We start from the raw sequence: 55953 nt of genomic DNA on the forward strand, positions 1-55953 counted from the left end.
ATTTCGCTTTTTTTATGATTAAATCTAGAATACTTTACTCTTTATATACACCCATATCTGCATATTTATCCATTCTTTGTATTACCAAATCAGTATCAGATAAATCTTTTAATTCATCAAAAGCAATAACTATTTGCTCTTTTACTTTAGCAAAAGCACCAGCTCTATCTGCATGTGCACCACCAACAGGTTCTTTAATTATACCATCAATTAACTTTAACTTTTTCATATCAGTTCCTGTTAATTTTAAAGCAGCTGCAGCTTGTTCTTTATACTCCCAACTACGCCATAAAATAGAAGAACAAGATTCTGGAGAAATAACTGTATACCAAGTATTTTCCATCATGTAAACTCTATCTCCTACTCCAATACCAACTGCACCACCAGAAGCACCTTCACCAATAACAATAGTAATAATTGGTGTTTTTAAACGTGTCATTTCTAAAATATTTCTGGCAATAGCCTCACCTTGTCCACGTTCTTCTGCTTCTAAACCTGGGTAAGCACCAGGAGTATCTAACAATGTAACCACAGGAATACCAAACTTCTCTGCCATTTTCATTAAACGCAAAGCCTTTCTATAACCTTCTGGGTTAGCCATACCAAAGTTTCTATATTGGCGTGTTTTGGTATTATAACCTTTTTGCTGACCAATAAACATAAACGATTGATCGCCTATTTTACCTAGACCACCAATCATGGCTTTATCATCTTTTACATTTCTATCTCCATGCAGCTCCATAAAAGTATCTCCACAAATTGCTTCTATATAATCTAATGTATAAGGTCTGCTTGGATGTCTAGACAGTTGGACTCTTTGCCAAGGAGTTAAATTTTTATAAATATCTTTTTTAGCTGTAGCTAATTTTTTTTCTATTTTTTTACAAGTAGCTGTAACATCTACATCGCTTTCTTCACCAATAATTTGACATTTCTGAAGTTGATCTTCAAGTTCTTTTATTGGCATTTCAAAATCTAAATATTCCATTTTGTAATTACTTTGATTAAGTTATTTGGATTAACAAACATACTATAAAATTTACTTTTATAACAAATTCATTTTACTTTTTTGGCTTTAATCTTAATTTTGCTTTCTGTTTAATTGCAGATTTATTCTTAATAAATCCGTTTAACAAAACAACACCTAAAACAATTGTGGCTCCTAGATAAAACTCAGGATTCATTTTTTCTTTATCACCAAAAATAAATAAGGCTAAAACAATAGCATAAATAGGCTCTAAATTATTGGTTATAATAACTGTATAAGGAGATAAATATTTCATTACTTGAACAGAAATTATAAATGCATAAGCTGTACAAACACTACTTAAAATAAAAAGACAAATCCAATCTGAAACTGGTAAATTAAAAAAAGCTAAAGAAAAACTGTTATTAATTATTAAATATATTGTTACGAATAAAGTACCAAATAAAAGTTGGTAAAAAGATATTCTGTTTGCATCATATTTTTTGATAAACAAACCATTTAAAACAGAAAATAATGATCCTAAGAAAGAAGCTATTAGTGCATAAATTATACCTAATTTATATTGACTTTCGAAATTAAAAATGATGTAAAGCCCAAGAATAACTAATAATCCTAAAACAATTTCTAAGGTTTTAATTCTTCTTTTAAAAAAAATGGGTTCTATTAATGATGTAAAAAAGGCTGCTGTACTCATTGTTACTAATGCAACAGAAACATTAGATACTTTTATGGCTTTAAAGAAAAAAATCCAATGTGTAGCAATAATAATTCCTGTAAATAAAAATTTAGTTAACCCTTTTTTATCAATCTTAAAAGATTTCTTTTTTATTAGAAAATAAAGTGCAATAAATAGTACTGCTAATAACATTCTAAAAAAAACTAACGGAATAGCATCAATAGTAATTAGGGCTCCAAGAATTGCTGTAAACCCCCAAATAAAAACAATTAAGTGTAAGAGTAAATAATTTTTTAACCTACTTTCTTGCATTTATGTATAAATATAGGGCAATACAACCAAAAAAGATATTTGGCATCCAAACATATAAAAGCGGATTAACACCTGCAACTCCTCCTAAAACTTCTGATACTTTAAGTAGAAAAACATAGAAAAACATCATACCAAAACCTATAGCTAAATTCACACCTGTACCTCCTCTTCTTTTTCTGTAAGAAAGTGCTACTGCAATAATTGTTAAAATATAAGACGCTATTGGCAAACTGGTTCTTTTATAGAATTCTACTAAATATGCATTAAGGTTTTTTACACCTCTTTTTTCTGAAACTTTTATAAATCTATACAATTCATCTGATGGCATTTCTTGAGATAATGCAGATTTATATATTAAATCTTTAGGTGTAAAGTTAAAAACAGTATCAATTTTATCACCAGAAAAAATACTATCTTTTTCTAAGTATAATTTTCTTAAACGCCAGTTCTGTAATCTGAAACTAGAGTCTTTTTCAGAATATTTTATATTATCTGCAACTAGTTTGGTTTTTAGTTCTATACCATCATATAATTCTGAAGAAAAATCATAGCCTCTATTATTTTCGGTATTAAAATTTCTGATAAAAATGTAAGTACTATCTGTAAGTTGTAAACTAAAGTCGTTTATATATTTAAACTCATGTTTTTGCCTATTACCTTGTATGTATTCTTTTTCGAACTTTTTTCTTGTAGAACTACTGTTAGGAACCACAAAATGATTCATTAATAATGATAAAATTGTAATTAATGTTGCACCAATAAAGTAAGGATATAAAAAACGAGTAAATGAAATTTTAGCATTATTAATTGCAATAACTTCTGTATTGTTAGACAGTTTAGAAGTAAATAAAATAACGGCTATAAATAATGCCAATGGCATAAAAGTATTCGTATAGTATATGGTAAAATTTTTATAATACTCATCTACAATTTGATAAAAACTTAAATCTGCATGTTCGAGAAAATTATCAATTTTTTCAGAAATATCTATAGCTATGGCAATAGGAATTAAGATTAATAAGGTAAAGAAAAAAGTTACCAAAAATCGTTTTAATATGTACCAATCAATTATTTTCAAAATTATTTTTATTATTGGTTTGTGATTGATAGTTTATGCTTGTGACTAAAACTAACAACCAAGAACTATTATCTATAATCTTTTATCCATTTGTTTAACCATCATATCTTTCCACTCTCTAAAATCACCTGCCAAAATATGTTTTCTTGCTTCACGAGTTAACCACACGTAAAATCCTAAATTGTGAATCGATGCAATCTGTTTACCCAACATTTCTTTTGCCGCAAATAAATGACGTAAATATGCTTTAGTGTAATAAGTATCTACACCTGTAATACCCATTTCATCAATTGGAGAAAAATCATCTTCCCACTTTTTATTTTTAATGTTTATAGTTCCGTGAGCTGTAAATAACATTCCATTTCTGGCATTTCTAGTTGGCATTACACAATCGAACATATCTATACCTAAAGCAATGTTTTCTAGAATATTTATTGGTGTACCTACACCCATTAAATAACGAGGTTTATCTTCTGGTAAAATTTCGGTTACAACCTCTGTCATAGCATACATTTCTTCTGCTGGTTCACCTACAGAAAGACCGCCAATTGCATTTGCTTTTTGGTTAGAATTGGCTATATATTCAGCAGATTGTCTTCGTAAATCTTTGTAAGTACTACCTTGAACAATTGGCATAAAGGTTTGCTCAAAACCGTATTTGTATGGTAATTTTTCTAAATGGTTTATACATCTATCCAACCATCTATGTGTCATGTGCATAGAACGTTTTGCATAATTATAATCACAAGGATAAGGTGTACATTCATCAAAAGCCATAATAATATCTGCCCCAATTGTACGTTGCGTTTCCATAACATTTTCTGGCGTAAAAAAGTGCATAGAACCATCTATATGACTTTTAAATTTTACCCCTTGTTCGTTAATTTTTCTTCTACCTGATAAAGAATATACTTGGTAACCACCAGAATCTGTAAGAATATTTCTATCCCAATTCATAAACTTGTGTAAACCACCAGCTTTTTCTAGAATCTCTAAACCTGGTCTTAAATATAAATGATAGGTATTACCCAAAATAATATCTGGATTTACCTCTGTTTTAAGTTCTGTTTGATGTACGCCTTTTACAGTACCCACAGTACCTACAGGCATAAAAATAGGAGTTTCTATAACTCCATGATCTGTTGTAATTGAACCTGCTCTAGCTTTGCTTTTGGGGTCAGTAAGTTTTAAATCGAATTTCATTGGGCGCAAAGATAAGACTATTTAAGAATTGAAAAATTAAAAGATTCTTAAACCTTTGTCTTTGCTTTAATTGACTACTATTTTAAAATCTTCTTTTCTTTTTTGATGAAGAACCAACATTCCTCTTTTTATTTTTAGGTGATGATTTTCTAAAAGAAGCACTTTTTTTATTAAAATCGTTTTTTGCAGGAGCCGATTTTCTTTTCGGTTTTGTAGTTTTTGGCTTTTCTTTAACCACAGAAGCTTCTTCTGTTTTAGATGATGAAGCAATCATTGTATTTATCTCTTTTAACTCATCTTCAGTAAGTTCTCGCCAATCGCCTTGTTTTAGGTTACCCAATTCTACACTCATAATTCTTGTGCGTTTTAGTTTGGTAACTTCGTACCCTAAATACTCGCACATTCTTCTAATCTGTCTGTTTAAACCTTGAACAAGAATAATTTTAAAAACCTTTTCTGATACTTTTTCTACTTTACACTTTTTAGTAATTGTACCTAAAATCGGAATTCCATTACTCATTTTTCTGATAAAATCATCGTCAATCCTTTTATCAACAGAAACAATATATTCTTTTTCGTGGTTGTTACCTGCTCTTAAAATTTTATTTACAATATCACCATCATTGGTTAAAAAGATTAATCCTTCAGAAGGTTTATCTAAACGTCCTATTGGAAATAATCTTTCTGGATGATTAATATGTTTTACAATATTATCTCTTTCTCTAGAATCTGTTGTAGAAACAATACCTATTGGTTTATTTAAGGCTATGTAAAGTGTTTTTGGTTTTGGTTTTAAAAGTCTACCATCAACCTTAACTACATCATTTTTTAAAACTCGATTTCCTAATTGTGTAGGTTTACCGTTAATAGTTACTCTACCTTCTACAATTAATTTTTCGGCTTCTCTACGTGAACAAATCCCAGTAGAACTAATGAATTTATTAAGATTTGTTGATTGTTGATTTTTATTATCCAAAGAAAAATATTTTCAACAAAAGTAAATATAAGATTATAATTTATGGCTTTAAAGATTGTTTTCTTGTGTATTTAATCTATTCTTTTTTGACTAAACCAACTACCAACAAAGTTTAAATTAAGTGTTATTTTATGAAAATTCTCCTGAATTAAACCGTTATTTAAAGTACCTTCTTTACCATAAGAATAAGAAATATTAAAATTATTTAAACTATTCTTTTTCATTGGTAAACCTAAACCAGCAGAAATAAAATAGCTATCTATTTGTTGATTCGATATTTTTAAAAACCCAGTGTTGTAGTTTAAACCAAATCTATACTTTACGTTAGACCAATAGTTGTATTTGTTTTTATTTGGCAAAAACTCTACTCCAAATGCATAAATAGATTCATCTGTATAACGTTCGCTATTAGACTGTTGGTTTGTATCATTCCACATTAATTTTCTATAATCTAAACTAGTTGTAATGGTATTATTAAATTTTGATGTTAAACCTAAACCAAAACTTTTTGGTAACTCAAAATTATCTAAATCATTTTCAACCTCATCTTCAATACTTATTTCTGTACCAGCACTTGTTGTTTTATAAGAAGTTCTTGTTTGTTTACCAGATAAAGATGTTGGCAACTCAAATGTACCACCAATGGTTGTTTCTATGTTTTTTATATTAGGTAATTTGTACTGAAAACCTGTTTTCAATTTTACTCCATTGTAATAATTTTGATCTAAAATTGAAACAAATGAATCTGTAAATACTTGACTTTCTTGTTCTATAGAACCAAATAAAAATGAGAAATCCACACCTATTGATAAATTTTTTACAGGCTGAAAACCAGCTGCTATAAAAAATTTATTTAACCCTCCAGAGCCTGTTATTCTTGTTGTAAAAGTATCCAAAGTCCCTTCTATTGGGCTTTCAATATCAATATTATAACCTGTTTTAGTATATGGTAAAAGACCTATACTTAATCCTAAATTTTTACGTACAGGAAAAGCAATAGCAATGTGAGAAATATTTCCATTATTGCTGGTTTCACTAATGTTATCTGTTTCTAAGGTTGAGTATGTACCATTTAAACCAAATTCGTACAAAAATGATTTTGATAGTAAATTACCTAAACTAGCAGGATTAAAAATATTTATTTCATAAGGTGTAGATTGTGCTATACCTGTATTACCTAAACCTGTTAAACCACCTGTTGCTGTTTTATTTTCTACACCTAAACCAAATAAAGAATAAGGTGTATTTGCATTATTCTGCCCAAAAATTGATTGTGTAGCAACTATAAGTACTATTAATAATATATTTTTTTGCATCTTAATAGTTTAAATATTTTACGGTTAATTTTACCTGATTGTCTGTTGCAGGATTATCTTCTATTATTAAATTACTCACATTTTGATCGTAAGTTTCATACAAAACCATTAGTGCATAATTTAAATCGCTTTCGGTTAATAAGATTTCTTCTACATAACCACTTAAATCAACAGAATAAGAAACGTTTTGACTAAATTCATCTTGATTATCGTTTAAATAAGCGTAAGCTGAAGTTTCATTTATATCTACAAGTTGTTTTACAAATCTATTTTTATGATCTACTACATAAACTAATAAAGATTCTGGCAAAGGGTTCTCACTACTATAACTACCATTTAAAGGTGAAAAAGTAAGTGTTGCACTTAAAGTAGTAGCTTCATTAGAAAACTCTAAAAGTTTTTTTATTGATGGTATTTCTATTCTTGTACATAGTCCTGTACCAGATTGAATATAAGTTGCATAATTGGTATCTTCACTAGACCTAATTTCTTCTACATCTGCAAAATCTCCAACAACAGAAGTAGAATAATCTGTTTCTATTTGATTAAATTGTTGCGTTGAACTAGATATTAAAAAATCTACGTAATAATTATTATCTTCACTATCATCATCTTTAATTGTATAATAAAGACGCATACTAGAATTTTCTTCTGTTGATGTTGATGGGTAAGAACCAAAACCAAGCATATGACTGTCTAAACTTGCATCTGGCACAATTGCTAAACCTTTAAAATATTGCAAAAAATCATCAGAATTATTAATATCATTATCAACAATTTTATCAAAAATTTCTTCACCTAAAACATCATCCATTTTAATAAAAAGAGAATCTGTTTCTTTGTTTGGTTTTGGTATAAAAGAAATTTCACCTAATGATTGAGAATCGTAATCTAAAAAAGAGCTATTGTAAAAATCATCACTATCTTCTGGCTCAAAGGTTTCTGTTATTCTATGTAAATTATATGTTTGTAATTTAGTTGTATCTCCATAATAATAGGTATCGTAATTTAAAATCATACCAATAGAATCGTAAATAGCATCATTACTTATAGAGTAAGCAGAAGCTACTAACTCTAGATAAGACTTGGCAGTTGTATTACCAAAATCATCATCTTTAATACTACCCAATAAAATTCTTCCTGTACCAGAAGTTATTAAAGAGTCTAGTTTAAAGGTTCCTGTTTTTACAGTAAAAGTGTCTATAACTCTAATCTGTATATCATTCTCAATAAAATCACTCCCTACTTCATAAGTTGCACCATCTGCTGTACAAGATGTTAGATATACAATACTTAAAAAGCCAATAATTAAATACCTCATTTTACTTTTTAGAGCAAAAGTATTAGAGGTATTATCACAAAAAATCATAAAATATATAAACTACCTTATTTTATAGATTTACCACTAAAAAACACCTCTTAACCCTATAATTAACAGCTTTTAAGAAAATTAACACTTGTTTTACACGTTCATCTATAAAATCAGCTTGTTTGTCTATTTCATAGTTACCCACAAATATTTGCTTCTAATTTTGCCATTAAATACTGAAATGAATAAACTAAAACGAATGAAAAAAACAAAATTTACACAAAAAAGAAGTTTTCTTTTTATGTTAGCAATTCTTCTTACCTCTACACTTTTTATAGGGTGTAGTGATGATGAGGATGATGATGAATATGGAAACTGGGTAGAAAGTTCTACTTTTGATGGTGATTCTAGAGCAAACGCAGTAAGCTTTACAATTGGTGATAAAGGATACTTAGTTACAGGTTATGATGGTGATGATTACTTGTCTGATACTTGGGAGTATAATTCTGAAGGAGATTATTGGATACAAAGAGCCTCTTTTCCTGGAACTGCAAGAAGTGGTGCTGTAGGTTTTTCTATTGGTACTAAAGGATATATAGGAACTGGTTATGATGGTAATGATGAATTAAAAGACTTTTGGGCTTACGATTCTACAACAGATACTTGGGAACAAAAAGCAGATTTTGGTGGTACAGCAAGATATGGTGCTATTGGTTTTGCAATTGGTAATACTGGTTACATTGGTACTGGTTATGATGGTAGTGAGCAAAAAGATTTTTGGAAATATGATGTTGATACAGATACTTGGGAACAGTCTGTTGGTTTTGGTGGAGAAAAACGCCAAAATGCTTCTGTATTTACCATAAACGATGTTGCTTATTTAGGTTTAGGAATTCATAATGGTACTTACGAAGAAGATTTTTATTCGTTTGATGGTACAAACTGGACAAGATTAACTGATTTAGATGACGATGATGATGATGATGATGATTACGAAATCTTAGTAAGTTCTGCTGTTGCTTTTTCTTTGGATGGTTTAGGTTATGTAAGTACAGGAGTTTATGGAGCAGTAACTTCTACTACCTATTCTTACGATCCTTCTACAGATACTTGGGATGAAATTCCTGATTTTGAAGGGACAGCAAGACAAGATGCTTCTGCTTTTTCTTTTGGATCAAGTGCATACGTATTAATGGGAAGAAGTGGTAGTTATTATTTTGATGATGTTTGGGAGTTTAAACCTTACGAATTAGAAAATGAAGATGATTAATCTTACACAACTTATTATATAAATTTAAAGTGCAGAAAAATTAATAAAAATTGATTGTTCTGCACTTTTTTATGATAAAAACAACAACCATTTGTAAGTTTTTAAGACCAATCTTACATAAATTTGCAAATTAAACTCACATTAAATTGAACTTTATTAAACAAAAATCCTTTACCACAGTAATTATACATATATTACTATGGCTGTTTTTTATCTTAATAACTGCCATTCAATTTTTTTATAGGTTTAATGCAATACCTAAAATGTTTTACATTTTAAATGGTGTATTAATTACTGTTTTTTATGTTAACTACTCTTTTTTAGTACCAAAACTATTACTAAATAAAAAAATTGGGTTGTACTTAATTACGTTTGTAGTTTTCTTTTTATTTTTTATGTATGTTTTAGAGCCTTTAATTTTAATTTCTAAAGATTTTCAACCACCAAATGAAACTTTTGAAGATAGAATTCTTAATCGTAAAGAAAATGGTCCTAGATTTGAATTTAGACCACCAATTATGGTTATTTTATTTTTTGGTTTAAGTACATCAATAAAATTAGTTTCTGAATGGTATAAAGCAGAAAAAGAGAGAGCCTTAGTTGCATCGCAAAAAGTAAATTCTGAATTATCTTTTTTAAAGGCGCAGTTAAATCCGCATTTTTTATTCAATACTTTAAATAGTATTTATTCTCTTGCAAATAAAAAATCTGAAGACACTACTATTGCAATTGTTACACTTTCAGAATTAATGAGATATATGATCTACGAAACTAATCAAGAATATATTTCATTAACAAAAGAAGTAGAATACATTAAAAATTATATTTCTTTACATCTATTAAGGTTAAAAGATTCGAGTGGAGTTCGTGTTAATGTTCACGGAGATTTAAATTACAAAATAGAGCCACTTTTATTGATTTCATTTATAGAAAATGCGTTTAAATATGGTACAAATTATAAGGGTGATACCAATATTAGAATTAAAATAAATGTTGAAAATGATGAGCTGCACCTTTATGTTTTTAATGCTTGCTATATTACAAAAGTTAGTGATAAAAATTCTGGAATTGGCTTAGAAAACATTAAAAATAGGCTAAATTTATTATATCCTAAACAACATACTTTAGAGATAAATAATGAAAAAAAATCGTTTGAAGTCAATTTAACCATTAAACTAAAAAAATAGATGAAATGTATTATTATAGATGATGAGCCTTTAGCATTAGAGTTATTAGAAGATTTTATCTCTAAAATCGATTTTTTAGAATTAGTGGCCTCTTGTTCTAGTGGTATAGAAGCAATGTCTGCTCTACAAAAAGAACAAGTAGATCTTATTTTTACTGATATAGAAATGCCAGATTTTTCTGGTATAGATTTTATTAAAACTTTAGAACAAAAACCTATGTTTATTTTTACAACAGCCTATTCTCATTATGCTGTAGAGGGTTTTAACCTAAATGCTATTGATTATTTAGTAAAGCCTATTCCTTTTCATCGATTTTTAAAAGCTGCTACAAGAGCCAATAATTTACTATTATCTAAAAGTAAACCTGCACCTGTAGAAGTACAAAAAGAAGCATGTGATTTTATTTTTGTAAAATCAGAATACGAGAACATAAAAATTAACTTATCAGAAATAAAATATATAGAATCTTTAAAAGATTATATTAAAATTTACACCAATAAAGAAAAACCAATTTTAACCTTAAGTAGCCTAAAAAGTTTTGAAGAAAGATTAGGGAAAACAAATTTTTTAAGAGTACATAAATCTTTTATAGTTGGTTTAAAACACATTTATTCTGTGCAAAGAAATAGAATTATTATAGATGATAAATGGATACCAATTGGTTTAAATTATAGAGAAGATTTCATTAAAAAGATTGATAACTAACCTACAATTCTATAGTTCTAAACGTTAAATTAATTCTGGGCGAATGTACTTTTTTAGTAGGTGGTAATCTGTGTAACCAATGGGTTTGAGTCCCTTCTTTCATTACTAACAAACTACCTCTTTCTAAAACAATATCTATTCTTTGTTTGTTTTCTTTATGTTTAAAAGAAAATTTACGTTCAGCACCCAAAGATAAAGAGGCAATTGCTCCATTTTTTTTCATCATTTTTTCACCATCAGAATGATAAGCCATGCCTTCATCACCTGAATGATATAAATTTAACAAACAAGAATTATACGTTTCATTAGATTCTTGCTCTACAATTTCTTTAAGTGCTAACAATTCTGGAATCCAGAGATTTGCTGTTTTTGTAACTTTAGAATACGTATAAGAATATTCTGATGCCCCATACCAAGCCACTTTTCTTTTAGTGATTATCTTTTTACCAAAAATTATAGCTTCATCATTTTTCCAATTTATTTTATTGAATAACTCCTGATAGTAAAAATCAGATTGTTGCTTGCTTAATACAATTCCATGATAATTTGTAACGCCATCAAAAGGCAAAATATTAGTGATTTTATCCGAAGAAAATAAATCCATACTATAAAAATAATCAAAATTAAATAATACCAGTTCTAGTGATTTAGATTTAGAAAAAAAATATCGAGAACTATTTACAATTGCCAAAATAATTATCTTTCGTAAAATCGAAAGACTTAATGCAAATTTCACTTATTTTCAGTCGTAAAATTCATTCGAATTAATAGAATTTTTGATTAGGTTGTGTATTTTTACAAGATGGAATTTAAACTTGTATCCGATTTTTTACCAACAGGAGATCAACCTAATGCTATTAAAGAACTTTCTGCAGGTATTTTAGCAGGAGAAAAATATCAAACTTTATTAGGAGTAACTGGCTCAGGTAAAACTTTTTCTGTTGCAAATGTTGTAAAGGAAGTGAAAAAACCAACATTGGTTTTGGCACATAATAAAACTTTAGCAGCTCAATTATACTCAGAGTTCAAACAGTTTTTTCCAGAAAATGCTGTAGAATATTTTGTTTCATATTACGATTATTATCAACCAGAGGCTTATATACCTGTTACTGGAACCTATATAGAAAAAGATTTATCTATAAATGATGATATAGAAAGATTGCGTTTAAGCACAACCTCTTCCCTACTTTCTGGCAGACGAGATGTTTTGGTTGTGGCTTCAGTTTCTTGTTTGTATGGTATTGGAAATCCGATAGAATTTAAGAAAAACGTAATTCCAATTCATAGAGATCAGCAAATTTCTAGAACTAAATTTTTACATCAATTAGTACAAAGTTTATATTCTAGAACTGAAATAGAAATAAAAAGCGGAACATTTAAAGTTAAGGGTGATGTTGTAACCATTTATCCATCTTATGGTGATAATGGGTATAGAGTTCATTTTTTTGGTGATGAAATTGAAGAAATCGAATCTTTTGATTTAGAGAGTCAGACAGTTTTAGAAAACTTTGATGAGCTGAATATTTATCCTGCAAACTTGTTTGTAACCTCTCCAGATGTTTTACAAAATGCCATTCATCAAATTCAAGATGATATGATGAAACAGGTAGATTATTTTAAAGAAATAGGGAAACATTTAGAAGCCAAACGTTTAAAAGAACGAACAGAATTCGATTTAGAAATGATTCGTGAGCTAGGTTATTGTTCTGGTATTGAGAACTATTCAAGATATTTAGATGGTAGAGAACCAGGAACAAGACCTTTCTGTTTGTTAGATTATTTCCCTGATGATTATTTAATGGTGATTGATGAAAGTCATGTAACTGTGCCACAAACTCACGCAATGTATGGTGGAGATAGAAGTAGAAAAGAGAACTTAGTTGAATATGGTTTTCGATTGCCAGCTGCAATGGATAATCGTCCTTTAAAGTTCGATGAATTCGAAGCCTTACAAAATCAAACCATTTTTGTTTCTGCAACTCCTGCAGATTACGAATTAGAAAAAACAGAAGGAGTTTTTGTAGAGCAAGTAATAAGGCCAACAGGTTTATTAGATCCTATAATTGAAATTAGACCTAGCATTAATCAAATTGATGATTTAATTGAGGAAATTCAGGTTCGAGTAGAAAAAGACGAACGTACTTTAGTAACTACTTTAACCAAAAGAATGGCAGAGGAATTGACCAAATATTTAACAAGAGTTGATATTCGTTGTAGATACATACATTCTGATGTAGATACTTTAGAACGTGTAGAAATTATGCAAGATTTGCGTAAAGGTTTGTTTGATGTTTTAATTGGTGTAAACCTATTAAGAGAAGGTTTAGATTTACCAGAAGTGTCTTTAGTTGCCATTTTAGATGCTGATAAAGAAGGTTTTTTAAGAAGTCACAGATCTATAACCCAAACTGTAGGTAGAGCTGCAAGAAACGTAAATGGTTTAGCTATTCTATATGCAGATAAAATGACAAACAGTATGCAAAAAACCATTGATGAAACTGAACGTAGACGTGAAAAACAGATTGCTTACAATACTGCAAATAACATAACCCCTACTCAAATTAATAAAAAGATTGATAATACTTTATCTAAATCTGCTATTTCTAGTTATCATTATGACAATGCAAAGCAAGTTGCTGCAGAACAAGATTTACAATATTTACCAAAAGAAGAAATAGAAAAACGCATAAGAGAGAAACGCAAAGCAATGGAAGCTGCAGCTAAAAATTTAGACTTTATTGTAGCTGCAAAATTACGTGATGAAATTGCTGTTTTAAAAGAGAAGATTTAGATAAATTAACACTATAATAAAATAAAAATTAATAAAAAATTATGCTTAAAACATCAGTAATACACCCAACAATAATGGAAGTTCTTGCACGTTCAGGACACTTTGCTCAAGTAGTAATTGCAGATGGTAATTTGCCTGTAGGTGCTATGAATGGACCAAATTCTACAACTGTTCATCTTAACTTTAAACCTGGTTTATTAGATGCGTTAACAGTTTTAGAAGGCATTTTAGAGGTTTGTCCAATACAAGGTGCAATTGTTATGCAAAAACCAGCAGAAGCAAACGCAGAAATACATGATTCTTATAAAAAACTTTTAGGTGATGTTTCTTGGGATGAAATGGAACGTTGGGCTTTTTATGATAAAATTAGAGACCCTTTAACTACCTTAATTATTCAAACAGGAGAACAAAGAAGATTCGCTAACTTAATATTGACTGTTGGTGTAGTTAAAATGGCTGAAGAAAGTAATTTTTAATTTTTATATTTATATGTGAAAATTAAATTTATAAAAACTGCTATGAAACTTTTATTGACCTTAAACCTATTTCTATTACTCTCATTTAGTCTATTTTCACAAGAATATTCATTTAAAAAGAATGGCTATTATTTTACTAAAAACAAAACAGCTACAAAAGATTTTATAAATACTAATTATCATAAAAATTTAGATAGCAAAGGATATATTTTTAGCGTTAAAGCTATACTTTTTAAGGAACAAAATAAAATAAGTGTTAGTGATGATTTTTACGGATTATTTGAATCCAATAAAAATAATTACGAAGCTTCTATCGATTATTTAGAAACGTATTTAAACTATTATTCCAAATTTAAATCCAACTCTTTTTATACCATAAAAGATAGTGTGTTTACATTTAAAATAGTTCCATATATAAATGAACCTATCAAAAAAAATAACATAAAGTCAATTCGTTATAAAGGAGTTTTTAATGATGAAAATAGTTTTACTTTAACAGAAAAAAACACCTACAATCATAAAAATGAAATCATTAAAAGTTATAAAATAAATAAAACTTATATTTTTAAACCTTTTATAATTAAAACAGAAAAATTTTATAATGATGATTTAAAAGAAATTAGCTTTGAAGATTATAAAAAGTTAGCAGAAGATGATTCAAATATTTTATTTGATGAAACTAATGATAGCATCATTTTTAAAATGGCTTTAAAGAAAATTAAAACTAGTAGATTTAATATAAATGAATTTGATAAAATAAAAAATAATATTGAAAATATTACTAAAAAATCTATTGATGAAGACAAAACTATAATACTAAATTTTATTAATTTAAGTTGTGATTGTCCTAATAATGAACATTCAATTTACTTTAAGAAAAGGTACAAGAAGTATTTAAAAAAGGTCGATAAAAAAGATAATATTCAACAACTTTTTATAGCTGTTAATCCAAGTGAAATTAAAATTGGTTTAGATTACTTTAATGATAATGATTCTTATTTAACTAAAACTTTGTTTAAAAAAATTCGTTTAAATGGATTTGTAATCATAAAACCAAATGGAAATTATTACCTTGAAAGAGAAGGCTATAATTTTAATTTAAATAAAATATTAGAAAAAATTTAGGCTGAACTACAAAACCCCAATCTCATTAATCATATCAGAAGATGGGTTTTTCTGTTCTTTAATATCAAAATAAATAAAGACTGTAACCACTACTGAAAATATATAAAGTATAAATTTAGCTAAATATGCAAAGCCCAGAAAACCTAAATATACTGGATCTGAAAATATACTAATCAATTCAGTAGCTTCTTGATTTTGTATCATAGCTGCCATATCTGTTCCCATATACAAAGTAGCTGGTAGATTAATAATATAACCTGCTACACCAATTAATATTTGTACAACAATTAAAATTCCAAAAGTTTCCCACCAGTGTTCTTTAATAAAACCAAATGAATCATTAATTGCATCGAAAACACCTTTGTTTTGAAAAATAAGTAAACATATAGATAAGGATAAAACAACACCTAAATAAATACCAGGTACAAAACAAAATAATAACCCAAAACCAACTATTATACCAACTAAAAAAAACAAACCAACATAAGACCAAAAATTTTCTTTAGATAGATTTTGTATTTCTTTATAATTAACAACCCCTTTATTTTCTACGTAAGATTTTATGTAAGATAAAGAAGCTACTGTTACTAATGCATAAGCCACTAAATAAGCAAAAATAAAACCTATAAAAGGTATTAATAATTGTGAAAAATTAAAATTAATGTCGTTCTCATATTGATTAAATTGCAACAAATCTGCATATAATGGCATAAAACTCATTACAAAATATAAGGCAAAACCAATAGCTATTAAAACAGGAATTATAGAAATTTTAATTATTGTACCAAAAAAAGGTTTCCATTCTACACTTAAAAACTTAAAAGTATCAGAAAGCATATCACCTAAACCTCTAACTTTTTTAAAATTTACAAAATTCTGTTCTTCCATAATTTCTGTTTTCAAAGCAATTTTTAAACAATTTTATCTTCTACTGTAATTTGGTGATTCTTTTGTAATAGCTACATCATGAGGATGACTTTCATTAATTCCACTTGCTGTAATTCTTATAAACTGACCAGTTTCTTTTAAAGTTTCAACGTCTTTTGCTCCACAATATCCCATACCTGCACGTAAACCACCAACAAATTGATGAATACTTTCAAACAATTCTCCTTTATATGGCACACGACCTACAATACCTTCTGGAACTAATTTTTTAATATCATCTTCTACATCTTGAAAGTATCTGTCTTTAGAACCTTGTTTCATAGCTTCTACAGACCCCATACCTCTATAAGATTTAAACTTTCTACCTTCGTAAATAATTGTTTCTCCTGGAGATTCTTTTGTACCCGCCAATAAAGAACCTAACATAACAGTATCTGCACCAGCAGCAATTGCTTTAGGTATATCTCCTGTATAACGAATTCCTCCATCAGCAATTACAGGAACTCCACTACCTTTTATAGCATTTGCAACTTCTAATACTGCAGAAAATTGAGGAAAACCTACACCTGCAACAACTCTTGTTGTACAAATAGAACCTGGTCCAATACCTACTTTTACTGCATCTGCACCAGCTGCAACTAAATATTGTGCTGCTTCTGGAGTAGCAATATTACCAACAACAACATCTAATTCTGGAAATTTTTCTTTTAAACTTCTCAATACTTTTACAACTCCTTCTGTATGACCATGAGCAGTATCTATAATTACAGCATCTACACCAGCATTTACCAAAGCTGCTGCTCTATCTACAGCATCTTTTGTTACACCTAATGCTGCTGCAACTCTTAATCTACCATAAGTATCTTTGTTTGCAATTGGTTTTTGAGTAACTTTAGTAATATCTCTAAATGTAATTAATCCTTTTAAAATATAATCTTCATCAACAATTAAAAGTTTTTCAATTTTATAATTCTGAAGAATTTTTTCTGCATCTTTTAAAGAAGTACCAACTGCAGCAGTTATTAGATTTTCGCTTGTCATAACCTCTACAATAGGTCTACTATTATTATGCTCAAAACGTAAATCTCTGTTGGTTACAATACCTTCTAATTTTCCATCTTTATCAACAACAGGTATACCACCAATACTATGCTCTCGCATATTATTTTTTGCATCTGCAACAACAGCTGTTAAAGGCAAAGTAACAGGATCTAAAATCATACCACTTTCTGCTCTTTTTACTTTTCTAACTTCTTGAGCTTGCTGCTCAATCGTCATATTTTTATGTAAAACACCTATACCACCTTCTCTAGCCATAGCAATAGCTAATGAAGATTCTGTAACAGTATCCATAGCTGCAGAAACTATTGGTACATTAATAGTTATGTTTCTAGTAAATTTTGTTTGTATACTAACTTCTCTTGGAAGAACTTGAGAAAAAGCTGGAACTAAAAGAACGTCATCATAAGTAAGACCTTCTCCTAAAATTTTGTTTTCGTGTGCTATCATTTGCAATTAAGATATAATTGCGTACAAATTTACAACTAATAATTGAATACTAACAATTTAAATTCATTTTGAAAATTTAATAAATTTTTATTTATAATTAATCTTAATAAAGATTGTTTTGTTGGTAAAAAATTATTTTATTTGCACATAATTTAAAATAAGTCTAAATAAAAACAATATGAAATTTAAAATTACAAGTTTACTTTTTTTATCAATCTTAACTCTATCATTTATATCCTGTTCTAATGATAATAATGATGTTGAAGATACAGATACAGCAGAAGTATCAGAATTTTTAGAAACTTATGCAGATATAGTATCTCAAAACTATGCAGACACTTATAATACTGCTGTTTCTATGCAAACAAAAATAGATGCCTTTATTGCTGCTCCTAGTGAAACTACTTTAGAAGAAGCACAAGATGCATGGTTATATGCTAGAGATTTCTATGGACAAACTGAAGCTTATAGAGAAGCAAATGGACCAATTGACAATGAAGATTTGTTAGGTACAGAAGGACAAATTAATGCTTGGCCATTAGATGAATCTTATATCGACTATGTATTTAATACTACAGGAGGTGTAGAGCAAAATGGTTTAATTGGTGATACTTCGTTTGAACTAACTGAAGCAAATATTATCTCAAAAAATGAAGAAGGAAAAGATGACAATATTTCTACTGGATGGCATGCAATTGAATTTTTACTTTGGGGACAAGATTTAAACTACGATCCTATTAACCATACAACAGATAATTATTCTGTTTCTGGAGATAGATCATATACTGATTATTCAACAGCAGATTTTGCAGATAGAAGAGCAACATACTTAAAAATTGTTACAGATTTATTAGTTAATGATTTAAATGATTTAAAAACTACTTGGGCTGTTGGTGGGTCTTACAGAACTACTTTTGAAGCTTTAGATGAAAATGAAGCATTAGTAAACATTTTAAATGGTATTGGTTTTATTTCTAATGGTGAAGTAGCTTTAGAGAGAATTGATCCTGCAATTGATGAAGGTCAAGAAAATGAGCATTCTTGTTTTTCTGATAACACAAATCAAGACATGTGGGCAAATGTAAATGGTATAAATAATATTATAGTTGGTAGCTATACTTCAGAAAGTGGTACTACAATTTCAGGAACTTCTTTAATTGATATTGTAAAAGTAGAAAACACAGAAATTTCTAGTGATTTAGAAACAAAAGCCACAGATACACTTACAAAACTTGCTACTTTATTAAGTTTAGGTAAAAATTTTGATGAAATTATTAGCGAAGAAACTTTAGGTTCTAATGGACCTGCAGGTCAATTATCTTCTGCTTTAAAAGCACAAGGTATTGCAATATCTGATGCAGCAAATGCTTTAGGAGTAAATATTACAATTAACTAATAACCAAGTTAATTAAAATACTTTTTTACTGAAGTCTCAATAATGAGACTTCAGTTTTTTAGTTTAATTATGTAAAAAAATATAATGAATAAAAATCTTTTTTATCTATTGCTTTTTCTTTTAATCTCATGTAACACTAATGAGTTTACTGAAGATGATTATATAGAAATTAATTATGAATTAGATGAAGAAAACTTGGTTTCTCATCTATCTATTGAAGCTTTTACTGCAGACAAAGCATTTGGTAGAGGGATCCCTGAATTGTCTGACTTAGAACTTTCTTTTTTTGGAGTTGGTAATGCCATGTTCGATCAAAGTTGGGTTTCTGCTCCTGCTTCAACAACATCTAGAGACGGTTTAGGACCTATATTTAATGCAAGAGCTTGTAGCGCATGTCATTTAAGAGATGGTAGAGGAATACCTCTTTTAGAAAGTGGAGATGGTTCTGAAGGCTTTTTAATTCGTTTAAGTTCTGGCAATAATCCAATAACAGGACCTATTCCATTTCCCAATTATGGTAATCAATTACAAGATGATTCTAATAATGGAATATTAAAAGAAGCAGACATCAATGTAAGTTACGAAATTATAACTGGTAATTATCCTGATGGAACATCTTATGAATTAAAAAAACCTATTTACAGTTTAGTAAATGGTAATTATGGAAATTTAGCTGGTGCACATCAATCTCCTAGAGTTGGTCAGCAAGTTATAGGTTTAGGTTTTATTGATGCTTTAAGTGAACAAAGTATTATAGAAAATGAAGATATAAATGACATTAATGGTGATGGAATTTCTGGTAAAGCAAACTATGTTTGGAATATAAAAGAAAACAAAAGCACAATTGGTAAATTTGGTTGGAAAGCCAATCAACCTACTTTAGAACAACAAATATCTGCTGCTTTTAATGGTGATATGGGTTTAACAACTACACTTTTCCCTGAAGAAAATTGTCCTAAAGGTGTAGATTGTTCCTCTATAACAAATGGTATAAATCCTGGAGAAATTGTAGAAGTTACAGACACTCAAATGAGTAGAATGATGGTTTACATGAGTAGTATATCTGTTCCTATTAGAAGAGATTTCAAAACATATAATGTGCAAAAAGGTAAAGAATTATTTAACGAACTAGCTTGTGTAAAATGCCATATAAACAATTTTACAACAAGTAATTTTGACTTATTACCACAAATGAGTAATATAACAATTCGTCCTTATTCTGATTTTTTATTACATGATATGGGTGATGCTCTTTCTGATAATAGTGCAGATTTTTTAGCATCTGGTAATGAATGGAGAACCCAACCTCTTTGGGGTTTAGGTATGATAGAATTTGTGAATGATCATACATTTCTTTTACATGATGGTAGAGCTAGAAACGTAGAAGAAGCTATTTTGTGGCATGGAGGTGAAGCAGAAACTTCAAAAAATAATTATATGAACTTAAGTGCAGAAGAACGCGAACAAGTACTTAGTTTTTTAAATTCTTTATAAATGAAAAAGTATTTTATATTTTTAATAATTACAACAATAATTGTTTTAGCTTGTAATAAAAGTGATGAAAACACATCTACAATAGACACTTTTCATCAAGAATATTACAATGTTAATATCTATCCAGCTTTAATTAATTTTAAAACAGAAATTGAAGAACAAGTTAATTTAACAGCACAATTTAAATCTTCTAAAACAGAAGAAAACTTTAATAATTTAAAAGAGCAATGGTTAGTTACTGCAAAATCTTATGCTAAAATAAGTGCATATAATCTGGTTGCTATAAAAACACTTTTTTACGATATTCTCATTTATAATTTTTCTATAAATACAACTACCATAGAAAATAACATTTTAGAAAACGTTACTTTTAATTCTGATTATTTTAATACAAAAAGTACAGCTTCTAAAGGTTTAGGAACCTTAGAATATCTCTTATACAACAATCAAGATAGTCACAAAGCATTTAAATTATTACAAGAAAACCCTAATAGAATAAATTATTTAGAAGGTGTTTCTAATGAAGTTTTAGTGCAAAGCAATTTATTAATCGAATTTTGGGAAACCGAGTATAAAGAAGATTTTATAAATTCTACAAGTATTTCTTGTACCCAAAACGCACGTTGTTTAGCATTTAATCAATTAATTAATGTTTTAGATGTAATTAGAGTTACTAAAGTTGGTAAACCTGCAGGTCTAGAAAACTCATCAAATTCATCTGTTGAATCTTTAGAAGCCTTTAGAAGCGAAAGTTCTTTAGAATTGATAAAAAGTGCTATTGAAGAAGTAGAAAATGCCTACTCTAATAGTAGCGTTAATTTTGCTGATTTAGTTGATGAAATAGCTGATTCATCAGAAATATCTACTGCAATTGATGCTAGTTTTAACGATGTTTATATACATATAAATGCTATTAACACTAGCTTATATACTGCTATAATAAACGATAATTCTAATGTAGATGCTCTGTATACTTCTTTATTTGACTTGGTAAAATATTTTTCTGTTGATGCAGCTAGTACATTATCTGTTAATGTATTACCCACAGATAATGATGGTGATTAAAATTTAAACTCTAAAGTAACATAATAATTTCTTGGTGATGAAGGTATTATACCTGGACCAGGATAACCTGTTGCTCTTCTTGTAAAATAAGTTTTATCTAATAGATTATTTACACCTGTTTCTATTTTCATGAATTTATAGGTATAAGATGCAGAAAAATCTAAAATGCTATATGCAGGTATTAAACCTCTAACTGCATTAGCTTCATCAGAAATTATAGTATTATTGGCATCATTAAATTGTTCTGATAAATAACTGTATTGCAAGCTTGTTAAGAAATTATCAATTCCAAAACGTATACCTGATTTAATATTAACATCTGGCACAAACTCAACTTTATTACCTTCAATTCCGTTTTCTTTTGCTTCTGTGTATTTTGAGTTAATGAAAGACGAATTTAAAAACACATTAAAACTATAATTATTATTCATCTTAAATATTTTTTTCAGGTTAAAATCAATTAAAGATTCTATACCTAAAATTCTAGCTTTACCCACATTTGTTCTTAATAAACCAACATTATTTACAGGCGGAATTGTTGTAAAAACATCACCAATTCTGTTGTTGTAGAATAATGAAAACACATTTGCATCAAAAGAAATTAAGTTTTTATAATTGCCTCTAAAACCAACATCCGAAGTAAAACCTTTTTCATCTTCTAAATCAGTATCTACTGCATTTGCAGGGTTTACAATATTTACATCAGAAAAAGTGATAGATCTATAATTCTGAGAAACATTGGCATAAAACTCTAAAGATTTAGCTTTTTTATAGCTAAAACCAATACCAAATAAACCAAAAGAACGCTCTTTTGTTATATTATCAGATTCTTCTATGGCACCAATAGGATTTCCTGCACCATCAAAATTAGTTCGCTTTTTTGTTCCATTACTACCTGTGTTTATATACTCGAAACGAAAACCTGGAGTTACAGAAAATTTATCGTTTACATAAAAAATATTTTCACCAAAGATGGCAACATTTTCATTAGGGTTTTCAAAATCGGATTGATATTGATAATTAGGAAATTGATCTATTGCTGATGTAAAATTAGCATCACTACCATCTGTTCCTGGTCCTTGAAAAGAACTATTGTCTGCTTTATAATACTTGGCTCCTATTAAATATGTTGCCTTTTTATTAAAAATGGTATAATTATTTACAAAACGAGTTTCAAATCCGAAGTTATTAAAATCACCAATAATTAATTCTCTTGCACCAAAATCGTCTGAGTTTGCAACTCTTGCAATTCTATAACCTACTGCTTTTCTAGACGCATTTAATCCGAAGAAATTAAAGCTGAATTTAGTGTTTTCAGTAAAATCATAATTATATTTTAAATTATATAATAACCAATCTACTTTAAAAAAATTACGTGTTCTATTGCTCTGAAAAGGATCTTCTGCAAACATATTATCTGTTAAACCTCCTGCTTGCTGTGCTAAATAATCTAAGTAAGAAATTTCTAAAGCAACATTACTTTTTGTATTTATTTTATACCCTAAGTGTAAAAATGCATTTTTAGAATCGAAGTTAGAATTTGGTCTAAAACCATCTCCTTTTTTATAATTGAAATACGCATAGTAACTCAACTTATTTTTAGTACCACTTACACTCGTAAAATTGGTGTACAACCCAAAACTCCCCACAGTATTTCTGGTAATAATTTCTAATTCTTTATTTGGATTTGGCTGTTTCATTACAAAGTTGATTAACCCTCCAAACTGCGTTCCATACTGCAAAGAAGCTGCACCTCTAATTACTTGAATTTCTTGCAAACCTTCAGAAGCTGGTGTGTAATAACTTTCTGGATACCCCAAAACATCTGCGCTAATATCATAACCATTTTGACGTGTGTTAAAATTCGTTGTTCTATTGGGGTCTAAACCTCTACCACCAATATTTAACTGTAAACCTGCATCATCATTTTCAAAAATATTTAACCCAGCAATTTGATTGTAAATTTGTCTTGCATTGTTACTTGCCAAGTTTGCTGTAGATTGATTTACCAAAATAACCTCAGTTTTTTTACCTGCATAAATAGAAGTACCAACAACATCTTTTAAGCGCTTTAATTCAAACACTTTCTTTTTATTGGCTTGAATTTGAATTTCTGATAATTCTTGGGATAAAACTTCTAAAACAACAGTTAAATCTTTATACTGATTAGATGTTATTGTTACGTTCTTCACACTATAATTATCAAGATAAAAAAGTAATGACAAACTTTCTTTTTCTGTAGAAAAACTAAAGTTACCATTAGTATTTGTTTGCGCTAATAAACCACCATTTTCATTATAAATCTGTACTTTATTCAGTATTTTTTTTTCTTGATTAACAACTGTACCTGTAACTTTAAACTGACTAAAAGCAACAAAACTAGTTAAGAAAATTAGTGCTGTAATTAAGTTTTTAAATATCATATTAAATACCTTTAATTTTTACTTTTGATGAAAATGGAACAATCCAATCTTTTTGCTTAAAACTTTCTTTTTGCTGATATAAATCTACTTTTGGATTGATAAAAACAGTACTCATTCTACCATTCAAAGCCACATAACTATTTACAAAAACTTGTACATTTTTATGTCCTTGACTTGTAAAATGATCTCCTAAATAGTGTGCATACTCCAAAATAAAATCGGGCTGAAAACTCATTTGTTTTTCTTGATAAAGTGATAAAAAATCAGAATTATCAATATAAAAGAAAGCTTTTGTTTTAGCATCTACAATTTTAAAATTGGCATAACCTGCTTTTTCCATTAACATAACTCTCCAAGAAAAACGATAGCCTTCTTCTGTCCAAAATAATTCTCCAGGGTATAAAATATTTCGAAAAGGAAATGTAATTTGAATCAATAAAAACAAGCCTAAAATAGGATAAATGAATTGTTTTTTTGTTTTTGAAAAAGTAAAGTTATTTTTGATAATAGAAGAAGTTTTCGACTTCGCTTTAAATGACAGTTTTAACAAGAAATATTCTATTTTATCAATTATCTTTTGATGAAAATTAGCATCAAAAAATATCAAGGTAGAAACTATCATTATAAAGGGAAACATGCCAATTGGGAATAAAACTCTTGTAAAAACATGAAAAAACACCACCAAAACAAAGGCTAACATTCTTGTTCTTTTGTATAATAATAAAAATGGAATGAATAAATCATACAACAAACCTCCATAACTCATTGTGTAATGAAACCAGTCTTGTTGCATAAAACTATTGCCAATTAAAGGTAAATCGTATTTAGAAGGTAACCAGATTTTTAAAGGCATTGCCCTAAATAACCAATCTGAATTTAATTTGGCTAAACCAGCATAAAAATAGACAATACCTAAAACTAGTTTTATACTATCTATTGTCCATTTTGGAATGTTCTTATATATTACTTTCTTTTTTAAAGAATCTAAAGAAAAATATGCGTTTGCTGGTAAAAAAATCATTAAGAAACTTAAAACACTTATAAAATAATAGTGGTTTAAATAGGTAGTTTTGTCCATCAATTCAATGTATGTAAAAGACAGAAAAAATGTAATAATTGCAATTCTATATTTATAACCAATTGCTACAAATATTGCTGATAAGCCACAAATTACAAATACTAAATAAGTATAAATTCCTAAAGGTTTTATCCAACTAAAACCATAATAAGAAAAATGAAATTTTGGTTCTAAATAGAGGGTTTCTATCCAACCATTTGCCCAAAACCTTATGATACTTGCCAACATCATTAAACCAAAAAACAAACGAAAAACAGCTAAAGGAGCTGCATTTGTTTGCTTTTGTAAGTAATGTTCTAATTTTTTTATCATTCTAAAAAAACGAAAAGTTATTCTTAATTATAAGAATAACTTTTCGTTAAATTTTATATTTAAATTCTGTTGTTAATCTCCATCACTATCAACAAAAATAATGCTAATATTTAATGCAGAAGCCATGTCTACTTTTAGAAAAACTACTAGTTTTTGTAATTCGTCATAAGCCAATGTCATTTGTGTATTGTCTGTATTTACTTGCTCAAAGAAATTAGCATTTAAACTTTGTATTTGTGTTTCTGCAGTACTTAATTGATTTGTAATACTAGTTACTAAATCTTGCCTATCTAAAGCTTGTAAATACTGTTGAAAACTAGATTTACCAGAAATAGAAGTTCCTTTAAAATTACCAACAAATAAGTTTTGAAACCCGTCTAAAGCTTGTAAAGCTAATTCTTTAGAAATATCTTTTCTATAAAAAGCTTCTACTTTTTCTGGTAAAGTTGTTGATGAGAAAACACCTGCAGGAATTCCGAATTTATTAGCTCTTATATTTTTTTCATAGAACTCAATATAATCATTCAAAAATTTATTTAGCGCACTTGTTGCTGTGTTTCCTGTGCTTGCAACAAACTCATCTCTATAAGAAGTTGTCCAATCATTTAAAACCTGAGTTGTTAAACTACTCATTTGATTTAAAACATTAGTAACATAATCCTTATAACCTTCTGCATTTGCATCTGTTGTAAATTTAGCTAATATATTTGCATCAGTATCTGCAATACCATATAGCAAATAATCTAAAGCTGGGAAACCTTGTGCATCTTGATAGTTTACATTGTCTAAATCGTAACTTCCGTTAGCAATATTAGTCTCTACATCTGCAACAGTAAGCGGATAAATGTTCATGTAAAATTTATATTGCAACTCTTCTGCTTTACCAATATTATACATTTCTATATTTTGGTATTCTTTATAAGCAGTAAACCAAGAAGTTCTTAAAGCTTCTAAATTTGTTTGATTAGGAGTTGTTACAAAAACATTTCCAGCAGCTTTTAAACTACTCATTTCAGTATCAAAATCTTGTAAAGAAGGGATAATAATATTATCAGCAATATGTGTTAACATTACACCTCTATCAAAATTATCTGTTACCTCTGGTTCATTTTCTGTTGATGAACTACAAGCGTAAATGACTGTAATTAAAAAGGCAAGAATTGTTATTTTTTTGAACATTTTATTTCTATTTATTCTAAATAAAGAAACAAAAGTAGTAAAATGTAAAAAAACTTTTACCTTTTACCACTTTTAATTTTAATATTATTAATTAGCTGCTTGTTCTAATGTAAAATTAAATTTAGCTGAAATAGTTGTAGAAATATCATCTAAAGTAGCATCTGTAAGATCCCAAAAACCATTACCTTCTAATAAAGTAGCAACAAAAGTATCTACTTCTGTTTTAGTAAAATAAGGTAAATCAGAATTTGGTTGTCTTGTAAATTGTAAACTGTAAACAAAACCTAAACCTTCTGATAAATCGTGAAATGCAGATGCATTATCTGTACCTAAAGTAGCTTTAGCTTGTTGTAAATAATATACTGCTCTAATACCAACAATTTCAGAGATTTTTTCTTTTAAAATTTCTGCTTGTGCATCTCTAGTTGTATAATCTTTAGCTACAATTGCAGCTCTACCTAATTTAAAAGCGTCATAAATATCAGAAGCAATACCTGCAAAATCATCATCTCCTTCTACTCTACTTAAATACTTATTTAAAAAAGAATCTATATTTAAAACTGGCGCAGTTACATCTACTTCATTACCATATAAATAACCAAAGGCTTCATCCCATTTATGCTCCATGTTTGTATATACTTTATCAGTAGCAACTACATCATTATCATTATCTGCTCTATTTGTACCTTCATCTAAAACTGCAGTACTCAAATAATTATTTAAAATTTGATCTACCATTAAACCACCAATTAAACTTTTATTTATCATTTGGTTTAACTCTAAACCTTGTGCAGTTACAAATCTTTCAGAACCACCACCTGCTTCTTGAATTTTACCAGCTACACCTGTACTTGCATTTACACTCCAATTAGGAAAAACATCATTTACCTGAGCTGAAATCCAAGAATCAAATTGAGTTTTAATAGCTGTAGCATCTGTTGTATTTGCAGCATAAAAATCTGTAGAAGCAGCTGTTTTACTTCTTAAGTTTTTAGAAGATGCATTTAAATCTGTATCAGAAAAGTCATTATCTCCTTCTGCATGAGCAAATTTAGCATTTAAAGAAGCTGTTGTTTCTGTTGTTACTGTCAATGCTGAAACAAACTCATTACCCATCTGAATTCTAGTAGTTTGCCCATTAAAATCTACTGTAGACTCTCCATTTCTTTCGAATGTATAAGTTGCTGGTGCCTCTGTCATTGTTGTTTCATTTTCATTGTTATTACAAGAAAATAATAGTGTTGAAACTAAAGCGAGTGATAAAATTACTTTTTTCATTTTTATTTAGATTAACTTAAAATAGTATATTAATTGCGTGCAAATATACTATCCAAAGTTAATTTCATCAAACTTTATTAAGAATAAATAAAAATAATTTATAATAATTAATGTTTTACGACTTTAAGTAATTGAGGATACTTATTCTTGAATTTGTTAAGCCTTGGAATTGAAACCGCTTTTACATAACTTTGACTAGGGTTTCTTTTTTCAAAATCTTGGTGATAATCTTCTGCTTTATAAAACTTAGTATGTTTGGTAACTTCTGTAACTATATTACCATCATAAACTTCTTTATTTAATTCAGCAATTTTATTTTCTATAATCTTTTTCTCATTTTCTGTTTGATAAAATGCAATAGATCTATATTGAGTTCCATAATCTGGATGCTGACCATTTCTAGTAGTAGGATTATGAGAGCCAAAAAAAACAGTTACTAAAGTTTCAAAACTTACTTTTTTAGGATTATAATATACAGCAACAGTTTCTGCATGACCTGTTCTACCTGTACCTATTGATTGATATGTAGGGTTTTTAGTATTTCCTCCTGCATAACCAGAAACAGCTTCTTCTACTCCTTTTACACTTTCAAAAATAGCTTCTACACACCAAAAACATCCGCTTGCGAAATAAGCTATTTTAGTATTTTCATTTGGTATGTAAGTTTTTGTTGACAATTCAGCTTCCTCTTTTTTAGTAAAACTAAAACATGATATTAATAGTAATGAAAATGTAATTATAGATACTGACTTTAATAACTTCATAAATATTTTTTTATATTTTTTAATGTAAAGTGAAATTGGTTAAGATTATTTATAACAATCAAAATTTTACAAATAAAATTTGCACCAAGAACATAAATAATTCTTGGTACAAATTTCTGAACTTTTAATCCGATAAAAAAATTCGAATTACTTTATATGTCGTACTTTAATTAAACTTCGTACAATTTGTTTACAACTTTAGCATTTTGTTAAGAAACCCAGTTGCTAAAAATAGTTGTTATCCCTATTTTTGTGCGATAAATTAAAAGTTTTAATGGAGCACTTTATAGTTTCTGCACGTAAATACAGACCACAAAATTTTGAGGATGTTGTTGGGCAACAAGCCATAACAAACACGCTAGAGAATGCTATAAAAAACAACCATTTAGCACAAGCTTTGTTATTTACTGGGCCAAGAGGTGTTGGTAAAACTTCTTGTGCTCGTATTTTGGCTAAGAAAATAAATCAGCAAGATGTAGAAGTTTCTGATGATGAAGATTTTGCTTTTAATATTTTTGAGTTAGATGCTGCTTCTAACAATTCTGTTGATGATATTAGAAACTTAACAGACCAGGTTCGTATACCACCACAAACTGGTAAATACAAAGTTTATATTATTGATGAGGTACATATGTTATCTCAAGCTGCATTTAATGCTTTTTTAAAGACTTTAGAAGAACCACCTGCACATGCTATTTTTATTTTAGCTACTACAGAAAAACACAAAATAATTCCGACTATTTTATCTCGTTGTCAAATATTTGATTTTAAAAGAATTGGTGTTTTAGATGCTAAAAATTACCTAAAAACCATTTGCGAAAAAGAAAATATTACAGCAGAAGATGATGCTTTGCATATTATTGCTCAAAAAGCTGATGGTGCAATGCGTGATGCTTTATCTATTTTTGATAGAGTTGTTAGTTTTTCTGGTAAAGAATTAACTCGAGAAGCTGTAACCGAAAATTTAAATGTTTTAGATTACGATACCTATTTTAATATGACAGATTTGTTGTTAAACAACAAAATACCTGATGTATTAAATGCATTTAATTCTATCTTAGGAAAAGGTTTTGAAGGACATCATTTTATAAATGGTTTGGCGAGTCATTTTAGAGATTTATTAGTAGCTAAAGACAAAATAACTTTAGATTTATTAGAAGTTGGTGATGCTGCCAAAAAGAAATATTTAGAGCAATCTACCAAAGCAAGTATTCCTTTTTTAATGCAAGCCATTAACAAAGCCAATGATTGTGATTTAAATTACAGAACTAGTAAAAATCAGCGATTGCTGGTGGAATTAACTTTAATGCAGATTGCCTCTATCACTTTTGATGGAGAAAAAAAAAAGCCAGCTAACTACATAATTCCTGCTACATTTTTTCAAGCGCTTTCTCCAGCTCCCAAAAAAGCAGTACAACCTATTGTAAATAAAGTAGATGTTTCTGCACCAAAAACATCCGAAGAAATAAAATCGAAATCAGTAAAACCAATTTTAAAATCGGTTAAAAGACGTACTTCTTCACTTACTTTAAAAAGTATTCATGAGAAAAAAGTAGTAAAAAAGTCTATAGCTGAAGAGAATTACGACAATCATCCAAAAGACCTTTTTACAGAAGAAACTTTACAAAATCATTGGAAAGAATATCCTGTATTATTACGTAAAAAAGGCGAAAATAATTTAGCTTCTATTATTGCTTCTGGCATACCAAAATTATCTGAAAATTTTGAAGTTATTTATGCTGTACCTAGTAATTTAATGAAAGATGAATTCTTAAAAGGTAGACCAAAATTATTGGCTTATTTAAGAGAGAAACTCAACAATTATGGTATTAATATAAATGCTGTTGTAAACGAAACCATTCAAAAGAAATTTGCTTACACCAGTCAAGAAAAATTTAATAAATTAAAAGAGAAAAATCCTTTACTAGAAAAATTACGTCAAACTTTTGAATTAGACTTTTAATTTTTCTTCTTCAGTTTTATAAGTATCACCAATATCTTTACCTAAATAAGAAATTACTAAATCTTTCTTTTCATGTTTCGCTTTTTCGAATTCAGCAATTAAGTAAATTCCTTTTTTGTTTTGTATAAATAAAGGAACTGCCTTTTCTTCGTTTTCTAAAATTTTAAGAATATTATTATATTCTGTATCTCCATTTACCTTAACCTCAGTAATATTTGGGTTTTCTCTATATGCTTCACTTAAATTAATATAATCGTCTTTAGGTGTTACAAAACCATATTTTTCTTCTTCTGTTGCATTATTCGCTTCTGAAGAAGAAGCCAGTCTAAAAGAACCATGTTCACCAAAAGCTTTAGAAAAGTTATTTAATGCATACTTATTTACAGAATCATTACCAGTTAAAGCAATTAAATAACCTACATCATTTAACTCAATATTATCTGTCAATTCATCATCATAAATATTTACATTAAAAGCTTCTAAATCATTTTCTGTTGCTTTTTCTATAAAGTTTTTATTAGAATCTATAAGTACAACTCTTTTACCTTTTTTAGTTAAAAATGCTGCTATTAATCTTGCTGGTTTAGAAGCACCTACAATTAAAATACCATTAGATCTTTTTAGAAAAACACCAACCATTTTAGCAAATAATCTTGCTGTAGTTGCATTTAAAAGTACAGTACCTAAAACAATCATAAATACAAGAGGTGTTATATATTCTGCACCCTCTACACCTTGTTTTAATAATTTACTACCAAATAAAGAAGCAATACCTGCTGCAACAATACCTCTTGGTCCAACCCAACTTATAAATAATTTTTCATTTAATTTTAATTTGGATTTATATGTACTTGCAAAAACCGCTAACGGTCTTATAATAAAAACTACAATGGCAAATAAAGAAGCAGTTTTCCAGGTATATAACAACAACAAATCTTTCATGTTGATATTAGCTGCCAATAAAATGAATAAAATTGAAATTAATAAAACACTTAAAGATTCTTTAAAATAAAGTAATTCTTTTAAGTTTTTTAATTTACCATTACCTAAAACCATCCCCATAACAACAACAGCTAAAAGTCCTGATTCGTGCGCAAATATTTCTGATTCTACAAAAACCAAAAGCACAGTAGATAAAGAAACCACATTCAACAAGTAATGTGGAATTAACTTTTTATTTACAGCATAAGCTAAAGCATGTGCAAAAGTGAATCCGAAAGTAGTACCAAATAATAAAATTTTACCAAATTCAATTAAGGCTGTTTTGGTAAAACCTCCACCTCCACCAACACTTATAAACTCAAAAACCAATACTGCAACTAAAGCACCTATTGGATCTATTAAAATTCCTTCCCACTTTAAAACAGTAGATATATCTTTTTTTAATGGAATATTTCGTAAAATCGGTGTAATAACTGTTGGCCCAGTAACTATAATTAAACCTGCAAAGAGGTAAGAAAGATCCCAACCTAAACCAAAAACATAGTGTGCAACTACACCTGCACCAAAGAAAGTAATTGCAGAACCTAAAGTGATTAATTTTGTAATAACTGGCCCTACATTTTTAATTTCACTTCTTTTAAGAGTTAAACCACCTTCAAAAAGAATGATACTGATTGCTAGTGAAACAAAGTAATACAAACTCTCTCCAGGAAATAATCCTTTTTCGCCATTCCAAATGGGTTCTATCCATTTAGAACCATCTTCACTTAAATATTCTGCAGCAATTGGCCCAACTAATAAACCTATTAAGATTAAAGGTAAAATTGCTGGAATTTTAAACTTCCAAGCAACCCATTGTGCCAATATTCCTAAAATGATTATTCCTGCTAACTCTAACATATTTTGTGCCTAAGATTAATTAGTAAATTTAAGAATGTTTATTTATCTTAAAAATAAATTCTTTAGTTTTTTTCATTCTTTTAAAGTTTGCTATATTGTGCCAATAACTTCAAAACAAAATATTCTTTTTGCAAAAATTTGATAAAATCCTAATAGGGATTGCTTTTTCACCCAACTTAAAACCAAATTTATTTGAAGCTGTAAGATTAGCTAATATGTTTAATGCAGAATTAGTTGGTGTACATGTGGGAGAAAAATCCGAAGAAAAAGAGAAAAACATTCAAGCTATTTTACAAGAAGCTGATTTTTTAAAAACCAAATTTACAGCAATTTGGCAACAAGGAGAACCAGTAGATGTAATTTTAAAAACTTGTAAAAATGAACAAATAGATTTACTTATTTTAGGTGCATTACAAAAAGAAAATATATATAAATATTATGTAGGTTCTATTGCTAGAAAAATTACAAGAAAAGCACCTTGTTCTGTACTATTATTAATAAAACCATCTATTGTAAGACAGGCATGTAAACACATTGTTGTAAATGGTTTAGAAGATAAAAAAACAGAGGAAACTATAAAAACTTCTTTTCTTATTTCTAATTATTTAAACTGTAAAAAAATAACAATAGTCGAAGAAATTAAGCAAGAAGAATTACATGTTAAAGTAAATGATGACAGATCTTTACGTAGAGCAAACATTGCCAAAGAAAGACTAGAGACGAGAGAAAACAGACGTGTAAATAAAATTTTAAATGAAATTGAATGTCAAAATTTCATTGTTAATACACAAAGTATTTTTGGCAAAAGAGGTTATTCTATTGGGCATTATGCTAAAGTAAAAAGAGCAGATTTATTGGTGATGAATGGACCAAGAAAATCAGGAATTATAGATCGTATTTTTCCTCATGACATTGAGTACATTTTATCTGAATTACCAACAGATGTTTTAATTGTAAAATAGATGAAAAAACAAAGTACTTTTAAAACATTTTTATCAGAAATACCCCAAAATTTATTTTCAGGATTTGTTGTTTCATTAATTGCACTTCCATTAGGTTTAGGTTTGGCCTTGGCTTCTGGCGCACCACCAATTTCAGGAATTATAGCAGCCATTGTTGGTGGAACAGTTGTTGCCATCATTGGTGGTTCTAATGTTACTATTACAGGGCCAGGAAATGGTTTAGTAGTTGTAATTTTAGCTGCAATTACTACTTTAGGTGAAGGAGATATGCAGCAAGGTTTTCTTTATACTTTGGCTGCAATTGTAGTTTCTGGAGTTATTATGATAATTCTTGGGTTTTTAAGAATGGGATCTTTAGGAGATTTCTTTCCATCATCTGCAATACAAGGAATGTTGGCTGCAATTGGTATAGGTATTTTTGCCAAACAAATACATGTAATGTTTGGTAACATTTATGCTAAAGGAAGTATTATAGAGTTACTTTTAAAAATTCCAGAAGGGATTATCAACTTTATAAAAACAGACAGTACAAGTATTTTTTATGCAGGTTTAGTAGGTATTATTAGTCTGTTAATAATGATTTTTTACGGCAAAATTAGAAACCGATATTTAAAATTGATTCCTGCACCTATGTGGATTGTAATTTTAAGTATTAGCTTTTATGCTTATTTCGAATATTTTTCTACTGCTGATTATCCTATTGAAAAAAGTTTACTAATTAGTTTACCTAACGATATTTTATCAAACTTTGCTTTCCCAGATTTTGGGAAAATTTATAAAATGGAATTTATAAGTGCTGTAATTAGTATTACTCTAATTGCAAGTATAGAAAGTTTATTAAGCATAAAAGCTGTTGATAAATTAGATTCTTTAAAAAGACGATCTAATGTAAATAAAGACATAAGAGCCTTAGGAATTGCAACTGTAATTAGTGGTTTTTTAGGTGGCTTAAATGTGGTTACTGTAATTGCAAGGAGTTCTGTAAACGTTAATAATAAAGGTAGTAACAGATCTGCAAACTTTTTTCACGCCAGTTTTTTAATAGTATTCATTTTATTATTTGCGACTCAATTACGTAAAATTCCATTACCTGCTTTAGCTGCAATTTTAGTTTTTACAGGTTACAAATTAGCATCACCAGACAACATTGTTAAAGTATTTAAAGTTGGTAAAGAGCAATTAATTATATTTTTAATAACCTTACTAACAACTATTTCCACTAGTTTAATTACTGGTATTTTAGTAGGTATTTTTGCGACACTAATAATGCATATTATTATCAATAAAAATGCAAAACTATTCTTTAAAAACATTATTAAACCTAATGTTTTAATGTTTAAAGAAGATGATATTTATTACGTAAGCGTTAAGAATTTTTCTAGCTTTTTAAATTACACAAAACTAAAAACCAAGCTAAATCAAATTCCGGAAACTGAAGAAGCCATCATCGATTTTTCTTTGTGCGATTTTGTTGATGATTCAGTGATGGAAAACATGAGTAATTATGCAGAAAGTTTTACCAGAAAAGGAGGCCATTTTGAGGTTATTGGTTTAGATGATGCAGAACCTAAAAGTAATCATCCTTTTGCATTGCGTAAAATTATGCCAAAGCAAATAAATAATTTAAATAAGGTTTTTACAAAAAGACAAGGGTCTATAGAGAATATTAGTAAAGAAATGCATTGGCAATACGATCCTTTTTCTGATATAGAAATGGAAGAATTACCAACGTTTGGTTATTTTAAAACTCGTAAAATACAGAAAGTATCTAATGTACTTTCTAATGACTCATGCACCATTTTTGATGTTCATTTCTCTGAAGGAGAACTAATTGCAAAACAAATTGTTAAAACAACAATGTTGCATATACATCCTAAAAAGAATATACCCGATTTTACTCTAGATAAAGAAGGTTTATTTGAGCATATTTTGCACTTTGTTGGTTACACTGATATTGATTTAGACAATCATCCAGATTTTAGCAAACGTTTTTATTTATCAGGAAAAAATGAAAAACAAATAATAGAATTCTTTACAGACGAATTAATTTTGTTTTTTGAAAGCAATAAACAATACCATATTTCAGCTACCAAAAAAGGTCTCTTAATATTTGGCAATGAACGTTTGGCTAGTGTTAAAGAAATTAAAGCACTTGCCTATTTTGGTATAGCTTTACAAAAAATTATTGGGTAAATATTAGATTGTAAAAACCCTAACTTTTTTATTTTTTAAACGAACATTATTTAAATCCTCTACCAATCTTTTTGTTTCAGAAACTGGTACAGCAACAAAAGCACAGTCTTGTTTTAATTCAATAATACCTAATTGATCTTTGTTTAAATTTCCTTTTTTAAAGAATAAACCTGCAAGATCTCCTTTAGAAATTTTGTCTTTTCTACCTCCAGAAACAAACAAAGTTTCCCAAAAAACAGGTTTTAATTTTTGCTTATCAGAAATATTAGCATTTGTAGCACCTTTTATAAAATCTGGTAAAATTTCTTTTTGCCATTTTAAAACATAGGCAGTTCCTTTTGCATCTACCCTAGCAGTTCGTCCATTTCTGTGTGTAAACTCTTCTATCCTTTGTGGTAATTCATAATGAATAATATATTTCATTTCTGGAATATCTATACCTCTTGCAGCTAAATCTGTAGCTAATAAAATTTGACTTGACCCATTTCTAAACTTTATTAAAGAACGCTCACGATCTCTTTGCTCCATTCCTCCAGAAAAGGATGAATGCGCTATTTTATTTTTACTTAAAAATTCACTTACGTGCTCTATACTGCTTTTAAGGTTACAAAAAATAATTCCGGGTTTATTACCTATATGTTTTAGTAAGTTTAAAAGTGTTTCATTTTTATTTTTTGCCTCTGATGCAACAATCTTAATATCTAATTTTTTAGATTTTTTACCTGTTAAGTAATTTATAATAGTTGGCTTATTCAATTTTACAAAATCAGGAATTTCGGCATCTTGTGTTGCTGATGTTAAAATTCGCTTATTAATATTTGGTAATTGATTGATAATACCTCTCATTTCATATTCAAAACCAACTTCTAAAGATTTATCAAACTCATCTAAAATTAAAGTTTTAATGCTTTCTTTAGAAAAACGATCATTTGCAAAATGATCAGAAATTCTACCTGGAGTACCAATTAAAATACTTGGTGTATGTTTTATTTCTATTTTATCTTTGGCCATAGAACGACCTCCATAAACTGCATTTACTTTAAATCCTGTACCCATTTCTCTAATTACTTGCTCAATTTGAATGGCTAATTCTCTAGAAGGCACTAAAACTAAAACTTGAATATCTTTATTTTCAGGATCTATCAACTTTAAAGTTGGCAAAAGAAAAGCTAAAGTTTTACCTGTACCTGTAGGCGAAAGAATAATTGTATTTGTAGTTTTTTCAATTACAGAAATTGCTTCATCCTGCATTTCATTCAACTTATAAATATTTAATTTTGCTAAAATATCTTCTTGATTTTTAATGTTATTTGCCATACTATTTATCTCTAAAAAATTAAATAAAATTGATTGAATTTAAATTCGGTTCAAAGATAGTTAGTCTTTTACCAAAAAAGGGTTTATATTCTTTACTTTTGTATTTTCAAATTAAAACAATGTTAGGCTTACAATTCGAAACAGAAACTTCTTGGGCAGAAATTGCAAAAGTAAATTTGCAACAAATATTAACAGACCATGCATTTTTAGAGCAAAAAGCAGCTTCTAATGCAGTATCAATTATCATTAATTATTCTGAAGAAACAGAATTGGTTAAAGAAATGAGCAATATTGCTATAGAAGAAATGCAACATTTTAAAATGGTGCATTTATTAATGGTAAAAAGAGGAATGGTTTTAGGGCGTGAACAGAAAAACGATTATGCTGTTCGTTTACAGAAATTTTTTCCAAAAACCAAAGACAGAACCAATGCTTTAATTCAACGTTTGTTAGTGGCAGCTTTAATTGAAGCTAGAAGTTGTGAGCGTTTTAAGGTTTTTTCTGAAAATATGGAAGATGAAGAATTACAGAAATTCTATAAAAATCTAATGATTTCAGAAGCCAATCATTATACTACTTTTTTACATTTTGCAAGAGAATATCAAGATAGAGCAATCGTTGATGAAAAATGGAATGCTTTATTAAAATTTGAAGCAGAATTAATGAAAGAAAGAGGAAACTTAGCCAAAATTCACGGGTAATTCAATTCTGAGTTGTGAGTTCTTAATTCAAAATTACTGAACTCGAAACCTTAAACTTTAAACTATTAAATGTTCTCTAAAGAAGAAGCTGCACAAATACGTAAATTATTCTGGACAAGTTTTGGAAAATCTTTTCCAAGAAAATGGCTTTTATACAATACTAAAATAAAAGGGTTTTCTTTTAAATTTGTTGCTGATAGAAAAAAGGCAATGGTATGTTTGGATATCGAAAATCCTGATGAATTGGTAAATCTTTTATATTACGACCAACTACTTTCTTTAAAAACGCTGTTAGAAACTGAACTACCAGAAGTAATTTTTGATGATGATTACCTTTTAGAAAGTGGTAAAACCATTCACAGAATTTATGTTCCTTTTGATAAAAAATTTAGTATCTACAACAAAAATACTTGGCGAGATTGCTATGAATTTTATGTAGCAACAATGGAGAAGTTTGAACTCTTCTTTTATGAATATGAAGATGTTATTAAAAATATTTAAAATTTAATTAAAAAAAAATCGCCCAAAAAGGCGATTTTTAATTTTACTTTTTCTCTTCACTATTTTATAATATTTATCGAAAACGGATAATTTGGTTCTTCTCCATTACTTGCTTTTATGGCATTTGTTATCGGAAAAATTAAATAGAAAATTCCGATAGCTATTAATCCTAAAACTCCTAAACCTAATAATAAAATTAAAGGAATACATATTAAAATGTAAATAAACATAGATATTCTAAAATTAATAATTGCTTTACCATGAGCATCCATATTTATAATTTCATCCTTCTTGGTTAGCCATAACACTAATGGTACAATAAAACCACCAATACCAGTTACAAAATCTAATAACTGACTTAAATGTGTTAATACTAATAACTGTTTATCTTCTTTCATCTTTATAATTGTTGTTTGGTTTGTATCTATTTGTCGCTAAAATTCTGGTTTTGTTACAACTTATTGTGTTATCAGAAAACACTTTAACTAAAAACACATAAAAATACTAACTTAATTTAATGAAATAGGATTGAATTAAGAAAATAAATCTAAAAAAGAAAAAAACAAATGTATATAGGTTAATATCTCATTTATTTGAGCAAAGAAATAATTCTCTTTAAAAATATCTTTGTGTCAATATTAATTAAAAAACCTTAACATTATGGATTACCTTAACATAGACAACCAAAAAGTATTACCAGTAGTATCAGAATTAAATGTATTATTAGCAGATTTTCATGTGTATTATCAAAAACTAAGAAATTTTCATTGGAACATTCTTGGAAAAAACTTTTTTGATTTGCACAATAAATTCGAAGAAATGTATAATGATACAAGAGTTAAAATTGATGAAATTGCAGAAAGAATTGTAACCCTAAAATACCATCCTATAAGTAAATTATCAGATTATATAGAGGTTTCTAAAATTAAAGAATCTTCACCTTTGTTATCTGATGATGAAATGGTTAAAGAAATCATAGAAGACCACAGAATTATCTTAGAACAGTTTGGTAAAGTAATTGATAGAGCTGAAAAAGCCAAAGATGAAGGTACTTTAGATTTAATTGGAGCATACATTAGAGAATTAGAAAAATCTACTTGGATGTTAAATGCTTGGTCAAAAGATACTAAAGAAGAATATAATACCAGCTTTGTTAAGTAGTTAATTCTAAAACATCAGAAAAAACTACAATAACAAATTTTAACAACAATCATGGATAAAATAATAGAGAAACTAGAAACTTGGAAAGACATATTTTTAAAAAACATACCCAATATTGCAATTGCAATTGTTGTAGTAATAATAGCATATTTTGCTTCGAGAGCAATAAATAGCTTTATTTCTAAAAACTTAAAAAATAGAATTAAGCAAGAATCTGTCAGAAATTTAGTATCAAGAGTGGCATCTGCCGTTATTTTTCTATTAGGTTTATACATTGCAATGACTGTTTTAAAATTTGATGGTACTTTAAAAACCATTGTTTCTGCTGCTGGTGTTTCTGGTATTGTAGTTGGTTTAGCTTTACAAGGCACACTTTCTAACACAATTTCTGGTGTTGTATTATCTTTTAGACACAATCTAAATATTGGTAATTGGGTAGAAACCAATGGTTATGCAGGTGAGGTTATAGACATAAATCTTAATTATTTTGTAATTAGAGAAGCTGATAATAATACTGTTGTAATACCCAATAAAACCATTTTAGAAAATCCGTTTAAGAATTACTCCTTAACAACAAAAATGAGAATTGCTATAGAGTGTGGTATAGAATATGGTGCTGATTTAGAATTGGTAGAAAAGCTAACAAAACAAACCATTCAAGATAATTTTAATCAAAAAGAAATTGGTAAAAATGTTGAATTCTACTACACAGAATTTGGTGATAGTTCAATTAATTTTTTATGTAGATTTTGGGTAGATTCTCAGAACGCATTACAAAAATTAAAAGCCAAGAGTAATGCTATTATACAAATTAAAAAAGCTTTTGATAAAGAAAACATTAATATTCCTTTCCCTATAAGAACTTTAGAATTTACAAATAAATTAAATGTTAAGAATGATATTTCAAAACAACAAATATCATCTAATTAATTTCCTGAAATAGGTTGACTAAAAATGAAAAATAGCAAAGAATAATTTATCAAAAAGCAACTTTAGAGACCGAAATTTTAGTTGTTTATCAATTATTAAATGGTCAGTTATTAAACAAAAAAGTTTCTAAAAAACACTAAATTACTAGAACAGCTATTTCCTATTGTGTAAGTAAACACATAACCTTAGCACAACAAATTAAGGGTAAGAATAAAAACGATAAAATTAAAAAACAATAAGAAAAAGTTAGTAATAGTATATTAAATCCAAGAAATCAGGCATAATATTAGTTCTGTCTAATGATTAAGAAACATCAACTTCTTAATAATTTCATAAAATTTTATATTTGTGTACAATTAAAAAGATTACTCTTATATTTAGTGTGATAAAATTTTTAATATCACCAATCAATAGTTCATTGATAATCGAAAGACTAACAGGTGATTATAACAAAAAAAAACTTTAAAAATATAAAATGAAATTAAATACAAAAACCACTATCAAAAACAGTATTATTAATTTTTCTAAATATTTTTTACTTATATCTGCCTTCATCGTTTTTTGCAGTCATGATTTATACTTAAAAATGGGTACCTATTTTTTACAAGAAAATCAAGAAGCTACTTTAAGTCTATATAATGGTACTTTTGAAACCAGCGAAAATATTATTACAAGAGATCGTATTATTGATGCTTCTGTAGTTTCTCAAGGAGAAAGAAAAGCCATAAACACAAATGATTGGCAAGATAAAGACAGTACCATAACTCAATTAAAATTTAAAACTGGTAATTCTGGTACTTATGTTGCAGCTGTCTCTACCAAAGCTAGAAATATAGAATTAACCGCAGATAAATTTAATGCTTACCTAAAAAGTGATGGTGTTTATGACATGCTTGATTATAGAACAAAAAATAATTTACTTAATCAAAATGCTGTAGAAAATTATCAAAAACACGTAAAAGCAATCTATCAAGTTGGTAAGGTAAAAACAGATGATTGGAAAACTGTTTTAGGCTACCCAATTGAATTTGTTCCTCAAGCCAATCCTTATAAAAAATATAGTGGAGACAGCATAGATGTTTTATTATTATTAGATGGTAAACCTGTAGCTAATCAATTAGTTTTTGCTGATAATATAAAAAGTGCTAATGCTCACTCTCATGATAATGAGAATGATAAACATACTCATGATGGAGAAATGCATTCACATGACAATCCTGAAAATAACGAAGAGCATACACATACAAATGGACAACAATTACGTACAAATGATAAAGGGATAGTTACTGTAAATTTACAAGAAGAAGGCATTTATTATATGCGTACTATAAGTATGGTTAATGTTACTGATTCTGATGAATTAACACATAAATCTAAATGGGCTACTCTTACTTTTGAAATAGGTCACTCACATAATAATAACGAACATGCACATGATGATCATCATGATAATGAAATACCTACTTGGGTATTTATTCTAGGAAGTATATTTGCTGTTGGAGTGCTATTTTTAATCTTTAGAAACAAGGATAAATAATGAAATTTAATTTAAAAAGAGTATTACTATTACTCCTATTATTTATACCCTTTATAAGTTTTGCCCACGATGTAACAAGTGCAGACCAAGAATTACTGCGTAATGGAGGTTTATGGGCTTACATACAAGTTGGTGCAACACACATGCTAACTGGTTACGATCATTTACTTTTTTTAGCTGGTGTAGTATTTTACTTAAAAAGCTTTAAAGATATTTTAAAGTTTATAACTGTTTTTACTATTGGTCATTGTATAACTTTAATTGGAGCGACTTATGCTGGTATTACTGCAAACGAACATATTGTAGATGCTGTTATCGCTTTAAGTGTATTTTATAAAGGATTTGAGAATTTACACGGATTTAAAAAATTAAAAGTCAAAGCACCCAATTTACTATTAATGGTTGGCCTTTTTGGCTTGATACACGGTTTTGGTTTATCAACAAGATTACAGTCTTTTGATATTGGTAATGACCAATTTTTAGCAAAGATATTATGTTTTAATCTTGGTGTAGAATTAGGACAAGTCTTAGCATTAATACCAATAGTAGGCATAATTACTTTTTTTAGAAACAACAAACAATTCCCTGCCTTTTATAAAGCTGTTAATTGGTACTTAATCTTTATAGGTATTGCTTTATTTACATATCAAATTTATAACTATAATACAATTTAGAAAACAGTAAAAAACATTTAATTATTTTTGATTTAAAATGAATTACAGGAAGTAAAATCAAATATAAATCTTTGCCTTATAAAAATATTTTTAGATTTTCTACAGAAACCTTTGCAACTTTTGATTTAGACTCCAAATATAATTTCGGTTTTTAAAATGAAGAAATACATTCTGTAAGAAAAAATATAATAAGTATAAGAATGTAAAAAATACAGAAATATTTAGCTGAAAAAGTAATATAACTTAAAACAGTTGTTTTTAGATGATAAATCTAGCCACTTACCTACTTTTAATTTATACTAAAACCACTTACCAAAAAGTACGTCGTTTATTCAGTTTTTCTTCTTGTTTTAAATATTCTTCAGCATCTTTAGGCGAAAGTACTTTTAAAAATGAAGGATGTTGCTCAATAGCATATTCTATTTTAGTAACAATTTCTGCTACATCTTCGTTATCGTAATCAATTTCTAATGGTTCTTTTATCACCATAGATTGTAATACATTTTTCCTTTTTATACTTAGTCCTTTTTTATCAAAAGAACGTCTAAAACCATCAATAACAATTGGTACAACTACTGGTTTAAAAGTTTTAATAATGTGTGCTGTTCCTCTTCTAATTGGCTTAAAAGGAGTTGTAGTTCCTTGAGGAAAAGTAATTACCCAACCATCTTCTATAGCTTTACCAATATTAGAAATATCAGAATTTTTAACTTGTCTGTTTACATTTTTACCAGCACTTCTCCAAGTTCTATCAATAGAAACAGAACCAGCATAAGCAAATATTTTTGGCAATAAACCAGCTTTCATAGTTTCGCCAGCAGCCACAAAATAGATATTTAATTTAGGATTCCAGATGTAACCAATATTTTTAATAGAATCATCTCTACCACTTAAAGAGGCATTAAAAACATGAAACATAGCTGCAACATCTGCAAAATAAGTTTGATGATTAGAGATAAACAAAACATTTTTATCTGGTAAGTTTCTTAAAATTTCTGAACCTTCTATATTAAGATTGTTAAACTTTCTGTAGCGCCCATGAGATATAATTCCGAAAAGACGGATAATGAACTTTTTTATGAACAAATAATGTCCAAAAGGATTCCTTTTAAATAAAGGCATTTATATTTTTTTTACTTGGTTTATAGCAAAACTACAAAACAATTTAACAATTAGCTATTTTAGGAGTTCTTTAATTTCTGAAAGCATCATACCTGTAGCTCCCCAAATAATATGGTTATTAATTTTAAAACAAGGTACATCAATATTTTTCATGTAAGACGTAGATAAATTTACTGAAGTTAAATGCTTATCATCTAATAAATCTGTAAGTAAAATTTCAATGGTATTTGCAACTTCGTGATTTAAGATAAAGCTAGGTCTTTCAGCTACATAACCAATAAATGGAGTAGCTAAAAAATTACTTGGTGGTATGTAAACATCTGTTAATTCTCTTATTATTTCTACGGATGTTGAGCAAACTCCAACTTCTTCCCAAGTTTCTCTTAAAGCAGTATCTTCTAGATTTACATCACTTTTTTCAATTTTACCTCCTGGAAAACTGATTTGAGCAGAATGTGTGCCTTTATAACTTGCTCTTTTTGTTAATAGTAAAGTAGTTTGTTTTTTATCATTTGGATAAAATAATGCCAAAACTGCAGCTTTTCTAGGATTACTTGCAGCTATCTTTTCTTTATCAAATTTTAATCGAAGTTTAGGTGCCATTATAAATTGAGCTTCTAAACCACCTAATTTTGTTGACTTTATCTCATCAATTTTATCAGTAAAATCTTTAAAATTCATTTTGATTAATTACTTTTAGCAAACTTATAGCATTCTATTTCAAAAAAATATTTTTTGGCAAGAATTTTGAATTGATATTAAATATGAATATAAAATATAAAAAATTAATCTATAGCATAGCTTTAGATGCAGTTGGTTTAATTCCTGTTCCTTTTTTAGATTTTGCTTGGGCACCAATTTCTAGTTACGTAATGACGAGAATGTATAAAGGTACAAAAGGTAAAATTGGTGGTGTTATAAGTTTTTTTGAAGAAATATTTCCTTTTTCTGATATTATACCAACATTTACATTAATGTGGATTTACACTTACATCATTAAAAAAGGTGATGAAGAAAATGAAGAAAAAGAAATAACGACAATAGATGTTTAACTATTTTCTTTAAATAAAAAGCCTAAACCTAATCTGCTTAAAAACTTTTTTTCGAAAGCCCAAAAGAATTTAAACTGACCAAATAACCAACCTACTAATGGCAATGTTAATTGATAAATAGGAAAAATAAGTAAAATTCTAAGTGGCCAATACAACCATGGGTTTAGTGTTTCTGGTGATAAACCCAAAAAACCTGTAACTGGCTTAGCAACCCAAGCTGCAAAAGAACCATTTACTGCAAAAGCACAAAAAATAAAGAAAATAGACCAGTTACTTTCTATTCCCCATCTTTCTTTTAATTTATCCATTACACTTTTTCTTTTACTGTTTTTGTTTTTCTAAACATTAACCAAACTCCTATTAAAACAAGAGGAATACTTAACACTTGACCTGTATTTAAAGAATTGAAAACCCAATCTTCTCGTCCATCTACTTGTGCTTCTTTTAAGAATTCTATAAAAAAACGTAAAGACCATAAAACAATCATAAATAAGCCAAATAAATACCCTAATTTTTGTTTTTTATCGGTTTTCCAATATATAAACCACATCACAAAAAATAAAGCTAAATAACTAAATGCTTCATATAATTGAGTTGGGTGTCTTGCAGTTGTTTCTCCTGCTACTTTAAAAATTACTCCAAAATCAGAACTAGTTTCTTTACCGTAAATTTCTGAATTAAAGAAATTACCAAGTCTAATAAAAAAACCAGCTAAAGCCACCATTATTGCCAATCTATCTAAAATAAAAAGCCAAGGTTTTTGTAAATGTTTTTTAGAATAAAAATATAACGCAATAGGAATACCAATAGCAGCTCCATGACTAGCAAAACCAGTATAACCAGTAAACTCCCAGCTTCCATTTATTTTTTTCATTGGTAAAAATATTTCTAATAAATGATCTTGATAATAATCCCAACTATAAAAGAGAACATCACCTAAACGCATACCAACTAACATTGATATAAAAACATACATAAAAAGTGTATCTAGTTTTTCAGCCGGAATTTCATCTTTTACAAATATTTTTTTCATTAAGAATAAACCCAATAAAAAAGCGGCAACAAACATTAAACTATACCATCTAACAGTAAAAAAACCTAGGTTTATACCTAATGATGGATCCCACTCTATTGCTAAAAAATTCATAAACTATAATTCAATATTTAAAATTAAAGATGCAAGTAAAATTACTTTTCTCTTTTTTCGGGTACAGGATCATATCCACTTCCTCCCCAAGGATGACAACTAAAAATTCGCTTCAAAGATAACCAACCTCCATAAAATAAACCGTGTTTTTGCAAAGCTTCTATGGTATAATGCGAACAAGTTGGTGAATACCTACAAGTTGATGGTGTGTATGGAGATATTGCTGCTTGATAAAAACGAACCAGAAATATAAATGGATATGAAAGTATTTTTTTCAACGATTAAAGAATTGAGGAATTACAAATTAGTTCTCGATACAATTTCGATGAAAAATCGAAATCACTCGAACTGACATATTTATAATTTAATTAATTGAAAAAGTTGTGCCTTCTTTACCATCTTTTAATTGAATTCCTAATTCAATTAACTCGTCTCTAATTTGGTCTGATAAAGCCCAATCTTTATTTTCTCTGGCTTCTTTTCTTAGTTTTATTAACAACTCTACTACTCCTTTTACTTTTTCAGAATTGTCTTGACTGGCTTCATTCATTAAACCTAAAACATCAAAAACAAAAGCGTTAATTGTTGTTTTAAATTCTGCTAAATCATCCGCAGTTAAAATTGCTTTCTTTTCTTTTATTTGATTGATAACTTTTACAGCTTCAAATAAATTTGATATTAAAATAGGTGTATTAAAATCATCATTCATTGCTGCATAACAATCTTTTTTCCATTGCTGAACATCGAAAGTAGATGATTTACCAGCTTCTATTTTATCTAAATAAGAAACAGCTTCCATTAATTTAGAATGTCCTTTTTCTGAAGCTTCTAAAGCATCACCAGAAAAATCTAAAATACTTCTATAATTGGCTTGCATATTAAAGAAACGAACTACAGATGCTGAAAATGCTTTTGGTAAAATATCGTTTTCTCCTGTTAAAATTTCATTTGGTAAAATAAAATTTCCTGTAGATTTAGACATTCGTTGTCCGTTTAAAGAAAGCATATTTGTATGCATCCAATAGTTTACAGGTTTTACACCAGAACAAGTTTGAGATTGCGCAATTTCACATTCGTGATGTGGAAATTTTAAATCCATTCCTCCTCCATGAATATCAAAACTTTCGCCTAAATATTTTGTACTCATTACAGAACATTCTAAATGCCAACCAGGAAAACCATCAGACCAAGGAGAGGGCCAACGCATAATATGCTTTTCATCGGCTTTTTTCCAAAGTGCAAAATCTTGTGGATTTTTCTTATCAGATTGCCCATCTAAAGTTCTAGTATTATTTAATAAGTCTTCTACTTTTCTACCAGAAAGAATTCCGTAATTTTCTTTTTTGTTGTACTCATGTACATCAAAATAAACAGAACCATTTACCTCATAAGCAAAACCTTTTTCTATAATTTCTTTAATCATTTCTATTTGCTCAACAATATGACCTGTGGCAGTTGGCTCTATACTTGGTGGTAAAAAATTGTAATTTTTTAAAACATCATGAAAATCTACAGTGTAACGTTGTACAACTTCCATAGGTTCTATTTGCTCTAAACGTGCTTTTCTGGCAATTTTATCTTCGCCTTCATCTGCATCATTTTCTAAATGACCTGCGTCTGTAATATTACGTACATAACGTACTTTATAACCTAAATGTAATAAATATCTGTACACAACATCAAAAAACATAAAGGTTCTTACATTACCTAAATGTGCGTTGCTATAAACTGTTGGCCCACAAACATACATACCTACATAACCATCTGTTATGGATTTAAAATCTTCTTTAGATTTTGATAACGAATTGTAAATTTTAAGCTGATTTTCTTTGTAGAGTTCCATTAAAAAAGTGACTATTTATAAGGTTCAAATATAGACACTTTAAGAAGAATAACGAAATGGAAATTGTTAGAAGTTTGGTAAAAATATTAAATCAAATTACTTGATTAATATAGAACTATATTCAGATTTCAATACAAAAGTATTTTTAAGCATACTATTTATAATACCTGATTTAGTTATAAACGTATCAGAAGGTGTAATCAATTTATCAAAACTATTTGATATATTATCTAATTTACTTTTAACCAAATCAAAACCAAGTGAAGTTTTTACTTTATTAAGATTAATAATTACATTAGAATGACTTGTATTTAAAATAAGTTTACCAAAATTTAAATCTAATTCATTGATAAGTAACTCACCTAATTTATCTGTAATATTAGTATTTCTATCTATAACTTGAATTTCTACATTCGAAGAATTATTATTTAAAATTGAATTTTGAACAAAAGCTATTTTTGCATCTACAACATTATTTAAAGATAAATCACTAAAAAACAAACCATTAATAATTACTGGGGAATAACTAATTGTTAATTCCCCACCTTTTAAATTATTTGCAAAAAAAGAACCATATTTTACGTTACCACAGGCAACTGTATTTGGCAATTTCACTTTACAATGGCGTGTATTTAAATTAAAAGTAGCATCTTTTGGAACTTTTATTTCTAATCTTTTTTTAATGTTTATTTTCTTACCATTAATAATTAAATCTTCATCTTCTGAGTTAAAATGAAATTTCATTTTTTTAAGCTCTTTTTTTGCTTTTTCTAATTGCTTTTTAATTTCCTCTTTATCAACTTTTTGAAATTCCTCTTTTACCTTCTTTAATTCCACTCTCATTTTTTCTTTAGATTCCGCTAATTCTTTGCGCATTTTCTCTTTGTCTAAAGAAAGTTTCTTTTTAAGTTTTTCATATTCTTTAGTTTTCTTAAAAGCTTCCCATTCTTCTTTCGAGTTAATTTCTATGTCATAATCATCGTCTTTCCATCTGAATTCATATTTACCATCTTTACCCATATTTTTATCTAAATCATCAAAAATATTATCAAAACCTAGATCTAAATCAAAGTCGAAATCAAAATCCATATCAGGTAAAACTATAGTTTTCATTCCTGAAAAATCCACTTCTGGCATTTCAAAATCGAAATTCATATTATCAAAAAAAACAAAGTCGTTTTTAAAGTTAAAAGTATTATTTCCTTTAGAAGTAATTTTTACTTTTTTAGAATTTCCTAAAGCTTCAAAATTCCAGTCTTTAAAATACTTTTCTGCTTCTTCTTTAGAGATTCCTTCAATTTCTATAAAAGCCTCTACTTGAACTTCATTTTTGTTCCAAATTGTTACATTAATATCTGTATTCGATGCATTTATAGCAACTTCTACATCTTTATTAGTTTTAAAATTTTCTGTAAACTTTTTATCAAACTTTTGTGCAAATGTGGTTCCTAAAAAACCAATAGCAATAAAGGTGATAATATGTTTATATAAGCTGTGTTTCATTTTGTGTAGTATTTAAATTTTTAAGTTCTTTTAATTGCTTTTTTAAACGTTGTAAAAGCTGTAAGCGTAATTGTAAATTACGAATTAGTGCATCTATAGTTGCTTCATTAACCCCATTTGTATTGAGCTCTTTGGTTAATGTTTTGTATTCTTTTGTTAGTTCTGCAATCTTTAATAAATAGCCATCTACGATATCTTTATTTTCTTCGGATAAATCTAGTTGACTAATTTCTAGATTAATACTATTAATATAATAAGTTTCTATAGTATTAAATTCTGGTGATATATTACCTAAAGTTATCTCTTTAGTATTATTTTTTGTAGGAACTTCTTCCATATTTTCTGATGGATAAAACTGAATACCCAAACTAACCAACAATAAAATTGAAGCTGCTATTGATAGCCATAAAAAAGTTTTGTTTTTAGGTTTTGTTTGATGTAATTCTTGTTGTAATAAAGCTTCAAATTTATTACTATGTTTTTTTGATAATTCAATATTATCTCCTTTAAAATCTTTTAGTTTTTCTCTAATATCCTGCTGCATAATTCGTGTTTTTTAACTGTTCTTTCAATAACTTTTTACCTCTTAGTAAATGAGTTCTAGATGTATTTTCTGTTATATTTAAAACTTGTGATATTTCTTGATGATCATAACCTTCTAACAAATACAAGGTTAAAACCAATCTATATTTATCCTTTAAATTATTTATTTTTTCTACAACACCATCAATAGAAATACTGGAATCAACCTTCCAATCTTCCTCATCCTCTTTAGTGGTAACTTCATCATTTATTGATACTAATTCTAACTTCTTTTTCTTTAAATAATCGATACTTTGATTAATTACAATTCTTTTTAACCAAGCCCCAAAAGGCACTTCATTTTTATAACTATTTATATTTTTAAAAGCTTTTAAAAACGCTTCTTGCATTACATCTTCTGCCACACATTTATCGTTTACATATCTGTAAGATATTATAAACATTGCCTTACAATACAAATTATACAATTGCATTTGCGCTTTTGCATTATTGTCTTTGCATTGATCAATAATAGATTGATGTAGTTGTTTGGTTGAACTCATTAATACTTTCTTGCCTTATAGACGATACTTTTTTAGCTGTGTTGCAAAAAACATAAATTATTTTTTAATCGTTTAAAATTTACACAAAGTAAGTGGTTAGAAAAAATTTATTTACTTCACTAAAAATCGTAACCTCTTTGCATTTATTTTTTTTAAATTTACATAATACCTTTTACAATGAATAAAAAAAAATCTGCTTTGCAAGAAAAAAAAGGAGTTTCTCAACCAGAAACTACCAATTCTATAAGTGCAGAAAAAATAAAACTGAATAGAGCCAAGCAAAATTCTGTAGACGAATTTGTTTCCAAAATTTTAGAAGGCAATATTCCTTTTTTAAGCAGAGCCATTACTTTGGTAGAAAGCACAAATGCAAAACATCAAAAAAAAGCAAATGAGATTCTTAAACACTGTTTGCCTTACGCAAATAATTCTGTTAGAATAGGAATTACAGGAGTGCCTGGAGTTGGAAAAAGTACATTTATTGAAGTTTATGGAAAGTATTTAACCAATAAAGGCAAAAAAGTTGCTGTTTTAGCTGTAGACCCAAGTAGTTCTGTAAATAAAGGTGCAATTTTAGGTGATAAAACTAGAATGGAACAATTAGTTACTGATAAAAATGCTTTTATAAGACCTTCTGCTTCTGGTTCTTCTTTAGGTGGAGTTGCGCAAAAAACTAGAGAAACAATTATTTTATGCGAAGCTGCTGGTTTTGATACCATTTTGATAGAAACTGTTGGTGTTGGTCAATCTGAGACTTTGGTACATTCTATGGTCGATTTCTTTTTGCTTTTAAAATTATCTGGTGCAGGTGATGAATTGCAAGGTATAAAACGTGGAATTATAGAAATGGCAGATGCAATTGTAATCAATAAAGCTGATGGTGATAATGAAAAAAATGCCAAAATTGCAAAAGTAGAATTCAATAGAGCTTTGCATTTATATCCTTTAAAAGAAAACGATTGGCAACCCAAAGTACTTACTGCAAGTGCCTTAAATAATTTAGGAATTGATAAGGTTGATGAAATGATAACTAATTATATTTCTCTTATAAGAGAGAATAACCATTTTAACATCAAAAGAAAAAATCAAAATAAATATTGGCTTTTGGCTACAATTGAACAACAATTAAAAGATAATTTTTATAATAATGCCACAATAAAATTGGCTTTAGAAAAAGAAATAAAAAATTTAGAAGAAGGAAAAACCACACCTTTTAATGCTGCAAAAAATTTGATTAATTTGTCGAATTCAAAAGAAGAAACCCCATAAATATTTTTGATATTGTGAGTGAATTTTTCTTTTTAAGAAATTTTTGAGAGCTGATTAAACCTCTAAGTTTTTAGAAACAATCTCCTTAATTTTTCGGTTTAGATATTTTAAAGAATTGTAACTTGTATGTTCTAAAACAATAACTACTAAATCGTCTTCTAAATAATTGGTAAGTGCAGTACTAAAACCATTCCATTTGCCATAATGATAAATGTTTTTATCGTTATTTCTATCCAATCTAAAGCCAAATCCATAAGGTATTTTTTTTCCATAAATGGTTTCTCCTTTGGTATACATTAAATCTAAAGATTCTTTAGAAAGTAGTTGATTAGTATTTAAAGCATACGTCCATTTAAATAAATCTTCTGGAGTAGAATACACATTTTTATCGCCAACAATGGCATCATTTATCGTATTTCCAATTTTTAAATGTCGCCAACCTCTGTACAAACGATAGCCAATTAATTGGTTTTTTCTTATAGTATCATTCTGATAACTATACACATAGGTGTTTTTCATTTCTAAAGGATCGAAAATATTCTCTTTTAAAAATTTATTAAAAGGAACTCCAGAAACTTTTTCTACTATCGATGCTAAAACAAAATAACCTGTATTAGAATAATCGAAATTTCGACCAGGTTTAAAAAAACGTTGTGCTTTAGAAGTGGGTAATAATTGCATCAACTCTGTGTTTGTTGGTGGTCTATTTTCTTTCCATTCATGTTCTGCAACCCAAAAATATTTTGGTACCCCAGAAGTATGATTTAGTAAGTTTTTTATGGTGATATTTTTATAAGGAAAATTTGGAAAAAAAGTATTCACAGTATCAGTTAATTGAATTTTACCTCTTTCTTTTAAAAGCATTATTGCTGCTGCAGTAAACTGTTTGCTAACAGATGCTAATTGAAAAACAGACTCTTCTTTTAGTGGAATTTTCTTTCTAAAATCTGTATACCCAACTTGATTTTTATAGACTATTTTCTTGTTTTTAGCTACTAAAACAGAACCATGAAAATCGTGCCTTTTGTTAATTCGTTTTAATAAAGAATCTAATTTAAGGTTTACTTTTTTGGTAATTTCCTTTGGATAATAAGAAACAGGAACTGCAATTTTCTTTGCTACTTTTTCTACAACAAGCTTTTTAGGTACATGTTTATCCTTTTTTGGTGCATAAATTCCGTAAGCAAAAAAGCTAATGCTTAAAATTAATCCTAATAAAATTGATATTTTGATACCATATTCTCTCACAAATGCAAACTTAACTGATATTACTCCAAATTTTAGAAGATTTAGACATTTTAACAAAAGCTTTGTAAATAGGTTCATTTTCTTTACGAGAAAGATTAGCATCTTCTTGTAAAACATCAATAGCTGTATTTCTAGCTGAAACTAAAATTTGAGAATCTTTTACAACATCAGCAATTTTTAAATTTAAGACACCACTTTGTTGTGTACCCATTATATTTCCTGGTCCACGTAGTTTTAAATCAACTTCAGCAATTTTAAATCCGTCAGAAGTTTCTACCATTGTTTTTAAACGTGTTTTTGCTTCTGCAGAAAGTTTAAAACTCGATAATAAAATACAGTAACTTTGGTCTGCACCTCTACCTACTCTACCTCTTAATTGATGCAATTGACTTAACCCAAAACGTTCTGAACTCTCAATTATCATTACACTTGCATTAGGCACATTTACACCAACTTCTATTACAGTTGTTGCAACCATTATTTGTGTTTCTCCATTTACAAAACGCTGCATTTCATAATCTTTATCTGCAGGTTTCATTTTTCCATGAACAATACTTATTTGATATTTTGGTAACGGAAATTCTCGAGAAACACTTTCATAACCATCCATCAAATCTTTATAATCCATTGCTTCAGATTCTTGAATTAAAGGATAAACAATATATACCTGTCTACCTTTTGCAATTTCATCTTTCATAAATTTAAAAACAGATAATCTATTACTATCATATCTATGAACTGTCTTTACTTCTTTTCTTCCTGGTGGTAATTCATCTATCACAGAAATATCTAAATCTCCATATACAGACATGGCTAAAGTTCTTGGTATTGGTGTAGCTGTCATCACTAAAATGTGGGGTGGAAGAATAGCCCCTCCAACCTCCCCAGAAGGGAGGTTTTCCAATTCTTGCGTAATCTTCTTAATAGTAGAATCTACATTTCCAATTACTTCTTCATTTGTAAATCTGATTACCTTAAAACCTAATTCTTGTAGAATTTTTGTTCTTAAATTATCTGCTTCTTGTTGTTCTTTTGTATTATGATATTTACCATCAACTTCAATTATTAAGTTTTTTTCGATGCAAATAAAATCGACAATAAACTCATCAACAATATGTTGTCTTCTAAATTTAGAATCTAATTTTTTAATTCTCAATTGTTCCCAAAGAATTTGTTCAGCCTCAGTAGTTTTCTTTTTACGTTCCAATTGCAATTCTTTCATCAATTTATAAACTGATGGACGAGCAGTCATATATTTTTTGCGCAAAGATTGGACTCCTTCTCTTAGGGAAGGTTGGGATGGGCCTCCTTTAGACCAAAGTTTTGCTCTTTGTTTTACACCAAACCTATGTTGTTCATCTATAATGGCAATTCCTAAATTTTTAAATTTTACTTTATCTTCTAATATAGCGTGTGTACCTATTAAAATATGCAAAGTTCCGTCTTCTAATTTTTGATGGATTTCTCTTCGTTTCTTAGTTTTTACAGATCCTGTTAAAATATCTACATTAATATCCATTCCTTCTAACAGTTCAGAAACTGCCATAAAATGTTGATTTGCCAATATTTCTGTTGGTGCCATAATTGTAGCCTGAAACCCATTATCTAAAGCCAACAACATCGTTAATAAAGCTACAATAGTTTTTCCAGAACCAACATCACCTTGTAAAAGACGATTCATATGTGCACCAGAAGCTACATCTTTTCGAATTTCTTTAAGTACTCTTTTTTGTGCATTTGTTAAATTAAAAGGTAAATTATTTTTATAAAAACCATTAAAATAGTCACTCACATTTTCAAAAACAAAACCTTTTATTTTAGTTTTATTCACTAGTTTTTTTCGGACTAATTGCAATTGAATAAAAAATAACTCTTCAAATTTTAAACGATATTGTGCTTTAGCTAAATGCTCTTGATTTTTAGGAAAATGTAAATTTAAGAGTGCATCACGTTTTTGCATCAACTTAAAATCGTTAATAATTTCAACGGATAAACTTTCTTGAATTCCATCGTAAAATTGTTGTAATAAACTCTGAATATAATTTCGTATCAATTTATTTGATACTCCTGAATTGGTTAATTTTTCTGTGGATGGATATACAGGTTGCATTTTAGTTTGCAACTTTTTCTTGTATTCCTCAACCAATTCCATTTCTGGATGTGGAATACTAAAATTACCATTATAATGATTCAATTTACCATAAACCACATAAGGCACTCCAACTTTTAAGGAATCTTTTATCCATTTTTGACCTTTAAACCAAACCAATTCCATAGTTCCAGAAGTATCTTGAAAAGTAGCTACTAACCTACTTCCTCTTTTTTGTGCTACAGATTTTACATTAGTAATTTTACCTACAATTTGTACTTCAGATGAGTTAGGTTGCAAATCTTTTATTGCATAAAAAGCAGTTTTATCTATATATCGAAAAGGAAAAAAGTTAAGTAAATCATTGCAAGTTTTTACACCCAATTCTGTGTAAAACAAAGTTGCTCTTTGTACACTAACTCCTTTTATATATGTAATTGGATAATCTAAATTCAAGCTGATAAATATATGAATAACGAAAATACGTAAATCATTACATATTTTTATATTTCAAAAATTTTAAACAAAAAAAGAGAGCTGATAAATCAGCTCTCTTGGAATCAATAGTGTTAATTAATACCCCTAAAAATTATTCATACTATTGACTATTTTATAATTCATTATCTAAAAATAATTTTAGATGTTCCGTAATCAGTTTCTGGTGAAGTTACTTGTAATAACATAACACCTGTTTTAACTTTAAAGTTATAATCTAATTCATTTTTACCAGTATTTAACTGAGTTTTACTACTATAAATCACTTTACCAGTAATATCTGTTAGAGTTACAGTAGCTTCTGTATCAATTTCACTGAATAATAATAAGTTTACATTTCCTTTAGAAGGATTAGGATAAGCCATAAACTCATTTTCAAAGGTATCAATTTTTTCGATAACTTGACCCTCTTCAGCAACTTTTGTAAACTTTACATCAGAAATTTCTAAATCTAACTCAGTTGTGTTTGCTTCAACAGGTAAAAAAGTAAAGGTTAACATTGTTAAATCTTCTGCAGTTAA

Annotated in this window: 51 protein-coding genes; 21 read left to right on the forward strand and 30 right to left on the reverse strand. The window is 28.2% G+C overall.

Annotation, left to right across the window (positions count from 1 at the left end; all coding sequences use genetic code 11):
- Window positions 1-34: 34 nt before the first annotated feature.
- From KO506_RS14520 to KO506_RS14550, 7 genes are all read right to left on the reverse strand, one after another.
- Entirely contained in the window at window positions 35-988 is a 954-nt protein-coding gene (locus tag KO506_RS14520; protein ID WP_215995638.1) for an acetyl-CoA carboxylase carboxyltransferase subunit alpha, read from the reverse strand.
- 73 nt (window positions 989-1061) lie between these two features.
- Window positions 1062-1976, reverse strand: coding sequence for a DMT family transporter (locus tag KO506_RS14525; RefSeq protein WP_215995639.1), 915 nt, complete (start codon window positions 1974-1976; stop codon window positions 1062-1064).
- Window positions 1963-3054: an LptF/LptG family permease gene (locus KO506_RS14530; protein ID WP_215995640.1), complete on the reverse strand. Its 1092-nt coding sequence runs from the start codon at window positions 3052-3054 to the stop codon at window positions 1963-1965. Before KO506_RS14530 ends, KO506_RS14525 begins: the two co-directional genes overlap by 14 nt.
- Window positions 3055-3126: 72 nt before the next feature.
- Window positions 3127-4257 carry a tRNA guanosine(34) transglycosylase Tgt gene (gene tgt / locus KO506_RS14535; RefSeq protein ID WP_215995641.1) on the reverse strand — a complete coding sequence of 377 codons (1131 nt, stop codon included), beginning with the start codon at window positions 4255-4257 and terminating at the stop codon, window positions 3127-3129.
- 82 nt (window positions 4258-4339) lie between these two features.
- Entirely contained in the window at window positions 4340-5233 is an 894-nt protein-coding gene (rluF, locus tag KO506_RS14540; RefSeq protein ID WP_215995642.1) for a 23S rRNA pseudouridine(2604) synthase RluF, read from the reverse strand.
- A gap of 71 nt (window positions 5234-5304) precedes the next feature.
- On the reverse strand, window positions 5305-6549 hold the full coding sequence (locus KO506_RS14545) for a hypothetical protein (RefSeq protein ID WP_215995643.1): 1245 nt from the start codon (window positions 6547-6549) through the stop codon (window positions 5305-5307).
- A gap of 1 nt (window position 6550) precedes the next feature.
- Window positions 6551-7870 (reverse strand): DUF4270 family protein, encoded by a 1320-nt coding sequence (locus KO506_RS14550; RefSeq protein ID WP_215995644.1) that lies wholly within the window; start codon window positions 7868-7870, stop codon window positions 6551-6553.
- Between the two features lie 247 nt (window positions 7871-8117).
- Here KO506_RS14550 and KO506_RS14555 point away from each other — a divergent pair, with 247 nt between their 5' ends.
- The 3 genes from KO506_RS14555 to KO506_RS14565 all read left to right on the forward strand — a co-directional run bounded on the left by KO506_RS14555 (window position 8118) and on the right by KO506_RS14565 (window position 11020).
- Window positions 8118-9128: a Kelch repeat-containing protein gene (locus tag KO506_RS14555; RefSeq protein WP_215995645.1), complete on the forward strand. Its 1011-nt coding sequence runs from the start codon at window positions 8118-8120 to the stop codon at window positions 9126-9128.
- Window positions 9129-9391: 263 nt separating this feature from the next.
- Window positions 9392-10315 carry a sensor histidine kinase gene (locus tag KO506_RS14560; RefSeq protein ID WP_215995646.1) on the forward strand — a complete coding sequence of 308 codons (924 nt, stop codon included), beginning with the start codon at window positions 9392-9394 and terminating at the stop codon, window positions 10313-10315.
- Window positions 10316-11020: a LytR/AlgR family response regulator transcription factor gene (locus KO506_RS14565; RefSeq protein WP_215995647.1), complete on the forward strand. Its 705-nt coding sequence runs from the start codon at window positions 10316-10318 to the stop codon at window positions 11018-11020. It begins immediately after the preceding gene.
- A 1-nt stretch (window position 11021) separates the two neighbouring features.
- On the opposite strand, the gene KO506_RS14570 is transcribed toward KO506_RS14565, so the two are convergent.
- A complete protein-coding gene (locus KO506_RS14570) occupies window positions 11022-11624 on the reverse strand; it encodes an alpha-ketoglutarate-dependent dioxygenase AlkB family protein (RefSeq protein WP_215995648.1) in 603 nt (200 codons plus the stop codon).
- A 198-nt stretch (window positions 11625-11822) separates the two neighbouring features.
- Between KO506_RS14570 and uvrB the strand changes: the two genes are divergently transcribed.
- Genes uvrB through KO506_RS14585 form a run of 3 tightly spaced genes read left to right on the forward strand, consistent with a single transcriptional unit; the run spans window position 11823 to window position 15412 of the window.
- Window positions 11823-13811 carry an excinuclease ABC subunit UvrB gene (uvrB, locus tag KO506_RS14575; RefSeq protein WP_215995649.1) on the forward strand — a complete coding sequence of 663 codons (1989 nt, stop codon included), beginning with the start codon at window positions 11823-11825 and terminating at the stop codon, window positions 13809-13811.
- 41 nt (window positions 13812-13852) lie between these two features.
- Window positions 13853-14287: an RbsD/FucU family protein gene (locus KO506_RS14580; RefSeq protein ID WP_215995650.1), complete on the forward strand. Its 435-nt coding sequence runs from the start codon at window positions 13853-13855 to the stop codon at window positions 14285-14287.
- 42 nt (window positions 14288-14329) lie between these two features.
- Entirely contained in the window at window positions 14330-15412 is a 1083-nt protein-coding gene (locus KO506_RS14585; protein WP_215995651.1) for a hypothetical protein, read from the forward strand.
- 6 nt (window positions 15413-15418) lie between these two features.
- Here KO506_RS14585 and KO506_RS14590 read toward each other — a convergent pair whose 3' ends face one another.
- Both KO506_RS14590 and guaB read right to left on the reverse strand, forming a co-directional pair.
- The gene (locus tag KO506_RS14590) at window positions 15419-16315 is read right to left on the reverse strand and encodes a hypothetical protein (protein WP_215995652.1); all 897 of its coding nucleotides are present in this window, start codon (window positions 16313-16315) and stop codon (window positions 15419-15421) included.
- Between the two features lie 18 nt (window positions 16316-16333).
- Window positions 16334-17809 carry an IMP dehydrogenase gene (gene guaB / locus KO506_RS14595; RefSeq protein WP_215995653.1) on the reverse strand — a complete coding sequence of 492 codons (1476 nt, stop codon included), beginning with the start codon at window positions 17807-17809 and terminating at the stop codon, window positions 16334-16336.
- A 178-nt stretch (window positions 17810-17987) separates the two neighbouring features.
- On the opposite strand from guaB, the gene KO506_RS14600 reads away from it, so the two are divergent.
- From KO506_RS14600 to KO506_RS14610, 3 genes are all read left to right on the forward strand, one after another.
- On the forward strand, window positions 17988-19205 hold the full coding sequence (locus KO506_RS14600; RefSeq protein WP_215995654.1) for an imelysin family protein: 1218 nt from the start codon (window positions 17988-17990) through the stop codon (window positions 19203-19205).
- An 84-nt stretch (window positions 19206-19289) separates the two neighbouring features.
- A complete protein-coding gene (locus KO506_RS14605) occupies window positions 19290-20699 on the forward strand; it encodes a di-heme oxidoredictase family protein (RefSeq protein WP_215995655.1) in 1410 nt (469 codons plus the stop codon).
- Entirely contained in the window at window positions 20700-21764 is a 1065-nt protein-coding gene (locus tag KO506_RS14610) for an imelysin family protein (RefSeq protein WP_215995656.1), read from the forward strand.
- Here the strand turns inward: KO506_RS14610 and KO506_RS14615 are convergent.
- From KO506_RS14615 to msrA, 5 genes are all read right to left on the reverse strand, one after another.
- Complete coding sequence (locus KO506_RS14615) at window positions 21761-24187, reverse strand: TonB-dependent receptor family protein (RefSeq protein WP_215995657.1); 2427 nt, start codon at window positions 24185-24187, stop codon at window positions 21761-21763. The two genes, KO506_RS14610 and KO506_RS14615, sit on opposite strands and share 4 nt — an antisense overlap.
- Window position 24188: 1 nt before the next feature.
- The gene (locus KO506_RS14620; RefSeq protein WP_215995658.1) at window positions 24189-25577 is read right to left on the reverse strand and encodes an HTTM domain-containing protein; all 1389 of its coding nucleotides are present in this window, start codon (window positions 25575-25577) and stop codon (window positions 24189-24191) included.
- 72 nt (window positions 25578-25649) lie between these two features.
- Window positions 25650-26756: an imelysin family protein gene (locus KO506_RS14625; protein WP_215995659.1), complete on the reverse strand. Its 1107-nt coding sequence runs from the start codon at window positions 26754-26756 to the stop codon at window positions 25650-25652.
- An 87-nt stretch (window positions 26757-26843) separates the two neighbouring features.
- Entirely contained in the window at window positions 26844-28034 is a 1191-nt protein-coding gene (locus tag KO506_RS14630; RefSeq protein WP_215995660.1) for a DUF4856 domain-containing protein, read from the reverse strand.
- A gap of 107 nt (window positions 28035-28141) precedes the next feature.
- The gene (gene msrA / locus KO506_RS14635) at window positions 28142-28798 is read right to left on the reverse strand and encodes a peptide-methionine (S)-S-oxide reductase MsrA (RefSeq protein WP_215995661.1); all 657 of its coding nucleotides are present in this window, start codon (window positions 28796-28798) and stop codon (window positions 28142-28144) included.
- Between the two features lie 274 nt (window positions 28799-29072).
- Here msrA and dnaX point away from each other — a divergent pair, with 274 nt between their 5' ends.
- Window positions 29073-30761, forward strand: a complete 1689-nt coding sequence (gene dnaX, locus KO506_RS14640; RefSeq protein WP_215995662.1) for a DNA polymerase III subunit gamma/tau — start codon at window positions 29073-29075, stop codon at window positions 30759-30761.
- Here the strand turns inward: dnaX and KO506_RS14645 are convergent.
- Window positions 30750-32603 carry a cation:proton antiporter gene (locus tag KO506_RS14645; RefSeq protein ID WP_215995663.1) on the reverse strand — a complete coding sequence of 618 codons (1854 nt, stop codon included), beginning with the start codon at window positions 32601-32603 and terminating at the stop codon, window positions 30750-30752. The genes dnaX and KO506_RS14645 overlap by 12 nt on opposite strands.
- 128 nt (window positions 32604-32731) lie before the next feature.
- Here KO506_RS14645 and KO506_RS14650 point away from each other — a divergent pair, with 128 nt between their 5' ends.
- Together KO506_RS14650 and KO506_RS14655 are read left to right on the forward strand one after the other, a co-directional pair.
- Window positions 32732-33565 carry a universal stress protein gene (locus KO506_RS14650; protein WP_252726871.1) on the forward strand — a complete coding sequence of 278 codons (834 nt, stop codon included), beginning with the start codon at window positions 32732-32734 and terminating at the stop codon, window positions 33563-33565.
- A complete protein-coding gene (locus tag KO506_RS14655; protein WP_215995664.1) occupies window positions 33566-35758 on the forward strand; it encodes a SulP family inorganic anion transporter in 2193 nt (730 codons plus the stop codon). It begins immediately after the preceding gene.
- A gap of 3 nt (window positions 35759-35761) precedes the next feature.
- On the opposite strand, the gene KO506_RS14660 is transcribed toward KO506_RS14655, so the two are convergent.
- Window positions 35762-37075, reverse strand: a complete 1314-nt coding sequence (locus tag KO506_RS14660) for a DEAD/DEAH box helicase (protein WP_215995665.1) — start codon at window positions 37073-37075, stop codon at window positions 35762-35764.
- 119 nt (window positions 37076-37194) lie between these two features.
- Here KO506_RS14660 and KO506_RS14665 point away from each other — a divergent pair, with 119 nt between their 5' ends.
- Window positions 37195-37776, forward strand: coding sequence for a tRNA-(ms[2]io[6]A)-hydroxylase (locus tag KO506_RS14665; RefSeq protein WP_215995666.1), 582 nt, complete (start codon window positions 37195-37197; stop codon window positions 37774-37776).
- 69 nt (window positions 37777-37845) lie between these two features.
- On the forward strand, window positions 37846-38277 hold the full coding sequence (locus KO506_RS14670; protein ID WP_215995667.1) for a DUF4268 domain-containing protein: 432 nt from the start codon (window positions 37846-37848) through the stop codon (window positions 38275-38277).
- Window positions 38278-38336: 59 nt separating this feature from the next.
- Here the strand turns inward: KO506_RS14670 and KO506_RS14675 are convergent, their stop codons facing one another.
- Window positions 38337-38675 (reverse strand): DUF4870 domain-containing protein, encoded by a 339-nt coding sequence (locus KO506_RS14675; RefSeq protein WP_068364250.1) that lies wholly within the window; start codon window positions 38673-38675, stop codon window positions 38337-38339.
- A 262-nt stretch (window positions 38676-38937) separates the two neighbouring features.
- Here KO506_RS14675 and KO506_RS14680 point away from each other — a divergent pair, with 262 nt between their 5' ends.
- From KO506_RS14680 to KO506_RS17215, 5 genes are all read left to right on the forward strand, one after another.
- Window positions 38938-39438 carry a Dps family protein gene (locus tag KO506_RS14680; RefSeq protein WP_215995668.1) on the forward strand — a complete coding sequence of 167 codons (501 nt, stop codon included), beginning with the start codon at window positions 38938-38940 and terminating at the stop codon, window positions 39436-39438.
- Between the two features lie 51 nt (window positions 39439-39489).
- The gene (locus tag KO506_RS14685; RefSeq protein WP_215995669.1) at window positions 39490-40368 is read left to right on the forward strand and encodes a mechanosensitive ion channel family protein; all 879 of its coding nucleotides are present in this window, start codon (window positions 39490-39492) and stop codon (window positions 40366-40368) included.
- Between the two features lie 475 nt (window positions 40369-40843).
- Window positions 40844-41905 (forward strand): DUF4198 domain-containing protein, encoded by a 1062-nt coding sequence (locus KO506_RS14690; RefSeq protein WP_215995670.1) that lies wholly within the window; start codon window positions 40844-40846, stop codon window positions 41903-41905.
- Window positions 41905-42579 carry a HupE/UreJ family protein gene (locus KO506_RS14695; RefSeq protein ID WP_215995671.1) on the forward strand — a complete coding sequence of 225 codons (675 nt, stop codon included), beginning with the start codon at window positions 41905-41907 and terminating at the stop codon, window positions 42577-42579. Before KO506_RS14690 ends, KO506_RS14695 begins: the two co-directional genes overlap by 1 nt.
- A 41-nt stretch (window positions 42580-42620) precedes the next feature.
- Window positions 42621-42734: a PH domain-containing protein gene (locus tag KO506_RS17215; protein WP_215995697.1), complete on the forward strand. Its 114-nt coding sequence runs from the start codon at window positions 42621-42623 to the stop codon at window positions 42732-42734.
- Window positions 42735-42888: 154 nt separating this feature from the next.
- Here the strand turns inward: KO506_RS17215 and KO506_RS14705 are convergent, their stop codons facing one another.
- Window positions 42889-43701 (reverse strand): lysophospholipid acyltransferase family protein, encoded by an 813-nt coding sequence (locus KO506_RS14705; RefSeq protein WP_215995672.1) that lies wholly within the window; start codon window positions 43699-43701, stop codon window positions 42889-42891.
- A 54-nt stretch (window positions 43702-43755) separates the two neighbouring features.
- Complete coding sequence (locus KO506_RS14710; protein ID WP_215995673.1) at window positions 43756-44382, reverse strand: NUDIX hydrolase; 627 nt, start codon at window positions 44380-44382, stop codon at window positions 43756-43758.
- Window positions 44383-44465: 83 nt separating this feature from the next.
- Here KO506_RS14710 and KO506_RS14715 point away from each other — a divergent pair, with 83 nt between their 5' ends.
- Window positions 44466-44753: a hypothetical protein gene (locus tag KO506_RS14715; RefSeq protein ID WP_215995674.1), complete on the forward strand. Its 288-nt coding sequence runs from the start codon at window positions 44466-44468 to the stop codon at window positions 44751-44753.
- On the opposite strand, the gene KO506_RS14720 is transcribed toward KO506_RS14715, so the two are convergent.
- The 7 genes from KO506_RS14720 to KO506_RS14750 all read right to left on the reverse strand — a co-directional run bounded on the left by KO506_RS14720 (window position 44750) and on the right by KO506_RS14750 (window position 50331).
- Window positions 44750-45061, reverse strand: coding sequence for a DUF6787 family protein (locus KO506_RS14720; protein WP_215995675.1), 312 nt, complete (start codon window positions 45059-45061; stop codon window positions 44750-44752). The two genes, KO506_RS14715 and KO506_RS14720, sit on opposite strands and share 4 nt — an antisense overlap.
- A complete protein-coding gene (gene lgt / locus KO506_RS14725; RefSeq protein WP_215995676.1) occupies window positions 45061-45900 on the reverse strand; it encodes a prolipoprotein diacylglyceryl transferase in 840 nt (279 codons plus the stop codon). Before lgt ends, KO506_RS14720 begins: the two co-directional genes overlap by 1 nt.
- A 41-nt stretch (window positions 45901-45941) precedes the next feature.
- Window positions 45942-46178 (reverse strand): membrane protein insertion efficiency factor YidD, encoded by a 237-nt coding sequence (gene yidD / locus KO506_RS14730; protein ID WP_215995677.1) that lies wholly within the window; start codon window positions 46176-46178, stop codon window positions 45942-45944.
- Between the two features lie 86 nt (window positions 46179-46264).
- A complete protein-coding gene (cysS, locus tag KO506_RS14735) occupies window positions 46265-47743 on the reverse strand; it encodes a cysteine--tRNA ligase (RefSeq protein WP_215995678.1) in 1479 nt (492 codons plus the stop codon).
- 96 nt (window positions 47744-47839) lie between these two features.
- Window positions 47840-49246 carry a hypothetical protein gene (locus KO506_RS14740; protein ID WP_215995679.1) on the reverse strand — a complete coding sequence of 469 codons (1407 nt, stop codon included), beginning with the start codon at window positions 49244-49246 and terminating at the stop codon, window positions 47840-47842.
- Window positions 49227-49790 (reverse strand): hypothetical protein, encoded by a 564-nt coding sequence (locus KO506_RS14745; protein ID WP_215995680.1) that lies wholly within the window; start codon window positions 49788-49790, stop codon window positions 49227-49229. The genes KO506_RS14740 and KO506_RS14745 overlap by 20 nt, the downstream gene beginning before the upstream one ends.
- Entirely contained in the window at window positions 49774-50331 is a 558-nt protein-coding gene (locus tag KO506_RS14750; RefSeq protein ID WP_215995681.1) for an RNA polymerase sigma factor, read from the reverse strand. Before KO506_RS14750 ends, KO506_RS14745 begins: the two co-directional genes overlap by 17 nt.
- Before the next feature lie 177 nt (window positions 50332-50508).
- Here KO506_RS14750 and meaB point away from each other — a divergent pair, with 177 nt between their 5' ends.
- Window positions 50509-51600: a methylmalonyl Co-A mutase-associated GTPase MeaB gene (meaB, locus tag KO506_RS14755; RefSeq protein WP_215995682.1), complete on the forward strand. Its 1092-nt coding sequence runs from the start codon at window positions 50509-50511 to the stop codon at window positions 51598-51600.
- A 54-nt stretch (window positions 51601-51654) separates the two neighbouring features.
- On the opposite strand, the gene KO506_RS14760 is transcribed toward meaB, so the two are convergent.
- From KO506_RS14760 to KO506_RS14770, 3 genes are all read right to left on the reverse strand, one after another.
- Window positions 51655-52926, reverse strand: a complete 1272-nt coding sequence (locus KO506_RS14760) for a serine hydrolase domain-containing protein (RefSeq protein WP_252726873.1) — start codon at window positions 52924-52926, stop codon at window positions 51655-51657.
- Window positions 52859-55393, reverse strand: a complete 2535-nt coding sequence (locus KO506_RS14765; protein ID WP_252726874.1) for a DUF559 domain-containing protein — start codon at window positions 55391-55393, stop codon at window positions 52859-52861. The genes KO506_RS14760 and KO506_RS14765 overlap by 68 nt, the downstream gene beginning before the upstream one ends.
- 164 nt (window positions 55394-55557) lie before the next feature.
- Window positions 55558-55953 (reverse strand): T9SS type A sorting domain-containing protein (locus KO506_RS14770; RefSeq protein WP_215995684.1); only part of this gene is annotated, 396 nt, incomplete at its 5' end.

This window comes from Polaribacter vadi, assembly GCF_018861005.1.
Classification (GTDB): domain Bacteria; phylum Bacteroidota; class Bacteroidia; order Flavobacteriales; family Flavobacteriaceae; genus Polaribacter; species Polaribacter vadi_A.

Coding starts and splice junctions, on each gene's coding strand:
- KO506_RS14520 (WP_215995638.1), bottom strand. CDS start 988: ATGGAATATTTAGATTTTGAAATGCCAATAAAAGAACTTGAAGATCAA.
- KO506_RS14525 (WP_215995639.1), bottom strand. CDS start 1,976: ATGCAAGAAAGTAGGTTAAAAAATTATTTACTCTTACACTTAATTGTT.
- tgt (WP_215995641.1), bottom strand. CDS start 4,257: ATGAAATTCGATTTAAAACTTACTGACCCCAAAAGCAAAGCTAGAGCA.
- KO506_RS14545 (WP_215995643.1), bottom strand. CDS start 6,549: ATGCAAAAAAATATATTATTAATAGTACTTATAGTTGCTACACAATCA.
- KO506_RS14550 (WP_215995644.1), bottom strand. CDS start 7,870: ATGAGGTATTTAATTATTGGCTTTTTAAGTATTGTATATCTAACATCT.
- KO506_RS14555 (WP_215995645.1), top strand. CDS start 8,118: ATGAAAAAAACAAAATTTACACAAAAAAGAAGTTTTCTTTTTATGTTA.
- KO506_RS14560 (WP_215995646.1), top strand. CDS start 9,392: ATGTTTTACATTTTAAATGGTGTATTAATTACTGTTTTTTATGTTAAC.
- KO506_RS14565 (WP_215995647.1), top strand. CDS start 10,316: ATGAAATGTATTATTATAGATGATGAGCCTTTAGCATTAGAGTTATTA.
- KO506_RS14570 (WP_215995648.1), bottom strand. CDS start 11,624: ATGGATTTATTTTCTTCGGATAAAATCACTAATATTTTGCCTTTTGAT.
- uvrB (WP_215995649.1), top strand. CDS start 11,823: ATGGAATTTAAACTTGTATCCGATTTTTTACCAACAGGAGATCAACCT.
- KO506_RS14580 (WP_215995650.1), top strand. CDS start 13,853: ATGCTTAAAACATCAGTAATACACCCAACAATAATGGAAGTTCTTGCA.
- KO506_RS14585 (WP_215995651.1), top strand. CDS start 14,330: ATGAAACTTTTATTGACCTTAAACCTATTTCTATTACTCTCATTTAGT.
- guaB (WP_215995653.1), bottom strand. CDS start 17,809: ATGATAGCACACGAAAACAAAATTTTAGGAGAAGGTCTTACTTATGAT.
- KO506_RS14600 (WP_215995654.1), top strand. CDS start 17,988: ATGAAATTTAAAATTACAAGTTTACTTTTTTTATCAATCTTAACTCTA.
- KO506_RS14605 (WP_215995655.1), top strand. CDS start 19,290: ATGAATAAAAATCTTTTTTATCTATTGCTTTTTCTTTTAATCTCATGT.
- KO506_RS14610 (WP_215995656.1), top strand. CDS start 20,700: ATGAAAAAGTATTTTATATTTTTAATAATTACAACAATAATTGTTTTA.
- KO506_RS14615 (WP_215995657.1), bottom strand. CDS start 24,187: ATGATATTTAAAAACTTAATTACAGCACTAATTTTCTTAACTAGTTTT.
- KO506_RS14620 (WP_215995658.1), bottom strand. CDS start 25,577: ATGATAAAAAAATTAGAACATTACTTACAAAAGCAAACAAATGCAGCT.
- KO506_RS14625 (WP_215995659.1), bottom strand. CDS start 26,756: ATGTTCAAAAAAATAACAATTCTTGCCTTTTTAATTACAGTCATTTAC.
- KO506_RS14630 (WP_215995660.1), bottom strand. CDS start 28,034: ATGAAAAAAGTAATTTTATCACTCGCTTTAGTTTCAACACTATTATTT.
- msrA (WP_215995661.1), bottom strand. CDS start 28,798: ATGAAGTTATTAAAGTCAGTATCTATAATTACATTTTCATTACTATTA.
- dnaX (WP_215995662.1), top strand. CDS start 29,073: ATGGAGCACTTTATAGTTTCTGCACGTAAATACAGACCACAAAATTTT.
- KO506_RS14645 (WP_215995663.1), bottom strand. CDS start 32,603: ATGTTAGAGTTAGCAGGAATAATCATTTTAGGAATATTGGCACAATGG.
- KO506_RS14655 (WP_215995664.1), top strand. CDS start 33,566: ATGAAAAAACAAAGTACTTTTAAAACATTTTTATCAGAAATACCCCAA.
- KO506_RS14660 (WP_215995665.1), bottom strand. CDS start 37,075: ATGGCAAATAACATTAAAAATCAAGAAGATATTTTAGCAAAATTAAAT.
- KO506_RS14665 (WP_215995666.1), top strand. CDS start 37,195: ATGTTAGGCTTACAATTCGAAACAGAAACTTCTTGGGCAGAAATTGCA.
- KO506_RS14670 (WP_215995667.1), top strand. CDS start 37,846: ATGTTCTCTAAAGAAGAAGCTGCACAAATACGTAAATTATTCTGGACA.
- KO506_RS14675 (WP_068364250.1), bottom strand. CDS start 38,675: ATGAAAGAAGATAAACAGTTATTAGTATTAACACATTTAAGTCAGTTA.
- KO506_RS14680 (WP_215995668.1), top strand. CDS start 38,938: ATGGATTACCTTAACATAGACAACCAAAAAGTATTACCAGTAGTATCA.
- KO506_RS14685 (WP_215995669.1), top strand. CDS start 39,490: ATGGATAAAATAATAGAGAAACTAGAAACTTGGAAAGACATATTTTTA.
- KO506_RS14690 (WP_215995670.1), top strand. CDS start 40,844: ATGAAATTAAATACAAAAACCACTATCAAAAACAGTATTATTAATTTT.
- KO506_RS14695 (WP_215995671.1), top strand. CDS start 41,905: ATGAAATTTAATTTAAAAAGAGTATTACTATTACTCCTATTATTTATA.
- KO506_RS14705 (WP_215995672.1), bottom strand. CDS start 43,701: ATGCCTTTATTTAAAAGGAATCCTTTTGGACATTATTTGTTCATAAAA.
- KO506_RS14710 (WP_215995673.1), bottom strand. CDS start 44,382: ATGAATTTTAAAGATTTTACTGATAAAATTGATGAGATAAAGTCAACA.
- KO506_RS14715 (WP_215995674.1), top strand. CDS start 44,466: ATGAATATAAAATATAAAAAATTAATCTATAGCATAGCTTTAGATGCA.
- KO506_RS14720 (WP_215995675.1), bottom strand. CDS start 45,061: ATGGATAAATTAAAAGAAAGATGGGGAATAGAAAGTAACTGGTCTATT.
- lgt (WP_215995676.1), bottom strand. CDS start 45,900: ATGAATTTTTTAGCAATAGAGTGGGATCCATCATTAGGTATAAACCTA.
- cysS (WP_215995678.1), bottom strand. CDS start 47,743: ATGGAACTCTACAAAGAAAATCAGCTTAAAATTTACAATTCGTTATCA.
- KO506_RS14740 (WP_215995679.1), bottom strand. CDS start 49,246: ATGAAACACAGCTTATATAAACATATTATCACCTTTATTGCTATTGGT.
- KO506_RS14745 (WP_215995680.1), bottom strand. CDS start 49,790: ATGCAGCAGGATATTAGAGAAAAACTAAAAGATTTTAAAGGAGATAAT.
- KO506_RS14750 (WP_215995681.1), bottom strand. CDS start 50,331: ATGAGTTCAACCAAACAACTACATCAATCTATTATTGATCAATGCAAA.
- meaB (WP_215995682.1), top strand. CDS start 50,509: ATGAATAAAAAAAAATCTGCTTTGCAAGAAAAAAAAGGAGTTTCTCAA.
- KO506_RS14760 (WP_252726873.1), bottom strand. CDS start 52,926: ATGAACCTATTTACAAAGCTTTTGTTAAAATGTCTAAATCTTCTAAAA.